The organism is Actinomycetospora lutea, assembly GCF_028737205.1.
Lineage (GTDB): Bacteria > Actinomycetota > Actinomycetes > Mycobacteriales > Pseudonocardiaceae > Actinomycetospora > Actinomycetospora lutea.
The window spans coordinates 279879-337549 of sequence record NZ_JAQZAL010000001.1 but is presented as its reverse complement, the minus strand read 5'-3'; the positions used below and the strand labels follow the sequence as shown (position 1 = coordinate 337549).

General features: G+C 75.5%; 50 protein-coding genes (2 of these 50 cut by a window edge). 20 read left to right on the top strand and 30 right to left on the bottom strand.

Translation table 11 applies throughout. The features are described 5' to 3' along the window. A protein-coding gene (locus tag PHK61_RS01695) for a methylated-DNA--[protein]-cysteine S-methyltransferase (protein ID WP_274279227.1) crosses the window boundary here: on the bottom strand, positions 1 to 418 show its 5' portion. 74 nt of this gene lie to the left of the window's left edge; only the first 418 of its 492 coding nucleotides appear in the window; it begins with the start codon at positions 416 to 418; the stop codon falls past the left edge of the window. A 35-nt stretch (positions 419 to 453) separates the two neighbouring features. Between PHK61_RS01695 and PHK61_RS01690 the strand changes: the two genes are divergently transcribed. Beyond that, the gene (locus PHK61_RS01690; protein ID WP_274279226.1) at positions 454 to 1392 is read left to right on the top strand and encodes an NADP-dependent oxidoreductase; all 939 of its coding nucleotides are present in this window, start codon (positions 454 to 456) and stop codon (positions 1390 to 1392) included. A 49-nt stretch (positions 1393 to 1441) separates the two neighbouring features. On the opposite strand, the gene PHK61_RS01685 is transcribed toward PHK61_RS01690, so the two are convergent. The 4 genes from PHK61_RS01685 to PHK61_RS01670 form a co-directional block, all read right to left on the bottom strand. After that, positions 1442 to 2734, bottom strand: a complete 1293-nt coding sequence (locus PHK61_RS01685; protein ID WP_274279225.1) for an Nramp family divalent metal transporter — start codon at positions 2732 to 2734, stop codon at positions 1442 to 1444. Positions 2735 to 2744: 10 nt separating this feature from the next. Beyond that, a complete protein-coding gene (locus PHK61_RS01680; protein WP_274279224.1) occupies positions 2745 to 3485 on the bottom strand; it encodes an MBL fold metallo-hydrolase in 741 nt (246 codons plus the stop codon). Further along, positions 3482 to 4612 (bottom strand): alpha/beta hydrolase, encoded by a 1131-nt coding sequence (locus PHK61_RS01675; protein ID WP_274279223.1) that lies wholly within the window; start codon positions 4610 to 4612, stop codon positions 3482 to 3484. The genes PHK61_RS01680 and PHK61_RS01675 overlap by 4 nt, the downstream gene beginning before the upstream one ends. A 212-nt stretch (positions 4613 to 4824) precedes the next feature. Next, the gene (locus PHK61_RS01670) at positions 4825 to 5622 is read right to left on the bottom strand and encodes a tryptophan-rich sensory protein (RefSeq protein WP_274279222.1); all 798 of its coding nucleotides are present in this window, start codon (positions 5620 to 5622) and stop codon (positions 4825 to 4827) included. Positions 5623 to 5702: 80 nt separating this feature from the next. Between PHK61_RS01670 and PHK61_RS01665 the strand changes: the two genes are divergently transcribed. Next, positions 5703 to 6176, top strand: a complete 474-nt coding sequence (locus PHK61_RS01665; protein ID WP_274279221.1) for a MarR family winged helix-turn-helix transcriptional regulator — start codon at positions 5703 to 5705, stop codon at positions 6174 to 6176. Continuing rightward, the gene (locus PHK61_RS01660; RefSeq protein ID WP_274279220.1) at positions 6173 to 7015 is read left to right on the top strand and encodes a VldE C-terminal domain-containing protein; all 843 of its coding nucleotides are present in this window, start codon (positions 6173 to 6175) and stop codon (positions 7013 to 7015) included. Before PHK61_RS01665 ends, PHK61_RS01660 begins: the two co-directional genes overlap by 4 nt. A gap of 3 nt (positions 7016 to 7018) precedes the next feature. Here PHK61_RS01660 and PHK61_RS01655 read toward each other — a convergent pair whose 3' ends face one another. The 3 genes from PHK61_RS01655 to PHK61_RS01645 all read right to left on the bottom strand — a co-directional run bounded on the left by PHK61_RS01655 (position 7019) and on the right by PHK61_RS01645 (position 10485). Then, a complete protein-coding gene (locus PHK61_RS01655) occupies positions 7019 to 8101 on the bottom strand; it encodes a protein kinase domain-containing protein (protein ID WP_274279219.1) in 1083 nt (360 codons plus the stop codon). Then, entirely contained in the window at positions 8098 to 8661 is a 564-nt protein-coding gene (locus PHK61_RS01650; RefSeq protein WP_274279218.1) for a hypothetical protein, read from the bottom strand. The genes PHK61_RS01655 and PHK61_RS01650 overlap by 4 nt, the downstream gene beginning before the upstream one ends. Before the next feature lie 120 nt (positions 8662 to 8781). Further along, the gene (locus PHK61_RS01645) at positions 8782 to 10485 is read right to left on the bottom strand and encodes an L-lactate permease (RefSeq protein WP_274279217.1); all 1704 of its coding nucleotides are present in this window, start codon (positions 10483 to 10485) and stop codon (positions 8782 to 8784) included. Positions 10486 to 10719: 234 nt separating this feature from the next. Between PHK61_RS01645 and sigJ the strand changes: the two genes are divergently transcribed. After that, positions 10720 to 11598 carry an RNA polymerase sigma factor SigJ gene (gene sigJ / locus PHK61_RS01640; protein ID WP_274279216.1) on the top strand — a complete coding sequence of 293 codons (879 nt, stop codon included), beginning with the start codon at positions 10720 to 10722 and terminating at the stop codon, positions 11596 to 11598. On the opposite strand, the gene PHK61_RS01635 is transcribed toward sigJ, so the two are convergent. Next, on the bottom strand, positions 11588 to 12163 hold the full coding sequence (locus tag PHK61_RS01635; protein ID WP_274279215.1) for a carboxymuconolactone decarboxylase family protein: 576 nt from the start codon (positions 12161 to 12163) through the stop codon (positions 11588 to 11590). The genes sigJ and PHK61_RS01635 overlap by 11 nt on opposite strands. 71 nt (positions 12164 to 12234) lie before the next feature. Between PHK61_RS01635 and PHK61_RS01630 the strand changes: the two genes are divergently transcribed. The 3 genes from PHK61_RS01630 to PHK61_RS01620 are packed head-to-tail and all read left to right on the top strand — an operon-like array spanning position 12235 to position 15015. Further along, entirely contained in the window at positions 12235 to 13392 is a 1158-nt protein-coding gene (locus tag PHK61_RS01630; protein ID WP_274279214.1) for an acyl-CoA dehydrogenase family protein, read from the top strand. An 11-nt stretch (positions 13393 to 13403) separates the two neighbouring features. Beyond that, positions 13404 to 14585 carry an acetyl-CoA hydrolase/transferase C-terminal domain-containing protein gene (locus PHK61_RS01625; RefSeq protein ID WP_274279213.1) on the top strand — a complete coding sequence of 394 codons (1182 nt, stop codon included), beginning with the start codon at positions 13404 to 13406 and terminating at the stop codon, positions 14583 to 14585. Positions 14586 to 14643: 58 nt separating this feature from the next. Next, on the top strand, positions 14644 to 15015 hold the full coding sequence (locus PHK61_RS01620; RefSeq protein WP_274279212.1) for a hypothetical protein: 372 nt from the start codon (positions 14644 to 14646) through the stop codon (positions 15013 to 15015). Between the two features lie 7 nt (positions 15016 to 15022). Here PHK61_RS01620 and PHK61_RS01615 read toward each other — a convergent pair whose 3' ends face one another. Then, positions 15023 to 15304: a metal-sensitive transcriptional regulator gene (locus PHK61_RS01615; protein WP_133829807.1), complete on the bottom strand. Its 282-nt coding sequence runs from the start codon at positions 15302 to 15304 to the stop codon at positions 15023 to 15025. Positions 15305 to 15336: 32 nt separating this feature from the next. Beyond that, complete coding sequence (locus PHK61_RS01610) at positions 15337 to 16875, bottom strand: serine hydrolase (RefSeq protein WP_274279211.1); 1539 nt, start codon at positions 16873 to 16875, stop codon at positions 15337 to 15339. A gap of 220 nt (positions 16876 to 17095) precedes the next feature. On the opposite strand from PHK61_RS01610, the gene PHK61_RS01605 reads away from it, so the two are divergent. Both PHK61_RS01605 and PHK61_RS01600 read left to right on the top strand, forming a co-directional pair. After that, on the top strand, positions 17096 to 19291 hold the full coding sequence (locus tag PHK61_RS01605; RefSeq protein ID WP_274279400.1) for a heavy metal translocating P-type ATPase: 2196 nt from the start codon (positions 17096 to 17098) through the stop codon (positions 19289 to 19291). Positions 19292 to 19319: 28 nt separating this feature from the next. Further along, a complete protein-coding gene (locus tag PHK61_RS01600; protein WP_274279210.1) occupies positions 19320 to 20330 on the top strand; it encodes an aminotransferase class V-fold PLP-dependent enzyme in 1011 nt (336 codons plus the stop codon). Positions 20331 to 20446: 116 nt separating this feature from the next. Here the strand turns inward: PHK61_RS01600 and PHK61_RS01595 are convergent, their stop codons facing one another. Continuing rightward, on the bottom strand, positions 20447 to 21922 hold the full coding sequence (locus PHK61_RS01595) for an MFS transporter (protein ID WP_274279399.1): 1476 nt from the start codon (positions 21920 to 21922) through the stop codon (positions 20447 to 20449). Positions 21923 to 22008: 86 nt separating this feature from the next. On the opposite strand from PHK61_RS01595, the gene PHK61_RS01590 reads away from it, so the two are divergent. Continuing rightward, complete coding sequence (locus PHK61_RS01590; RefSeq protein ID WP_274279209.1) at positions 22009 to 22743, top strand: M50 family metallopeptidase; 735 nt, start codon at positions 22009 to 22011, stop codon at positions 22741 to 22743. On the opposite strand, the gene PHK61_RS01585 is transcribed toward PHK61_RS01590, so the two are convergent. Then, positions 22740 to 23534, bottom strand: a complete 795-nt coding sequence (locus PHK61_RS01585) for a (2Fe-2S)-binding protein (RefSeq protein WP_274279208.1) — start codon at positions 23532 to 23534, stop codon at positions 22740 to 22742. The two genes, PHK61_RS01590 and PHK61_RS01585, sit on opposite strands and share 4 nt — an antisense overlap. A gap of 147 nt (positions 23535 to 23681) precedes the next feature. Between PHK61_RS01585 and PHK61_RS01580 the strand changes: the two genes are divergently transcribed. Further along, the gene (locus tag PHK61_RS01580) at positions 23682 to 25052 is read left to right on the top strand and encodes a hypothetical protein (RefSeq protein WP_274279207.1); all 1371 of its coding nucleotides are present in this window, start codon (positions 23682 to 23684) and stop codon (positions 25050 to 25052) included. On the opposite strand, the gene PHK61_RS01575 is transcribed toward PHK61_RS01580, so the two are convergent. Together PHK61_RS01575 and PHK61_RS01570 are read right to left on the bottom strand one after the other, a co-directional pair. Continuing rightward, positions 25034 to 25528 (bottom strand): methylated-DNA--[protein]-cysteine S-methyltransferase, encoded by a 495-nt coding sequence (locus PHK61_RS01575; protein ID WP_274279206.1) that lies wholly within the window; start codon positions 25526 to 25528, stop codon positions 25034 to 25036. The two genes, PHK61_RS01580 and PHK61_RS01575, sit on opposite strands and share 19 nt — an antisense overlap. A gap of 17 nt (positions 25529 to 25545) precedes the next feature. After that, a complete protein-coding gene (locus tag PHK61_RS01570; protein ID WP_274279205.1) occupies positions 25546 to 26487 on the bottom strand; it encodes a cation diffusion facilitator family transporter in 942 nt (313 codons plus the stop codon). An 89-nt stretch (positions 26488 to 26576) separates the two neighbouring features. Here PHK61_RS01570 and PHK61_RS01565 point away from each other — a divergent pair, with 89 nt between their 5' ends. Beyond that, positions 26577 to 27212 carry a class I SAM-dependent methyltransferase gene (locus tag PHK61_RS01565; RefSeq protein ID WP_274279204.1) on the top strand — a complete coding sequence of 212 codons (636 nt, stop codon included), beginning with the start codon at positions 26577 to 26579 and terminating at the stop codon, positions 27210 to 27212. Beyond that, positions 27209 to 28804 (top strand): Na+/H+ antiporter, encoded by a 1596-nt coding sequence (locus PHK61_RS01560; RefSeq protein WP_274279203.1) that lies wholly within the window; start codon positions 27209 to 27211, stop codon positions 28802 to 28804. The genes PHK61_RS01565 and PHK61_RS01560 overlap by 4 nt, the downstream gene beginning before the upstream one ends. Before the next feature lie 7 nt (positions 28805 to 28811). Here PHK61_RS01560 and PHK61_RS01555 read toward each other — a convergent pair whose 3' ends face one another. From PHK61_RS01555 to PHK61_RS01540, 4 genes are all read right to left on the bottom strand, one after another. Then, a complete protein-coding gene (locus PHK61_RS01555; protein WP_274279202.1) occupies positions 28812 to 29123 on the bottom strand; it encodes a hypothetical protein in 312 nt (103 codons plus the stop codon). 77 nt (positions 29124 to 29200) lie between these two features. After that, a complete protein-coding gene (locus PHK61_RS01550) occupies positions 29201 to 30004 on the bottom strand; it encodes a helix-turn-helix transcriptional regulator (protein WP_274279201.1) in 804 nt (267 codons plus the stop codon). A 62-nt stretch (positions 30005 to 30066) separates the two neighbouring features. After that, complete coding sequence (locus tag PHK61_RS01545; protein ID WP_274279200.1) at positions 30067 to 30672, bottom strand: hypothetical protein; 606 nt, start codon at positions 30670 to 30672, stop codon at positions 30067 to 30069. After that, complete coding sequence (locus PHK61_RS01540; protein WP_274279199.1) at positions 30669 to 31583, bottom strand: cation diffusion facilitator family transporter; 915 nt, start codon at positions 31581 to 31583, stop codon at positions 30669 to 30671. Before PHK61_RS01540 ends, PHK61_RS01545 begins: the two co-directional genes overlap by 4 nt. A gap of 159 nt (positions 31584 to 31742) precedes the next feature. Here PHK61_RS01540 and PHK61_RS01535 point away from each other — a divergent pair, with 159 nt between their 5' ends. Next, positions 31743 to 34022, top strand: a complete 2280-nt coding sequence (locus PHK61_RS01535) for a bifunctional lysylphosphatidylglycerol flippase/synthetase MprF (protein WP_274279198.1) — start codon at positions 31743 to 31745, stop codon at positions 34020 to 34022. 10 nt (positions 34023 to 34032) lie between these two features. Beyond that, a complete protein-coding gene (locus tag PHK61_RS01530) occupies positions 34033 to 34260 on the top strand; it encodes a DUF2630 family protein (RefSeq protein ID WP_274279197.1) in 228 nt (75 codons plus the stop codon). Here the strand turns inward: PHK61_RS01530 and PHK61_RS01525 are convergent. The 7 genes from PHK61_RS01525 to PHK61_RS01495 all read right to left on the bottom strand — a co-directional run bounded on the left by PHK61_RS01525 (position 34248) and on the right by PHK61_RS01495 (position 40784). Next, on the bottom strand, positions 34248 to 35120 hold the full coding sequence (locus PHK61_RS01525) for an SMP-30/gluconolactonase/LRE family protein (protein ID WP_274279196.1): 873 nt from the start codon (positions 35118 to 35120) through the stop codon (positions 34248 to 34250). The two genes, PHK61_RS01530 and PHK61_RS01525, sit on opposite strands and share 13 nt — an antisense overlap. Before the next feature lie 37 nt (positions 35121 to 35157). Next, positions 35158 to 35520, bottom strand: a complete 363-nt coding sequence (locus PHK61_RS01520) for a nuclear transport factor 2 family protein (RefSeq protein ID WP_274279195.1) — start codon at positions 35518 to 35520, stop codon at positions 35158 to 35160. A 166-nt stretch (positions 35521 to 35686) separates the two neighbouring features. Further along, the gene (locus PHK61_RS01515) at positions 35687 to 37237 is read right to left on the bottom strand and encodes an amidase (protein WP_274279194.1); all 1551 of its coding nucleotides are present in this window, start codon (positions 37235 to 37237) and stop codon (positions 35687 to 35689) included. A 154-nt stretch (positions 37238 to 37391) separates the two neighbouring features. Continuing rightward, positions 37392 to 39071: an MFS transporter gene (locus tag PHK61_RS01510; RefSeq protein WP_274279193.1), complete on the bottom strand. Its 1680-nt coding sequence runs from the start codon at positions 39069 to 39071 to the stop codon at positions 37392 to 37394. A 38-nt stretch (positions 39072 to 39109) separates the two neighbouring features. After that, entirely contained in the window at positions 39110 to 39739 is a 630-nt protein-coding gene (locus tag PHK61_RS01505; protein WP_274279192.1) for a TMEM175 family protein, read from the bottom strand. Then, positions 39736 to 40362 carry a histidine phosphatase family protein gene (locus PHK61_RS01500; protein ID WP_274279191.1) on the bottom strand — a complete coding sequence of 209 codons (627 nt, stop codon included), beginning with the start codon at positions 40360 to 40362 and terminating at the stop codon, positions 39736 to 39738. The genes PHK61_RS01505 and PHK61_RS01500 overlap by 4 nt, the downstream gene beginning before the upstream one ends. Then, complete coding sequence (locus PHK61_RS01495) at positions 40359 to 40784, bottom strand: HIT family protein (protein WP_274279190.1); 426 nt, start codon at positions 40782 to 40784, stop codon at positions 40359 to 40361. Before PHK61_RS01495 ends, PHK61_RS01500 begins: the two co-directional genes overlap by 4 nt. Positions 40785 to 40927: 143 nt before the next feature. On the opposite strand from PHK61_RS01495, the gene glgX reads away from it, so the two are divergent. From glgX to nhaA, 3 genes are read left to right on the top strand one after another with little or no spacing between them, the layout of a single operon-like run. Then, positions 40928 to 43147 carry a glycogen debranching protein GlgX gene (glgX, locus tag PHK61_RS01490; protein WP_274279189.1) on the top strand — a complete coding sequence of 740 codons (2220 nt, stop codon included), beginning with the start codon at positions 40928 to 40930 and terminating at the stop codon, positions 43145 to 43147. Then, positions 43144 to 45519 (top strand): malto-oligosyltrehalose synthase, encoded by a 2376-nt coding sequence (gene treY / locus PHK61_RS01485; RefSeq protein ID WP_274279188.1) that lies wholly within the window; start codon positions 43144 to 43146, stop codon positions 45517 to 45519. Before glgX ends, treY begins: the two co-directional genes overlap by 4 nt. Positions 45520 to 45527: 8 nt before the next feature. Beyond that, on the top strand, positions 45528 to 47414 hold the full coding sequence (nhaA, locus tag PHK61_RS01480; protein ID WP_274279187.1) for a Na+/H+ antiporter NhaA: 1887 nt from the start codon (positions 45528 to 45530) through the stop codon (positions 47412 to 47414). Positions 47415 to 47493: 79 nt separating this feature from the next. On the opposite strand, the gene PHK61_RS01475 is transcribed toward nhaA, so the two are convergent. The 4 genes from PHK61_RS01475 to PHK61_RS01460 all read right to left on the bottom strand — a co-directional run bounded on the left by PHK61_RS01475 (position 47494) and on the right by PHK61_RS01460 (position 54955). Then, positions 47494 to 48471, bottom strand: coding sequence for a ferric reductase-like transmembrane domain-containing protein (locus PHK61_RS01475; RefSeq protein ID WP_274279186.1), 978 nt, complete (start codon positions 48469 to 48471; stop codon positions 47494 to 47496). A 10-nt stretch (positions 48472 to 48481) separates the two neighbouring features. Next, positions 48482 to 48661 (bottom strand): hypothetical protein, encoded by a 180-nt coding sequence (locus PHK61_RS01470; protein WP_274279185.1) that lies wholly within the window; start codon positions 48659 to 48661, stop codon positions 48482 to 48484. A gap of 127 nt (positions 48662 to 48788) precedes the next feature. Next, positions 48789 to 49784, bottom strand: a complete 996-nt coding sequence (locus PHK61_RS01465) for an aldo/keto reductase (protein ID WP_274279184.1) — start codon at positions 49782 to 49784, stop codon at positions 48789 to 48791. Between the two features lie 137 nt (positions 49785 to 49921). After that, entirely contained in the window at positions 49922 to 54955 is a 5034-nt protein-coding gene (locus PHK61_RS01460) for a SpoIIE family protein phosphatase (RefSeq protein ID WP_274279183.1), read from the bottom strand. 129 nt (positions 54956 to 55084) lie between these two features. On the opposite strand from PHK61_RS01460, the gene treZ reads away from it, so the two are divergent. Both treZ and PHK61_RS01450 read left to right on the top strand, forming a co-directional pair. Then, positions 55085 to 56827, top strand: a complete 1743-nt coding sequence (gene treZ, locus PHK61_RS01455) for a malto-oligosyltrehalose trehalohydrolase (protein ID WP_274279182.1) — start codon at positions 55085 to 55087, stop codon at positions 56825 to 56827. Between the two features lie 71 nt (positions 56828 to 56898). Continuing rightward, positions 56899 to 57671: the 5' portion of an SDR family oxidoreductase gene (locus PHK61_RS01450; RefSeq protein ID WP_274279181.1), read on the top strand. 139 nt of this gene lie beyond the right edge of the window; 773 of the gene's 912 nt are visible here — the first part of the coding sequence; its start codon is at positions 56899 to 56901; the stop codon falls past the right edge of the window.

Sequence of the window (57671 nt, the reverse complement as noted above, 5' to 3'; positions counted from 1 at the left end):
CGGCGGCATTGACCACCCGGTGACACGGAACGAGCAGGCTGACCGGATTGCGTGCATTCGCGGTCCCGACGGCCTGGGCCGCGCGGGGTCGCCCGACCGCCGCCGCCAGCGCCCCGTACGTCGTCACCTCGCCGTAGGGCACCTCGGTCAGCGCCGCCCAGACGGCCCGCGAGAACGGCGTGCCGGGCGGGTCGACGGGCACCCCGAAACGCCGCCGCCGGCCGGCGAAGTACTCGTCGAGCTCGCCGGCGAGGTCGGCGAGCCCGGCGCACCTGCCCTCGTCGGGCTCGCCGAAGGCGGAGTCGGGGCCGCGCTCCCGCTGGTCGTGGACGTGCAGGCCGGCGACGGCGTCGAGGCCGGTGTCCCAGGTCAGGGTGAGCGCGCCGATGGGGCTGTCGACGACGCGGAAGCAGCGCACGCGTCCCGGTCTACCCCACCGGGTAGGCAGCACACGTGCGCGCCATCGGAGTGAACCAGTACGGAGGGCCGGACGCCCTCGAGGTCGTCGAGCTGCCCGAGCCCCACGCCGGGCCCGGCGAGGTCCGCCTCCGGGTGCGGGCGGCGGCGGTGAACCCGACCGACACCCTCGCCCGCGACGGCTCCCGCGCCGAGCGCCAGCGCAAGGACCCGCCGCCCTACGTGCCGGGCATGGACGCCGCGGGCGAGGTCGACGAGATCGGCGAGGGCACCGACACCGAGCTGCACGTCGGCGACGCCGCGATGGCGATCGTCGTCCCCGACGGCAGCCACGGCGCCTACGCCGAGCACGTCGTCGTGCCGGCCGGGTCGGTCGTGCGCGCGCCGTCGGGGGCCTCGGTGGTCGAGGCCGCCACGCTGCCGATGAACGCGCTCACCGCGCGCCTCGCCCTGGACACCCTGGCGCTGCGGCCCGGGCAGACCCTGGCGGTGACGGGCGCGGCCGGAGCGCTCGGCGGCTACGTCGTGCAGCTCGCGAAGGCCGACCGGCTCACCGTCGTCGCCGACGCGTCGGAGGCCGACGAGGAGCTGGTGGCATCGCTCGGGGCCGACGTCGTCGTGCGCCGGGGTGACGACGTCGCCGCCCGCATCCGCGAGAGCCAGCCCGGCGGCGTCGACGCCCTGGTCGACGGGTCGCTGCAGGGCGACGCGCTGCTCGACGCCGTCTGCGACGGCGGGAGGATCGCGACGGTCCGGGGACACCGGGGTGCCGACGAGCGCGGGATCACCTGGCACCCGGTGCTCGTGCGCGACGTCGCGACCGACCACGCCGCCCTCGACACGCTGCGCCGCCAGGCCGAGGAGGGCGTGCTGACCCCGCGCGTCGCCGACACCATCCCGGCCGAGAAGGCCCCGGAGGCCCACCGCCGCCTCGAGGCCGGCGGCGTCCGCGGCCGCCTGGTCCTCACCTTCTGACCCCTGTGAGCGAAGTTCGGGGCTATGGCCCCGAAGTTCGCTCACGTGCTCAGCCGAACGTGTCCATCAGCTCGGTCGCGCAGAGGACGAGGAACAGGACCCCGGCACCGATCAGCAGGGTCGTCGAGAGCCACCCGTTGCGCCACTCGCGCGGCGTGCGGCTGCTGTTGAGCAGCCAGAGCAGCGTGATCGCCAGGAACGGCATGAAGAACGCCCCGAGCGCGCCGTAGGCCACGACCAGCGCGAACGGCCGGCCGAGGAACAGCAGCACCATCGGCGGGAACGTCAGCCACAGCAGGTACAGCCGGAACGGGGTGCTGCGCTCGGCGTCGTCGGTGAGCTGGCCCGCGGCGGCGAGCTGGTCGGGCGTGCGGGCGACGGCCTCGCGGCGGGTCCGCACGAAGTCGGTGACCAGCAGGCTCACGCCCTGCCAGACCCCGAGCAGCGACGAGAACGACGTCGCGAAGAACCCGATGAGGAACAGCGTCGCGATCACCGGGCCGAAGCGCTGCTCGAGGATCGCGTCGAGGTCGAGCAGGCCGCGGTCGCTCTCGACCAGCGCGATGTTCGCGGTGTACAGCAGCTCCGCGCCGACCACGAGCATGGCCGCGACGAAGATGCCGGTGGTGATGTAGGCGACGCGGTTGTCCAGGCGCATCACCTTGATCCACGAGCTGTCCCGCCAGCCCTTGGCGTTCACCCAGTAGCCGTACGCCGCCATCGTCACCGTGCCGCCGACGCCCCCGACCAGCCCGAGCGTGTAGATGCCCGAGCCCTGCGGCAGGGTCGGCAGCAGGCCTGCGAGCATCGCCGGGACGTCGGGCAGCACGAGGATCGCCAGCCCCACCACGACGACGAACATGACGCCGACCAGCACCGTCATGATCTTCTCGAAGACGGGGTAGGAGCCGAACCACACGAGCACCAGCCCGACCAGGCCGCACGGGATGCCCCACGCCGGGATCGACCCGCCGAACATCGCGGCGAGCGGCAGCGCCGAGGACGTCATCGCCGTCGCGCCGTACACGAAGCCCCAGATCACCACGTACACGACGAAGTAGACCGTCGTCCACGGGCCGAGCGAGCGCCAGCCCGCGAAGATCGTCGAGCCGGTCGCGAGGTGCCAGCGTCCCGTGGCCTCGGCCAGCGCGATCTTGACGACCACGCCGAGCACCACCGCCCACAGCAGCGTGTAGCCGTACTCGGCGCCGGCGACGAGCGTCGCGACGAGGTCGCCGGCGCCCACGCCGGTCGCCGCGACCACGATGCCCGGGCCGACGATGCTCCAGCGCCGGCGCGTCTGCTGGCCGCCGATGGCGTCCTGGGTGCCACGATCGGTCATACGGAGCAGTTCACCACGGACCCCCCGCCCGCCGGGAGGCCCGGCGCACCGCGTCGGCCGGGGTGCCGCGCCAGGCGGGGCCGTGGCCGGGGAGCAGGATGCCGGCGTCCAGCGTGCCCAGGGTGTCGAGGGCCCCGGCGGCCTGCTCGGGGTCGTGGTCGAAGAAGGCCGGCAGCCGCTGGGGTCCCGTGCGCGGGCTCGTCGGGTGCCCGGTGACCAGGGCGTCGCCGCTGACCAGGACGCCCGCGTCGGGGAGCAGGTAGGCGGTGTGGCCGCTGGTGTGGCCCGGGGTGGCGACGGGGACGGGGCGCCCGGGGAGGTGCCCGGTCCCGGCCGCGTGGGCCTCCGGGAGGGTGACCGACCGGAGGGCGCCGAGGCGGGCGGCGTGCAGGGCCCAGAGCAGGACGCGGGGACGCCACGCGTTCCGGACGATGTCGGCGGGTCCGGCCTGCTCGAGGAACTCGCGCCGCGCGTGGCGGGCCTCGGTCTCCCCGGTCAGCACGGGGATGTCGTGGTGCCGGGTGAGGGCCGCGAGGCCGCCGACGTGGTCGACGTGCGCGTGGGTGAGCAGGGCGGCGGCGACGTCCTGGGGCGTCCGGCCGACCGCCGCCAGCGACGCCGCGAGCGCCCCGGCGTCGGCCGGGTAGCCGCCGTCGATCAGGGTGATGGCGTCGCCGTCGTCGACGATCACCCAGTTCACCGCCGAGGCGCGCACGAGGTGGACGCCGTCGGCGACCGTCTCGACCCTCACGGGGTGCGCACCCCGACGTGCTCGTCGAGGAACGCGGCGACCTGCGGGCGGGTCGCCTGCGCGCCCGGGCTGCCGAAGGGGAAGTCGAAGACGTGGTCGGCGTGCGGCACCTCGACCAGCCGGCCGGGCACGCCGGCGGCGCGCAGGGCCCGGTCGTAGGTGCGGACGCGGTCGGGGAGGACGAAGTGATCCGCGGCACCGAGCACGAGCAGGGTCGGCGGGAGGTCGGGGCGCACGAGGTCGACGGGCGAGCCGGCGCGGGTCTGCGCCGGGCGCTGCGCGGCGCGTCCGCCGAGCACGGCGTCCTGCAGCGAGCGGTCGACGAGGCGCAGGTCGGTGACCGGGTAGTAGGCGACGACGGCGCGCGGCCGCGGACCGGGGAGCTCGCCGGCGAGGAGGCCGGCCGTCGTGCTCAGCGCGAGGGTGGCGCCTGCCGACTGGCCCGCGAGGACGATCCGGCCCGGGTCCAGGTCCTCCTCGGCGGCGTGCGCGACGGCCCAGGCGGCGGCGGCCGCGACGTCGCGGCGCTGGCCCTCCCCCACCGGCGCGGGCGGGGGCAGGCGGTACTCCACGGCGACGACGGCGTGCCCGCGGTCGGCGAGCCAGCGGTTGAGCGCGGTGCGGTCGTCGCGCTCGCCGCGGACCCAGCTGCCGCCGTGCACCCAGACGAGTACGGGGTGCGGGCCGGGGCCGGCGGGCCGGTAGAGATCGAGGTGCAGGGGCCGTCCGAGCTCGTCGACGGCGTACTGCTCGGTGCGGTCGGGGTGCCCGTCGGGCTGGCCGACGACGGTCAGCGCCGCCCACCAGTCGATCCGCACGCCGCGGGTCTGCGCTCCGAACACGGCGACGAGGGCGACGGCGGCGATCAGGGCGATCACCGCGACGACGGCGCCGTCCCGCGCGCCGAGGGCCCAGCCGGCGGCGCCGAGCCCGATCCCGAGGACGGCGGCGAGGGCGGCGTGCAGCGGGTACTGGCCGGTGACGAACGAGCCGAGGAACCCGATCACCGGCAGGCGCGGCGCGGCCGTGCCGACGGCGACCACGAGCACGCCGAGCAGCCACACGATCCCCACCGCGCGCACCATCCACACCAGCACTCGGCGCCCCTCCGCGTCCTCGGCGATCACCTCACCACGCGAGGGTCTCCGCGCGCCGCGCGCGGACGGTTCGGGCTCCGGTGATCAGGAGCACGTGGTGCGTCCCGGCAGGGTCCGCGAGGCGCACATCGCTCTCCTGATCACGCAGGTCAGGGGGAACCACGGCGTGTCGCGCAGCGAGGATGTGGCGATCCTGGCGTCACATGCCAGCGATGCCGCATCGCTCGTACGACGACGCCCGGTCAGCCGAAGGCGGCCGCGACGCGGGTGCCGGGCGGGGCCGTGAGCACGCGGCGCGCCGCCACGGCCACGATCGCGAGCAGGGCCACGAGCGCCGCGGCGATGACGGCGATCGGCGGGGCCATGGCGACGATCGCGCCGAGCGCCCAGACCACGGACGCCGCGTAGGGCACGGCGCCGGCGCCCCGGGCCACGACACCCGAGGCGATCGCCCCGGTGACGAGCAGCACGAGCGCGCCCATCACCGTCGCCACGCCACCGGCACCCGGCAGGCCGAGGAACGTGCCGGTGGTGGCCGCGCCGACGACGGTCGCGACGCTGACCCAGCCCGCGTAGAGGGCGACGGGGCCGTGGAGCATCAGCCGGTCCGCGGCGCCCGCCGCCGGGTGCGCCGTGAGGCGGGCCAGCGCCACCGCGAGCACGACGAGCAGCGCGACGATGATCGCCTGGGCGAGGACGACCGCCTGCGCCGAGAAGGCGAGGATCCAGCCCGCGTTGAACAGCGTCGACGCCACGAGCCACCAGCCCGTCGCCCGGTGCACGTCCCGCGCCGGCTGCCCCGGCAGCACCTGGCGCACCGCCAGCACCAGGAGCCCCGCGTAGATCAGGCCCCAGATCGAGAACGCCGCCGGGACGGGCATGACGACCGTGGTGTTCTCGCGCGCCACCATCCCGACCGACAGCCCGAACGCCCCGGAGCCCCCGAGCCCGCCGGCGACGACCTGCAGCAGCGTCCCGGCGAGCAGCGCCCCGGACCGGACCCGGTCGGCGACCGTGGCGCCGGTGATCACGGAAGTCACGACTACATCCCTCCATCGTGGAATCTCTCGATGATGAAGATTACCCGCTCGATCGCTAGCATGCACCACGGAGGTGAGCCGTGACCGACGAGCGCGAGCGTCTCGTGCAGCTCCTGCAGGACTACGCCGACGAGGCCGGGCGGCTCGGCCACGCGTTCGCCGCCGACCAGGGCCTGCACCGCACGGACGCGGCCGCCCTGCTCGCCGTCCTGCGCGCCGAGCGCGCCGGTGCCGCGCTCACCCCGGGACGGCTCGGCGAGGAGGTCGGGCTCTCGTCGGGGGCGACGACGGCCGCGGTCGACCGCCTCGAGCGGCTCGGACACCTCCACCGGGTCCGGGACGGCGCCGACCGGCGCCGCGTGACCCTGCACCACGACCCGGCCGGCGCCGCCGTCGGGCACGCCTTCTTCGGCCCGCTCGCCGCGCGGCTCGACGCCGTGCTCGCCGACTACACGCCCGCCGAACTGGACGTCGTCCACCGTTTCCTCACCGAGGTCGTCGCGTCGGTCGCCGAGCACCGCGCCGAGATGACGGAGGAGATCCCGCCCGGATGAGCTCCCCGATCGGCGCGCGGGCCCGGCTGGCGGTGGCCGTCGTCGCCGTGCTGGCCGTGCTCGCCCTCGTGGTCACGCTCGTCGTCGTGCTGGCCGAGAGCGGGGTCACCGCTCGCCCCCGCTGCACGATCACCGCGCCCCCGGATTCCCCCGGCCTGCCCGCCACCTGGACGCTCACGCCCGAGCAGGCCGACAGCGCGGCGACGATCGTCGGGGTCGGCCGTCGCCTCGGCGTGCCCGACCGCGCGGTCACCGTGGCCGTCGCGACCGCGATCCAGGAGTCGGGCCTGGCGAACCTCCGCGGCGGCGACCGCGACTCCCTCGGCCTGTTCCAGCAGCGCCCGAGCCAGGGCTGGGGCAGCGAGGAGGAGATCCTCGACCCCGTCTACTCCGCCACCGCGTTCTACGAGGCGCTGATGCAGGTGCCGAACTGGGCGACGATGGACATCACCGTGGCCGCGCAGACCGTCCAGCGCAGCGGCTTCCCCGAGGCCTACGCCGACCACGAGCCCGAGGCGCGCCTCATGGCCGTGGCCCTGCTCGGGCAGGCGCCGGCGTCCTGGACCTGCGTCGACCTCGGGTCCACGCCGGCCGCCGACCCCTCCGGCGGCGCGGTCGCCGAGCTCGCCGCGGCCGAGCTCGGCACGCGGCGCCTGTCGGGGGCCCAGGAGCCGGAGGCCGGCTGGGCGATCGCGACCTGGCTCGTCGCCCACGCCCAGCGGCTCGCGCTCGAGAGCGTCACCTTCGACGGGCGGACGTGGACGGTGGCCTCCGGGGCCTGGGAGCAGACCGGGCCCGCCGATGGCCAGCTGTCGCTGCGCCGCCTCGGCCAGCCCTGACGGTCAGCGGGTCAGCAGCAGGGCGCCGGCGCCCGCGAGCACGAGGACCGCGAGCACGACGAGCACGATCCCGAGCAGCCGGACGCCCGACCACGGGTTGCGCTCCCCCGGGTCCGGGCCGTCGTCGTCGGGGTAGTCCTGGGGGCGGGTGGCCGGGACGGTCCCGCCGCCCGTCGCGCGCGCGACGGGCGAGGGGCCGGCGCCCGCGGCCCGGCCCGGCGCGTCGCGGATGACCTCGGTGCGCGCCGTGGACCCGGGGTCGACGAAGCGCCGCAGGTCGTCGGCGAGCTCACGGGCGTCGTGGTGGCGCATCGCGGGCTCGAGGGCCAGCGCGCGCAGGACGACGGACTCCAGGTCGGGCGAGAGCTCGCGGACCAGCTCGCGCGGCGGCGGCGGCGACTCGCGCAGCCGCTGCGAGGCCACCTCCACCGAGCTCGGCCCGCGGAACGGGGTCTCGCCGGTGAGCATCTCGTAGAGGGTGCACCCGACGGCGTACACGTCGGACCGCCCGTCGAGGGGCTCGCAGCGGACCTGCTCGGGCGAGAGGTAGGCCGCGGTGCCGATGACCACGCCGGTGCCGGTGAAGCCCTCGACGTCGGCCACCCGCGCGATGCCGAAGTCCATCAGCTTGACGGTGCCGTCGTCGCAGCGCATGACGTTGCCCGGGTTGACGTCGCGGTGCACGATCCCGCGCTCGTGGGCCGCGGCGAGCGCCTCGCACACCGGGACCAGCGCCGCGGCCGCGTCCCCGGGTGCGAACCTCCGGCGGTCGCCCAGCTCCTGGCGCAGTGTGCGCCCGTCGACGCACTCCATGACGACGAAGACCTCGCCGCCCTCGGTGAAGCCGACGTCGTGCACGGCGACGACGTTGGGGTGGTGGATGGAGGCCGCGGCGCGGGCCTCGTCGCGCAGCCGCCCGCCGTACTCGGCGTCGCCGCGGTGCTCGGCGGGCAGGAGCTTCACCGCCACGGTGCGCCCGAGCTCGAGGTCGACGGCCCGGTGCACCTCGGCCATCCCCCCGCGGCCGATGAGGCCGTGGAGCTCGTAGCGGCCGCGGAGGACCCGCGCGTGCCCCGGCGCGCTCACAACCGGCGGGTGCGGTCCGCGTCACCGCCGGTGAGCAGCGCGTCGAAGAGGTAGCGGTGGTCGACCATGGCCTGGCGCATGTCCTCGGTGTCGGCCGACCCGTCCTCGACGCTGGTCGACGTGCGGTGCGCCGACCGGTAGCGCTCGACCAGGTCGGGGTGGTCCACCGAGATCATCTTGGAGCGCTCCTCGAAGCGCTCGGTGGGGTAGCCGCGCTCGCGCATCACCTGCTGGACCAGCAGGTCGGCGTCGCGCAGACCGGTCGAGGGGTGCTCGACGAACGTCGCCTGCGCCGACTCCCACGCCTTGCCGAAACGGTCGCGCTCGCCGCCGTCGAGCTCGCGCACCTCGAGCTCCCGGCGCCGCTTGAGGCGGGCCCGCAGCTCCCGCTCGCCGTCGCGCTGCCCGTACTCGCCGACCACGCGGTCGTACTCGTCACCGAAGTGGCTGCGCAGCGCCGCCCGGCGGGTCCGGGACCGCGCCCGGGCGACGAGGACCAGCACGACACCGACGACGAGGACCACCGCCGCCACCACGACGACGATGACGACCGGATCCATGTGCCCTCCCGGGGCCGAGCGCTGAGGCGATCATGCTACGGCTCCATACCCCGCGCACGGCGGCATGAGCAATCGTCGGGCGAAGAGCGCCCGAACGACGCCGATGGCTAGACCCGATGCTCAGCCAGGAACCACCATCCAGCCCAGCACCGGCGTCGACTGCAGGTACACGAGCACGCACATCCCCGCGAGGAACACCAGGCTCCAGAGCAGGACGCGGCGGAGGATCTCGCCCTCGCGCCCGCTCATGGCCACGGCCGACGCCGCGATCGCCAGGTTCTGCGGGGAGATCATCTTGCCGAGGACGCCCCCGGAGCTGTTGGCCGCCGCGAGCAGGATCGGGTCGAGCCCGGCGCCGCGGGCCGCGGTGACCTGCAGCGAACCGAACAGCGAGTTCGCCGACGTGTCGGATCCGGTCACCGCCACGCCCAGCCAGCCCAGCACCGGGGAGAGCACCGCGAAGAACCCGCCGGTGCCCGCGAGCAGCCCGCCGAGCGTGAGCGTCTGCCCCGAGGTGTTCATGACGTAGGCCAGGGCGAGCACCGCCATCACGGTGACGATCGCGGTGCGCAGCTGCACCAGCGTGCGCCCGTAGGCGGCGACCGCCGCGCCGGGCCGCAGCCGCAGCACGAGCGCGGTGAGGATGCCGGCGATGAGCAGGATCGTGCCCGCGGACTCCAGCCAGTTCAGCGTGAAGGCCTGGGTCGACACCGGCTTCCCGGCCTCGGTCATCACGTTGAGCCCCGGCCAGTTGAACTTCGTCGTCGTCGCCCCGAGCGCGTCGTCCACCGCCGGGATCTGCTGGATCGAGAACAGCACGATGACGATCAGGTAGGGCATGTAGGCGAGGACCACGTCGCGCCGGCTGTCCCGGGTGTGGTCGTCGTGGTCGGCACCGTCCGGCGCCTGTGGTGCCCCGGGCTCGTCGCTCGCGCCGCCGCCGGTGCCCCCGGACCCGACGGTCACGGACTCCCGGACGTCGGACGAGGCGTCCGTCGCGACGGCGGCCCGTCGCGGCGGACGGATGCGCACGAGCAGCACCACGGCACCCGCGGACAGCAGCGCCGCGATGATGTCGGTCAGCGGGAGCGAGAGGTAGTTCGACGTGGCGAACTGGGCCACCCCGAACACGACGCCCGAGACCAGCGCCACCGGCCAGGTCTCCCGGATGCCCCGCCACCCGTCGACGAGCCCCACCAGCACGAAGGGCACGAACAGGGCGAGGATCGGGGTCTGGCGCCCGACCATGGCGCCGAGGGCGTCCTCGGGCAGCCCGGTCACCGACGCCAGCGTGGTGATCGGCACCGCGATCGCCCCGAAGGCGACGGGGGCGGTGTTGGCGACGAGGGCGACGACGGCGGCCTTGATCGGGCTGAACCGCAGGGCCATGAGCATGACGGTGCAGATCGCGACCGGGGTCCCGAAGCCCGCCAGCGCCTCGAGCAGCGCACCGAACGCGAAGGCGATGATCACGGCCTGCACGCGCTGGTCGTCCGACACCGAGCCGAACGAGCGGCGCAGGACGTCGAAGTGCCCCGTCACGACCGTCATCTGGTAGATCCAGAGCGCGTTGATGACGATCCAGAGGATCGGGAAGAACCCGAACACCGCGCCCTCGGTCCCCGCCAGGAGGGCCTGGTCGATCGGCATCCGGTAGGCCAGCACCGCCACGAGCAGCGCGACCGCGAGCCCGATCAGCGACGCCAGCCAGGCCCGCACCCGCAGGCCCCCGAGCAGCACGAACAGCGTGAGCAGCGGGAGCACCGCGACCAACGAGCTCCACACGAGCGACCCGCCGAGCGGGGTGTCGTCCTGGACGTACACGTGCCCACCTCCCGTCCGCCCGGCTCCACCGCCGCGCGTGGTGGCGCAGGGTGCCCGTTCCGTCGCGGTCTGTCGACACGAACCGGTGAAGGTTTCCGCAGGACGGCGATGTGACGTCCCGGTGAGTCCTCTGGCGGTCGCGCTGCGCGAGGAGCACCCTGCACTGCGTGACGACCGCGGCCACCGTGACGACCGGATCGACCGATCGCCGCGGCGTGCGGTAGACCCGTGCCCGTGGACGCCCCCCGGGATGCGACTGAGGAGCACCGGCCCCACCTGCTGGCCGTCGGGTACCGCCTGACCGGGTCGCGGGCCGACGCCGAGGACGCCGTCCAGGACGCGTGGCTGCGGTGGGAGCGGCTCGGCCCCGAGGGACGGGACGCGGTGCGCGACGTCCGCGCTTGGCTCGCCACCACGGTCGCGCGCCTGTGCCTGGACCAGGTGCGCTCGGCGCCGGCGCGCCGGGAGAGCTACGTCGGCCCCTGGCTGCCCGAGCCCCTGGTCACCACCGGGCCCGACGCGGTGCTCGACGCGGTCGTCGCGGCGGCGGACGTGCGGATGGCGACGATGCTCGTGCTCGAGCACCTGACCCCCGAGCAGCGCGTCGCGCTCGTGCTGCACGACACCGTCGGGCTCGGGTTCGACGAGGTCGGCGCGGTGCTGGGCACCACCGCGCCCGCGGCCCGCCAGATCGCCCACCGCGGACGGCAGCGGGTGCGCGCCGCGGCGCGCGACGGCGAGCTGCCGGTGCCCGCCGCCGAGCCCGAGCAGCGCCGGGTCCTCGACGCCTTCCTCGCCGCCCTCGCCGCCGCCGACGTGCCGACCCTGGTCGCGGTCCTGCACCCCGACGCCGCGCTGCGCACCGACGGCGGCGGCGTGGTCAAGGCCGCCCGGCGGGTCGTCCGCGGCGCCGAGAAGATCGCGCGCCTGCTCGTCGCCCTGGTCGAGGAGGCCGGCCCGGAGATCCTCGCGGCGGTGCGCCCGGTGACCGTGAACGGCGAGGTGGGGATGCTCGTGCCGTCGTCGCCCCCGATGGTCGGCGTGCTGACCGTCGTCGACGGAAAGGCCGTCGGCGTGCACGTCGTGATGACCCCGGAGAAGCTCAGGTCCTGAGCGCGGCGGGCACCTCGCAGGAGTCCGCGAACCCCTGGGTGTGCAGGCCGAGGGCGGCGTTCGCGCGGGCGCGCTGGTTCTCGACGGCCACGAACTGCGTGAGCTCGACGAGCCCCGCGTGCCCGAGCCGCGCGTCGAGGTCGGCGACCTGGGCGTCGGTGACCGCGATCGGCTGCGCGGTCATGGCGTCGGCGTAGGCGAGGACCGCGCGCTCGTCGTCGTCGAACGCCGGGTCGTCGGGGGCGCCGTCGGCGGTGGCGCGGCGCAGGTGGTCGACGTCGAGGCCCTCGTGGATCCAGAGCATCTCGCCGAAGTCGACGCACCACGAGCAGCCGACGCGGATCGCCGTGCGGTACACCGCGAGCTCGCGCAGCCGCCCGGGCAGGACGGTGGCCGAGCGCTCGAGCAGCGACTCGCTCACCGCCGCGGTCCAGAACAGCCGCGGGTGGTGGCGCAGCGCCGCGAAGGGTTCGGGGACCTCGCCGAACCGGCGGCGCGCGACCGCGTAGGCGAGGCGGCCGAGGACGCCGGCGTCGCGGTCGCCGACGAGGGGGATGCGGGGCATCGGGACTCCTTGGTCGTGGGGTGCTGCCGTGAGGACGGCGCAGCCCCCCGGAACGTGACACCGTGTCCCGCATGGAGGCCTCCGACTTCGCCGACGTCCTGTCCTCGGTCCGCGAGTTCGTGCGCGAGGAGGTGGTGCCGCGCGAGGACGAGATCGAGGCCGCCGACGAGGTCCCCGAGAAGCTGCGGGCGCAGTGCAAGGCGATGGGCCTCTACGGCTTCGCGATCCCCGAGGAGTTCGGCGGGATCGGGCTGTCGATGGCCGAGGAGGTCGAGCTCGCCATGGAGCTCGGCTGGACCACCCCGTCGCTGCGCTCGCTGTTCGGCACCAACAACGGCATCGCGGGCCAGGTGCTGCTCACCGGCGGGACGCCCGAGCAGCAGCAGGAGTGGCTGCCGCGGCTGGCGACCGGCGAGGTCGTCGCGTCCTTCGCGCTCACCGAGCCCGACGCCGGCTCCGACCCGTCCTCGCTGACGACGAAGGCCGTCCGCGACGGGGACGACTTCGTGATCACCGGCGCGAAGCGCTGGATCACCAACGCCCCGCTCGCCGACGTGCTGATGGTGTTCGCGCGCACCGACCCGGACGCCACCCCGGCCAAGGGCATCTCCACGTTCCTCGTGCCCACGTCGGCGGCCGGGGTCTCGTTCTCCGAGCACGACGCGAAGATGGGCCAGCGCGGCTCGTGGACCTGCGAGGTCTACCTCGACGACGTCCGGGTGCCGGCGGCCCACCTCGTCGGCGGCGAGGAGGGCCTGCACCGCGGCTTCGTCACCGCCATGCGCTGCCTCGCCCACGGGCGCCTGCACATCGCCGCGCTCTGCACGGGGATGGCGGCGCGGCTGGTGCACGAGATGACCGAGTTCGCCCGCGAGCGCGACCAGGGCGGGCACAAGATCGCCGCCTACCAGCTCGTCCAGGGCCTCGTGGCCGACTCGGTGACCGACTGGCACGCCGGGCGCGCGCTGGTCCGCGAGGCCGCGAGGGCCTACGACGACGGCTCGGACACCACGCTGGGCCCGTCGACGGCGAAGTACTTCTGCTCCGAGGCCGTCGGGCGCGTCGCCGACCGCGCGGTCCAGGTCCACGGCGGCTCGGGCTACATGCGCGGCGTGCCGGTGGAGCGCTTCTACCGCGACGCCCGCCTCTTCCGGATCTACGAGGGCACGAGCCAGATCCAGCAGGTGATCATCGCCCGCGGTGTCCTGGGGGGCGCGGCGCGGACGTAGGCTCGGCGATCATGGCGCTCGACGGCCGCGCCCTCGCGGCACTCGTCCGGCCCGGTGCGCGGATCGCCCTGGCCGACGGCACCGGCAGCCCCCGCGCCGCGTACCCGCTGCTCTCGGCGCTGGCCCGCGAGCGCGGCGACCTGCGCCTGGTCACCGGCTGGCTGCCCGGCCCCGCCGACGGCCTCGAGCTCGACGCCTTCGCCGACGCCCGCACGGTCATGCCCGGCTGGGGCCTGCGGCGCGCGGCGGACGCCGGACACATCCGGGCGGTGCCGGCGCGCCTGTCGGCCGTGCCCGCCCTCGTCGCGGGCCCGCTGCGCCCCGACCTGCTCGTCCTGGCCGCCGCGCCCGGACCGTTCGGCCCGGTGCTCGGCAGCGAGGTCTCCTGGGTCCGCGCGGTGGTCGATCTCGGCGTGCCCGTCGCCGTCGTCCTCGACCGCGCGCTCCCCCGCGCCGCCTCCGGTCCCCCGCTGCCCGACGAGCAGGTGTTCGTCCTCGGCGAGGTCGCCGAGGGCCCGCACGCCGTGGCCTCGGCCGCGCCGAGCGCCGAGCACGAGGCGATCGGGCGCCACGTCGCGGGCCTGCTCACCGACGGGGTGCGCCTGCAGTGGGCGCCCGGGCAGCTCGGGGCGGCCGTGGTCGGCGGGGTGCGCGCGGCGGGCGTGCGGGTGCGCGCCGACTCCGGGCTGCTCGGCGACGGCGTGGTGGCGCTCGAGGAGGCGGGGCTCCTGGTCGGCGATCCCGTCGCCACCTACCTCGTCGGCTCGCCCGAGCTCTACGCCTGGGCCGACGCCCGCGGGCGCGCCGGGCACCCCGTCGCGCACCGCATCGAGCACACCCACGACCCCGGGCGCCTGGCCGCCGACCCGCCGCTGGTGGCGGTGAACACGGCGGTGGAGATCGACCACGACGGTCAGGTCAACGTCGAGGGCACCGCGAACGCCCTGGTCGGCGGCATCGGCGGGCACCCCGACTACGCCGCGGCCGCGGCCCGGTCGGCGCGCAGCCTGTCGGTGATCGCGCTCGCGTCGCAGCACCGCGGGCACCCCACCCGCGTCGAGCGGCTCTCCCGCCCGGTGACCACGGCGTCCCACGACGTCGACGTCGTCGTCACCGAGCACGGCTGCGCCGACCTGCGGGGCCTCGACCGCGACGAACGTCGGCGCGCCCTGGACCCGCTGTTCCCGGCCTAGGGTGGGTACGCCTGCAGCACAGCTCACGTCCACCCCGCCGACCCCCGGAGGACACCCCATGGCCGACGGCTCCGCCGGAACCCCCACCGCCGCCCGCGGGCACCTCGCGGCCGTGCCCGACGAGACGGTGACGCGCACGCCGCCGCTGCCGTCCGAGACCGCTCCCGAGCCGTGGGCGGCCCCGGACCTGCTCGCCGCGCTCGACGCGGGCGACGAGGAGGCGGTGCACGCGTGGGTGCGGGCGCACACCCCGGAGCCGGCCAGCCTCCTGCTCTACGGGCTCTACCTCGGGGCCGGCGTCATCGGGCTGATCGAGTGGCCGTCGGTGCTGCTGGCCATGCTCAGCCAGCTCGTCATCGACCGCCGCTTCGGGGGCGTGGAGTCGCTCGCCGCCGAGCTGCGCGCCCGGGTGGAGGCGGCCCGGACCTGAGCGCTCGTCAGGACCGGACGAGGCGGGCGATCGCCGCGGAGGCCTCCTGGACCTTCTCGGCCGCCTCCTCGTCGCCGGCCTTGGCGGCGTCGACCACGCAGCCGCCCATGTGCTCCTCGAGCAGGCCGAGCGCGACGTTCTGCAGGGCGCGGGTGGCCGCGGAGACCTGGGTGAGCACGTCGATGCAGTACTTGTCGTCCTCGATCATCCGCGCGATGCCGCGGACCTGGCCCTCGATCCGGCGCAGCCGCCGCAGGTGATCGTCCTTGCTGTCCGCGTAGCCGTGCATGACCCTCCTCGCGCCGGGGTGCCTGATCGAGGCTACCCGGCCGACGACACCGGCCGGAGGTGATCGCGGACCGCGCCCGCGGCGGCGGACACGATCCGGCGGGCCTGGTCGTAGCCCGGAGGCTGGCTCGACATCACGGCGACCATGTAGCGGCCCTCGATGACCGCGACCGAGTGCACCTCGGCCCGCGAGGCGATGCAGCACATCCAGCCCTGCTTGACCGGGGTGCCGCCGTCGAGGAAGCCGTAGCCCTGGTCGAACCCGTCGCCCGCCGTCCGCGGCGCCTGGCCCATCGCGCCCAGCACCAGGTCGCGGTCCTGCGGGGGCAGGTCGACCTGGACGTGGCGCAGGAGCTTCACCATGTCCCGCGCCGAGGTCTGCACCTCGCCCCACTGCGAGGAGTCCTCGGGGGCGCTGGTGTCCTCGAGGTCGAGCGCCTGCGCCACCCGCGAGATCGCGCCGGGCCCGTCGTACTGGGTCCACAGGGCGTTCATCGCCGGGTCGGAGCTCACGGTCAGGGCGGCGTGCACCAGGCGCAGGTCGCGCTGGTTGAGCGTCATCTCGCCGTCGCGCTGGCGCTGGAGCATGTCGACCACGACGAAGAGCTTGGCCAGCGACGCGGTGTCGAAGCGCTCCTCGCCGCCCGAGCCCGGGGCGAGCTCGCCGGTCGCGATGTCGACGGCGGCGACCCCGACCGTGGCGCCGCGGCGCGCGCCCGCCTCCTCGGCGGCGGAGACGGCCGACGCGAGGTCGACCCGCGGGGCCTCGGGCGCGGCCGCGGGGCCGACCGACTCGACCGGCTCGGTCCCGCCCGGGATCTGCTGCAGCAGACGGTCCGCCGAGGCCAAGGGGTCGGCCGTGCCGCGGTCCAGGGTGTCGACGGTGATCGTCGTGCCCGCGACCAGCGCGCCGACGACCGCGGCGCCCAGCCCCAGCGACAGCCCCCGGCCGCGCCGCGGCGGGGCCGTCGCCGTGCGGGGTCGCGTGCCGCTCGCCGCCCGGCGGGGGCGCGGCGCGGGCTCGGCGTGCTCGGCCGGGAGCGGGACGGGCAGGCCGGGCGCGGTCCCGGTGGCACGGGAGGCGCGGCGCCGGGGCGGGGCGGCGGCGTCCGCGACCGGGGGGGCGGCCGGGGTGGGGGCGGGGGCGGGACGGGCGGTCCGGGGCTCGGCGGGCACGACGTCCGGGCGGACGTGGCGCCCGGACGGGCGGGCGTCGACGCCGGGCGGCGGCGCGCTGCCCGGTCCGCCCGCGTGCCGGCCGCCGGGTCGGGGCCGGTCGGCGGGTCGGGGCTGGTCGGCGGGCGGCGCGGTGGGTACCCGCGGGGATGGCGACGCCGGCACGTGGGAGCGCGGGACCGGGGGCGCCCAGGGCTCCGGGCGGTACGGGGGCGGCGCCGCCGACCGTCGCGGCGGCGGGGCGGTGAGCACGGCCACTCCGCCCGCCGGGCCGGGCGCGCCGACCGGGGCGCGGTGGCGCGGCGGCGCGGCGGCGGGGCCGCCGGAGCCGCTCGGACGGGGATGGCCCGGTACTGCGTCCGGCCCCGGCCACGGCGGCGGCCGGTGGGAGGTCACGGTTGCATCACACCACCTCGCCCACCGTGATCGACGACCCCCCGCCCGATCCGGTGTCCCGGTTTGACAGAAATACCCCCCAGGGGTACCAACGGAGGGGAGAGAGGGAGGTCCGATGAGCGCACCGTCGGCGTCCGCGGCGTCGAGCGCCCCGTCCCGCGACACCGCCCCCGGCGGCTCGTCGCCGGCGACGGCGCGCGTCGAGCTGGCGATCTCCGGCATGACGTGCGCCTCGTGTGCCGCCCGCATCGAGCGGCGCCTCAACAAGCTGGAGGGCGTGCGCGCCGGCGTCAACTTCGCCACCGGCACCGCCACGGTCGAGCACCCCGACACCGTCGGTGTCGACGACCTCGTCGCCACGGTCGAGAAGCTCGGCTACGGGGCCACCCCGCCCACCACCCGCCCGGACGAGGGCGACGGCACCGCCCCCGACCACGCCGACGTCCTGCGCGGGCGGCTGCTGGTCAGCATCGCGCTGACGCTGCCGGTGGTCGTGCTCGCCATGGTGCCGGCCTGGCAGTTCACCTCCTGGCAGTGGCTCTCGGCGATCCTCGCCGCCCCCGTCGTCGTGTGGGGCGGGCAGGACGTGCACCGGGCCGCCTGGACCAACCTGCGCCACGGCGCGGCCACCATGGACACGCTCGTCTCGGTCGGCACGCTCGCCGCGCTCGCGTGGTCGTTCTACGCCCTGTTCCTCGGCGACGCCGGGATGCCGGGCATGACCCATCCCCTCTCGCTCACCGCGTCCGGGGGCCCGGACACGATCTACCTCGAGGTCGCCGCCGCGGTCACGACGTTCGTCCTCGCCGGGCGCTGGTTCGAGGCCCGGGCCAAGCGCCGCGCCGGGGACGCCCTGCGCTCCCTGCTCGACCTCGGCGCGAAGGACGTCGCGGTGCGCCGCGACGGCCGCGAGGAGCGCGTCCCGGTGGAGCGGCTCCAGGTCGGCGACGAGTTCGTCGTGCGCCCCGGCGAGACCGTGGCCACCGACGGCGTCGTCGTCGAGGGCCGCGCCGCGGTGGACGCGAGCGCGATGACCGGCGAGTCGGTGCCCGTCGAGGTCGGCCCCGGCGACGCGGTCAGCGGCGCGACGGTCGCCGTCGGCGGGCGCCTCGTCGTGCGGGCGGACGCGGTCGGCGCCGACACGAAGCTCGCCCGGATCGCCCGCCGCGTCGCCGATGCCCAGAACGGCAAGGCCGCCGCCCAGCGCCTCGCCGACCGCGTCTCCGCGGTGTTCGTCCCCGTCGTCATCGCGATCTCGCTGGGCACGCTCGCCGTCTGGCTGCTCGCCGGCGGTGGGTCATCGGCGGCGTTCACCGCGGCCGTCGCCGTCCTCATCATCGCCTGCCCGTGTGCCCTGGGCCTGGCCACGCCGACCGCCCTGATGGTCGGCACCGGCCGCGGCGCGCAGCTCGGCATCCTGCTGCGCGGCCCCGAGGTGCTCGAGTCCACGCGCCGCGTCGACACCGTCGTCCTCGACAAGACCGGCACGGTCACCACCGGCGAGATGAGCCTGTCCGGGGCCGTCGCCCTGCCCGGGGTCGACGAGGACGAGCTGCTGCTGCGCGCCGGCGCCCTCGAGGACGCCTCGGCGCACCCGGTCGCCCGGGCCGTGGCCGACGCCGCCCGCGCGCGGCTGGGCGACCTGCCGGCGGCCGTCGACGTCACCAGTCGCGACGGCCTCGGGGTCACCGGGACCGTCGGCGGCCGCCTCGTCGTCGTCGGGCGCGGGCGCCTGCTCGACGAGCTGGGCGTGCCGGCCGACGGGCCCCTCGCCGACGCGGTCGCCGAGGTCGAGGCGGGCGGGTCGACGCCGGTGTGCGTGGCCTGGGCCGACGCGCACGGGCACCTCGCCGCACGCGGCGTGCTCGCCGTCGCCGACACCGTGCGCCCGACCTCGGCGGACGCGATCGCGTCGCTGCACGCGCTCGGTCTGCGCACCGTGCTGCTCACCGGCGACCACGAGACGGTCGCCCGGACCGTGGCCGGGCAGGTCGGCATCGACACCGTCGTCGCCGGCGTGCTGCCCGACGGCAAGGCCGACGAGGTCGCCCGCCTGCAGGCCGGGGGCGCCGTGGTCGCGATGGTCGGCGACGGGGTCAACGACGCCGCCGCGCTGGCCCGCGCCGACCTCGGGCTCGCGATGGGCGGCGGGTCGGACGCGGCGATCGAGGCCGGCGACCTGACCCTGGTGCGCGCCGACCTGCGCCTCGTCCCGGACGCCCTGCGCCTCGCGCGCCGCACCCTGCGCACGATCGAGGGCAACCTGTTCTGGGCCTTCGCCTACAACGTCGCCGCGATCCCGCTGGCCGCCCTCGGCCTGCTCAACCCGATGATCGCCGGCGCCGCCATGGCGTTCTCGAGCGTGTTCGTGGTCGCCAACAGCCTGCGTCTGCGCCGCTTCACGCCGTCCCACTGATCGCCCGCGGTGATCTAGTCTCGGCCGGGTGCGGCACGCGTTCGGCACCACCTTCGACGTCGACGGCGTCTACCTGAACACCCCCTCGATCGGCGTCCCGCCGCGACCCGTCGTCGACGCGGTGTCGGCGGCGGTGACCGCGTGGGGCCGGGCGGAGACCAGCCCGCCGCAGTTCGACGGCGCCGTCGCCGCCGCACGCGCCGCGTTCGGGCAGCTCACGGGCTTCCCGGTGTCCTCGGTCGCGCTGGGCACCACGGTGTCCGGGCTGCTCGGGCTCGTCGCGGCGTCGCTGCCGCCGGGGGCCCGCGTCCTCACGGCCGACCGCGAGTTCACCAGCGTGACCTTCCCCTTCGTGTCGGCCGGGCACGAGGTGATGGAGATGGACATCGACGAGCTGCCCGAGCGCACCGGCGCCGCGGACGTCGTCGCGGTCAGCGTGGTCGCCTCCGCCGACGGCGCGCTGGTCGACCTCGAGGCCCTGCGCGCCGAGGTCGGCCCCGACACCCTCGTCGTCCTCGACGCGACCCAGTCGCTGGGCTGGCTGCCCGCCGACCTCGGGTGGGCCGACGTCGTCGTCGGCGCCGGCTACAAGTGGCTCCTCGCGCCCCGCGGCGCGGCCTGGATGGCGCTCTCGGACCGGCTCGCCGAGCGCGTCGTGCCCGGGCAGTCCGGCTGGTACGCGGGCGGGTGGGACGCGATCTACGGCCTCCCGCTGCGCCTCTACCCCGACGCCCGGCGCTTCGACCTCTCCCCCGTCTGGCTCGCCCAGGTCGGCGCGGCGGTCTCCCTGCCGTGGCTCGCGTCGCTCGACCTCGAGGCGGTCCGCGACCACGCGGTGGGCCTCGCCAACCGCGTCCGCCGCGGCCTGCACCTGCCCGCGGGCGAGTCGGCGATCGTCTCCGTGCGCCACCACGGCGCGGCCGACCGCCTCGCCGCGGCCGGCGTGCGCTGCGCCGTCCGCGGCGGCGGGGCCCGCCTGGGCTTCCATCTGCACAACACCGAGGCCGACGCCGACACGGTGCTGGAGGCGCTGGCCTGAGGTGCTCTCCAGAACGATCTCCCGAGAGTGTCACCGGGGCACCGCGCTGACGGCACTCCCGAGAGATCGACACGGCGAGCACCGCCGCCGCGACTCCGCCGAGCCGGTCGCGCAGGTCAGTCCCGCGGGTACTGCTGCGGCGCGCTGACGCCGCAGTGGGTGCACGACTCGGTCGGGAAGCGGGACGGGGCCGTCGGGGCGGCCGGGTCGGTCGCCGTCGCCGGACCGCGGCGGGGGCGCAGCAGGACCGCCGAGAGCAGCGCGCCCGCCACGAGCAGGCCCGCCGAGATCGTCATCGCGGTCCGGTAGCCCGCGGAGAACGCGGGCGGGTCGGTGTAGACCTGCCCGGAGATGCCGGCGACGGCCGGGATCAGGGCGACCGCGAGGAGCCCGGCGGCGCGGGCGATCGCGTTGTTGACGCCGGAGGCGATGCCGACGTGACGGTCGTCGGCGGCGTCGAGCACGGTCGCGGTGAGGGGGGCGACGGTGCCGGCGAGCCCGAAGCCGAACAGCGCCACGGCCGGCAGGACGTCGACGAGGTAGGACGCGTCCGGCCCGATGCGGCCGAGCAGGAGCATGCCGGTGGCCGCGAGGAGGAGTCCGATCGTCATCGGCCAGCGCGGTCCGATGCGCTGCGCGAGCCGCCCGGAGCGCGCCGAGAGCAGCAGCATGATCACGGTGATCGGCAGCATGGCCGTGCCGGCGGCGAGCGGGCTGAACCCGGCCACGACCTGCAGCTGCAGGACGACGAGCACGAAGTTCACCCCGAGCGCCCCGTAGACCAGCAGGGTGACGACGTTGGCGCCGGTGAAGCGGGAGTTGGCGAACAGCTCGCCGGGCACCAGCGGCGCCCGCGACCGGCGCTCGGCGAGCACGAACGCGACGAGGGCGAGCACCCCGGCCGCGCCGGCGACGACCACCGTCGGGGTCACGCCGTCCTCGCCGGCGGCGGTGAGCGCCCAGGTCAGGGCGCCGAGACCGGCGACCGCGAGCACGGTGCCGGGCACGTCGAGCTGGCGCGCGGCGTCCGGGTCGCGCGACTCGGGCACGTGGCGCAGGGCGACGACCACGACGATCGCGGCCAGCGGCAGGTTGATGAGGAAGACCGCGCGCCAGGTCCACTCGACGAGGAAGCCGCCGAGGAACGGGCCCACCGCGCCGGCCACGCCACCGAGACCCGACCAGGCGCCGATCGCGGCCGCCCGGTCGCCGCCGTGGAACGACGCCGAGATCAGCGCGAGGCTGCCCGGGGTGAGCAGCGCGCCGCCGACACCCTGCAGCGCGCGGCCCGCGATGAGGAACTCCACCGAGGGCGCGAACCCGCACAGCGCCGAGGCCACCGCGAACCACACGACACCGATGAGGAAGACCTTGCGGCGGCCGAAGCGGTCGCCCAGCGAGCCGCCCAGCAGGATCAGCCCGGCGAGCGTGAGCGTGTAGCCGTTCACCGTCCACTGCAGCGCGGCGAAGCTCGCGTCGAACTCGGCGCCGATGCGCTCGAGCGCGATGTTGACCACCGTGGAATCGAGCATCGCGAGCCCCGACCCCAGCACCGTCGTCAGCAGGATCCAGCGGCCCCGGGCGGTCCCCATGCGGACGTCCTCGGCGGCGGTGTCGCTCACCCCGACAGCATGGCGGACCCGGGCCGCCTCGCATCCCGGGCTACCGTGCCCCCATCGTGACGACCGGCCTCCCGACCTCCCTCCCGCTGCCCTTCGACGGCCTCGACCAGCTCAGCACCGGGCAGACGCAGGCCACCCTGGTGATCCTCGGTGGTCTCGTCGCCCTGCTCGTCGTCGGCGTGCACGGCACCTGGCGGCTCGCCCGCAACGTCGTCACCATCGCCCACGAGGGCGGCCACGCCCTGGTCGCGATCTGCTCCGGCCGGACGCTCACGAAGATCCTGCTGCACTCCGACACGTCGGGCGTCACCGTCTCCAAGGGCCGCCGCGACGGCCCGGGCATGGTGGCGACGGCCGCCGCGGGCTACGCGACGCCGCCGCTGCTCGGGATCGGCGCGGCGGCGCTCGTCGCGGCGGACGCGATCTCGGCGATGCTCGTGATCGCGGTGATCCTGCTGCTCGCGACCCTGATCCTCATCCGCAACGCCTACGGCGTGTTGTCGGTGGTGCTCACCGGCGCGGTGTTCGTGCTGGTCGCGGTCTACGGCTCGGGGAACGTGCAGTACGGGTTCGCGTGCTTCGTGACGTGGTTCCTCATCATCGGCGGGCTGCGCACGGTGCTCGAGGTGCAGCGCAAGCGCTCCCGGCGCCGCGCGCCCGACTCCGACGCCGACCAGCTCGAGCGCCTCACCGGCCTGCCCGCCGGGATCTGGGTGGCGCTGTTCCTGCTGGTCGGCGTGTTCTCGCTGCTCGGCGCGGGCCGGCTGCTCGTGGTCTGGCCGCCGGTCTAGCGTCGCTGGAGCACGCAGTCGCCGCAGGTCCCGCCGCCGGGCACGCGGTAGTACAGGCAGCAGGTCGTCCGGCGGAACCCGAGTCCGCTGGGGTGCTCGGGCTCGGGGACGAAGCGCCCGAGGCCCGCGAACGGCTCGTGGGTGAGCACGCCGCGGGCGAGGGCGAGCGCCGCGGCGTGCCGGTCGGGGCGCGCGGCGCCCAGGACGCGGACCGCCCCGCCGAGCGCGCCGGCCGCATTGCCCCACAGCACGCGCGGGGACACCGAGGCGCGCGCCCGCAGGCCGGCGACGATCGGCGCCACGTGCTCGTCGGCCAACGCGCGGGCCAGGAGCGCGGCGGCGTCCGGCCCGTCGGGGGCGCCGAGCTCGACGCCGGTGAGCCGCTCGGGATCGGCCCACAGCGGGATCGGGCCGCCGGCCCACGGGCGCGCGTGCAGGACCGCAGCGGGCGACAGGTCGGGCAGGACGCCGGCCGCGGCGCAGGCGAGCAGCACCGACACCGGGCGCGAGACCAGGGACTGGCCGAGCAGCGACGCCGCGATCCGCCGGCCGGCGCCGAGCCCGTCGGCCACCGCCGCGAGCCGCTCCTCGATCGGGTCCGGGCCCGCGTCCGGGACGGCCAGCAGCGACGCCACCGGGCGCCACGACGGGTCGGCGCCCTCGGCCGCGCGGGTGGAGACCGCGAAGAAGCCGTCGACGGCGTCCGACTCGGCGAGGACCGTCCGGACCCGGTCGGGGTCGGCGGCCGACCCGGTCGCGGTGCCCCGGCGGCGGGCCGTCTCGCTGCTCACAGCCCTCCATGCTGGCGGACGGGACCTCCGGGAGCACGTGCGGCCGCGCCACGAGGTGGGCGGAACCGGGGCGGTGAGGGTCCGGTATGTCGAGAACCGGGAGGTCGGTCCTCCGCCGATCGGGGTCGTTCGGTTAGGTTCGTCGCCATGCTCGACTCCGGCGTTCGTCTCGCCGCGGCCTCGCTCCCCGTCGGTGTCCCCGTCGTCGTGGGCCTCGTGGTGGCCGTGCTGCGCCGGCGGGAGCTCCCCGCGGTGTCGACGCCGGCGATCGCCGGGCTGGCCGTGCAGCTCGTGGTCGTCCTCATCTCGACCTTCCTCGTGGCCGCGACCTCCTTCGACGCGTTCGGCCTCACCCCCGAGACCCTGCTGCCGCTCTCGAGCGTGCTCGGCTTCGTCGTGATCCTGCTGCAGGTGGTGTCCTGGACGCTGCTGCTGCTCGCCCTGTTCCGGCGCCTGCCGGGCACGGCCGCGGCCGCCCCGCAGCGCGACGACCGCACCCCGACCGGCCGCCACGCCCTGCTCGACGACCGCGGCGACCAGGTCGTGGCGGAGGCGGGCACCGTGTTCCTGCCGGTCGGGGCCGCGGCGGGCGCCGCGGGCGCCGGCGTGGGCCTCGGTGCCGCCGCCGCGACGGCCCCCGGCGCCGGTCCCCGGACCGCCCCGGGCCCGGGTCCCGGCCCTGGTCCCGGCCCTGGACCCGGCCCGGGCCCCGGTCCGCGTCCGATGACCGGGCCGCCGTCCGGTCCCCCGCCGGGCATGCCCCCGGGTCCGCCGCCCGGCAGCGGGCCCGCCTCACCCGCGAGCTCGCCGCTGCCCTCGATCCCGCTGCCCGTCCAGGGCGACCCGGCCCCGGACGACCCGGCCCCGGACGACCCGCACCCGGACGAGCACGACGGCGAGCACGACGACCACGCCGACACCGAGACCTTCGCCGCGTACGGCACGCCCCCGGCGACCGAGCCGCCCGCCGAGGACGTCGAGGACGTCGAGGACGTCGAGGGCGCCGAGGAGGCCCCGGAGCAGGCGGAGGACACGGTCGAGGACACGGTCGAGGACACCGCCGACGAGCCGGTCGAGGACCCCGTGGAGGCGACGGTCGAGGGCCCGGTCGAGGACGAGAGCGAGCCCGAGGCCGTCGACACCCCCGAGGACGAGATCCCCGAGGACGAGATCCCCGAGGACACCCGGCACCCGGGCGACCCGCACGACGCCCCGGACGATGCCGCGGACCCCGACGAGTCCGCGGACCCCGAGACCACCGAATACGCGAGCCACGTCGAGGGGAGCGCCGGCCCGGCGGACGACCCGGCCCCGGGAGAGACCGCCGACCAGGAGACGCCCCCGGGCGAGGACGTCGACGAGGAGCCCGTGGCCGACGCGGACCCGGAGCTCGCCGCGGTCGAGCAGGAGACGCCCGCCCCGCCGACCCCGCCCACCACCGGCAACGGCGCGGCGGGGGGCCACCCGTGGTTCGACCCGGACGGCAAGGCGGCCCGCTCTCAGCCCGGGCGGCGCTGAGCCCCGCGCGACTCGAGGTCGAGCAGGGCGCGCTTGCGCTCGACGCCGCCGCCGTAGCCGGTGAGCGAGCCCGTCGCGCCGACGACGCGGTGGCAGGGCACGACGATGCTGAGGGGGTTGCGGCCGTTGGCCAGGCCCACCGCGCGCACGGCCGTGGGCTGCCCGATCGCGGCGGCCAGCTCGCCGTAGCTCACGGTCCCGCCGTACGGGATCTCCCGCAGTGCCGCCCAGACCCGCTGCTGGAACGCGGTGCCGCCCGCGGTCGTGGCGAGGTCGAAGGCGGTGAGGTCGCCGGCGAAGTAGGCACCGAGCTGCTCGCGCGCGGCGGGCAGGCCGTCGTCGGCCCGGGCGCCGAGGGTGTCGGCGGCGGGCCCGTGCCGGTGCTCGGTCATGTAGAGCCCGGACAGCACGCCGTCGTGGGCGCGCAGCGTCAGCGGGCCGAGCGGGCTGTCGAGCACCGTGTGGGTGACGGTCACGACACCCACCCAACCACTCAGCGCTCCCGGACCGCCTCCACGGGCGGCATCGGCGTGCACGCGTCCTCGTGGTCGGCGTGCTCGACGGCCTCGATCTGGAGCGTGCTGTGGTGCAGGCCGAAGCGGTCGCGGAGCACGGTGCTGGCGCGGTCGAGGACGCCGTGCTCGCCGCAGTCGGCGGTCGCGCAGCCCTCGTCGGAGATCACGAGGTGGGCCGAGACGGCGGGGCTGCGGTCGTTGATGGCCCAGACGTGCAGGTCGTGCACCTCGGCGACGCCCTCGACGCCCAGCAGCGCGCCGTGCACGTCGTCGACGTCGATGCCCGCCGGGGCGCCCTCGAGCAGGACGTGGCCGGTCTCGCGCAGCAGGGAGACGGTGCGCGGCAGCAGGATCGCGACGATCACGAGCGAGGCGACGGTGTCGGCGTAGGGCCAGCCCGTGGTCAGCACGACCACGGCGGCGACCAGCACGGCCAGCGAGCCCAGCGCGTCACCGAGCACGTGCAGCGCCGCCCCGCGGACGTTCATCCCGCCGCTGCCGCGCTGCAGGACCGCCAGCGACACGAGGTTGCCGACGAGCCCGACCACGCCGTAGAGGAGCAGGCCGCCGCCGGGCACCTCGGTGGGCGTCGCGAGCCGCTCGACGGCCTCGACCGCGACCCAGACCGTGACGCCCAGCAGCAGCACGGCATTGACCGCGGCGCCCAGCACCTCGGCCCGGCCGAGCCCGAAGGTCCGCCGGCGGCTCGGCGGGCGCACGGCGAGCGCGGAGGCGATCAGGGCGGTGGCCAGCGCGACGACGTCGGTGCCGACGTGGCCCAGGTCGGCGAGCAGCGCCAGCGACCCGGTGACGACCGCGCCGACGGCGCCGACGACGGCGACGAGGAAGGTGACGCCGAGCGCGAGGCCGAGGCGCCGGCGGTCGTCGCCGCCGCTGCCGTGACCATGGCCGTGTCCCACGGCGCCGACGATACATGCACGGATTCGCATGGGACACGCGACGTGCCGCAGGCCTCATCGCGCACTCACACCGGCCCTAGAGTGTGCCGGTGAGCGTCAATCCCTGGCTCGCCGTCACCGGCGGGACGGCCGGTCCCGGCTACGCCGCGCGCTTCGCGGCGCTCGAGGAGCGGGGCGTCGACCTGCACGGGGAGGCGCGCCGCGTCCACGCGCTGCTCGGCGGGCGCAGCGCCGACATCGTCGACGCCGGGTGCGGCACCGGGCGCGTCGCGATCCACCTCGCCCGGCTCGGGCACCGGGTCGTCGGCGTCGACCTCGACGAGTCGATGCTCGCGGAGGCCCGCGCGGCGGCCCCCGAGCTCGACTGGCGTCTCGTCGACCTCGCGGACCCGGACGCCCTGCACCTCGACCACCGCGTCGAGGCCGTGGTCGCCGCCGGCAACCTGTGGCCGCTGCTGACGCCCGGCACCCACGCCCGGGTGGTCGCCGTGCTCGCCGGCCTGCTGCGTCCGGGCGGCCTGCTCGTCGCGGGGTTCGGCCTCGACGCCGACCACGTGCCCTTCACGCTGCCCGACGGCGTGCCCTTCCCGGGTCTCGACGAGTACGACGCCGCGTGCGCCGCCGCCGGCCTGGTCCTGCAGACGCGCACCGCCGACTGGGACGGCATCGAGCCCTACGAGGGCGGTGGCTACGCCGTCAGCGTGCACACGCGATCGGCGCCATGAGCGAGCACACCGGGCCCACCCTGCTCGTCGTCTTCGTCGTCGCCCTCGGCGTGACGGCCCTCGCGCGGCGCTTCTCGTTCTCGGCGCCGCTGGTGCTCGTCGTCCTCGGGCTGGCGATGTCGTTCGTGCCCGGCGTCCCGACGGTGCCGCTGGACCCCGACCTCGTCCTGTTCCTCGTGCTCCCGCCGCTGCTGTACTCCGCGGCCCTCGAGAGCTCGACGCTGCGGCTGCGCGAGAACCTGCGGCGGATCAGCCAGCTCGCGGTCGGGCTGGTCGTGTTCACGACGGCGGTCGTCGGCATCGCGGCGTGGCTGCTCGTGCCGGGCCTGCCGCTGGCGAGCGCGCTGGTGCTGGGCGCGGTGGTCGCGCCGCCGGACGCGGTCGCCGCCGCGTCGATCGGGCGCCGGCTGGGGCTCCAGCGCCGCATCATGACGATCCTCGAGGGCGAGAGCCTGCTCAACGACGCCACCGCGCTGACCCTGTTCCGGGTCCTGCTGGCCGCCGCGATCGCGCCGACGGCCGTCAGCACCGGCGCGACCATCCTCGGCGGGCTCGGCGAGTTCGCGCTGGCGGCGGTCGGCGGCGTGGCGATCGGCGCCGCGGCGGGCTGGCTGCTGCACCGGGTGCGGATGATGCTCGACGACGGCGTGCTCGAGAGCTCGGTCGGCCTGCTCGTCCCGTTCGCGATCTACCTGCTCGCCGAGGAGCTGCACACCTCCGGCGTGCTCGCGGTCGTCATCGCCGGGCTGTACCTGGGGCACAAGGCCACCGAGGCCGGCTACGCCACGCGCCTGCAGGACCAGGCCGTCTGGAAGGCGCTGGACACGCTGCTCGAGGCGCTGGTGTTCGCGCTGATCGGGCTGCAGCTGCGGATCGTCTACGACGGCCTCGGCGCCGACAGCCTGACCATCGTGCTGGTGTCGCTGGCCCTGCTCGCGGTGACCGTGCTGTCCCGCTTCGCCTGGGTCTTCCCGACCATCTACCTCCCGCGGGTGCTGCCCCGCGTGCGACGGCGCGGCCCCGCGGTGTCGTGGCGGGTGCCGTTCGTCATCTCGTGGGCGGGCATGCGCGGGGTGGTGACGCTGGCCGCCGCGTTCGCGATCCCCCACGGCATCGGCGGCGACCCGGCCATGCCCGGCTACAACGTCGTCGTGTTCGCGGCGTTCGTCGTCACCGTCGGCACCCTGCTCCTGCAGGGACTGACGCTGCCGACGCTCATCCGGCGCCTGCACGTCCGCGACAAGGGCGCGCAGCGCGACGTGCTCGACGAGGCCGCCGCCAAGCAGGCCGCGGCCGAGGCCGCCCTGACCCGGCTCGACGACCTCACCGACGAGGACACCCCGCAGCACGTCACCGAGCAGCTGCGCACCTGGGCCCGGCACCGCTCCAACAGCGCGTGGGAACGCCTCGGGCGCCCCGACGAGGAGATCGGCGAGGCGCCCTCGGTCGCGTTCACCCGGCTGCGCCGCGCGATGCTCGGCGCCGAGCGCGAGACGTTCGTGCGCTTCCGCGACATGGGCCGCATCGACGAGGGCATCCTGCGCGACATGCTCCGCGAGCTGGACTACGAGGAGGCGATGCTGGACCGCTGAGAGGTCCTCAGACCTCGGTCTTGAGGATGCAGATGGCGAGGTGGGCGGCCTCGACGGATTCCCGGGCCGCCCCGCCGAGACGCGGGTCCGCCGCGGCGGCCGCCTTCGCGCTGTCCGCCGCCTGCTCGAGCTCGATGACCGCGTCGCGGGCCTCGTCGTCGGGGGTCCGGCCGGCCTTGTCGGCCTTGCTGAGGAACTCCCGCACCACGGCGACGGTGACGACCGAGGCGCCGTCGTCGCCCTCGGTGTCGGCCATGGCGGTGGCGGTCTTGGCGCGGCAGTCGTCGAGGCGGGCGCGGATGTCGGTGGTGGCGAGCACGGTGGCCTCCCGAGACCGGGGATGTGGTGGTGGCTCCCCTTCACGACGTGACGTGACGGGTGCGACAGGGGCGGGTTCTACGTACGCACCACGAGCGGCGGCGGCAGCAGGCCCAGGAGCTGGGCACGTTGCACCGCGGCCAGGCGGTCGGCGACGCCGAGCTTCGCGTAGACGCGCTGCAGGTGCTTCTGGACGGTCCGCTCGCCGACCGTCAGGCGGCGCGCGATCGCCCGGGCGGTGGCACCGGTCGCGAGCATGTCGAGCACGACGCTCTCGCGGGGCGTGAGACCGACCGCGTCGGCGGTGGGGACGGCGAGCGCACCGATCCGTGCCGACCACCGCGCGTGCGCGGCGATCTGGCGGTCGAGCCCGACGAACACGCGCTGCAGCCGCCGCAGCAGGGCCATCTCCTCCGGCGAGTACGCGTCGACCCGCCCGATCAGGAACGACCGGTTGGTGCCGTCGTCCAGGCACACGGGCAGGGACACCTGCGAGACGACGTCGACGCTGAAGACGTCCTCGCACGCGGCGCGCCAGCGCTCGTGCACGTGACGGTCCGCGAACCGCTCGGGCACGTCGGCGATCTGCATGGCCTCGTCGCGACCGGTGGCGAGGTAGTACCGCAGGAGCGGGTGGTCGAAGGGCGCCCGCTCCCGGCCCCACCGCAGCGCGTCGTCGAGCCGGTCGGCGTAGAGGTCGGCGGGCCACCCCCGCTGCTCGATCGGCCCGCCCGGCTCCTGGGCGTAGAACGTGCTCGCCGGGGCGCCGAACGACCGCCCGAGCATCGGCAGGATCCGGTCGACCGGCCAGCCGGACAGCGGGCGCGTGATCAGGTCCGCGACGAGGTCCAGCCACTCCCCTTCGCGCTGGATGGTCTCCATCGCCGACCCCGTCCCCCGTGACCCTCGCGCGCGGAAGGGTCCTCCGGTCGGCGGGGTGATGGCTACCCGCCGTCACCCGAAGCGTCGCTCGCAACCACTCGTTCGGCCGAAGGACGGGGGTGCACCTCGACGGGCATCGCCATCATCGCCTCGAGCGCCCGCCGCTGCCGCTTCAGCGGGAGGCGGGCGAAGAACAGCGAGTCCAGCGGGTACCAGAGCCCGATCCAGGCGATGACGAGGAAGACGCCGTTGCCCAGCAGTTCCTGGAAGAACTCGGGGACGTCGGGGGCGAGGAAGTCGGTCGAGAACAGCAGGCCGACGAGGAAGAGCGGGATGCCGGGGCGCAGGGCCGCGACCGCCAGGCGCCGCTGGAGCCCGGCATCGCGCCCGACGCTCTCGAGGCGGCGCCCGCACCAGCGCCGCAGGGCCGCGGCCAGGCGCGCCGCGACCGCGTCCGGGTCGGTCCCCAGCGTCGCGGCCGGCAGGGTCATGACGATCCGGTCGCGGCCCCGGCCGTGCAGCCGGCCGGGCCGGCGGCGGGCCAGGAGCTCCTCGAACATCTCCTCGGCGCCGGAGACGGTCCGCGCGAGGTCGTCGTCGAACAGGTCGGTCGGCTCGACCGTCACGAGGTCCTCGGGCCGGCCCAGGTGCACCACCAGCTCGCTCATTCCGCCCACCGCCGATCGGTCGTGAACGCGACGACCACCGAGCGCTCGTGGCCGAGCTCCTCGAGCCGGTCGTGCAGGGCCTGGCGCACGACGTCCCCGTCGGCCACCGTCCGCACGGACGATCCCTCCCCCACCACGTAGTCGACCTCGACGTCGACGCGACCGCCCACCTTCGACGCCCGCAGGAACGCCTCGTCCAGCCCGAACTGCTCACGCACCGCCTCGACCGCGGCGTCGAGCTCCGCCTGCGTCGCCGCGGGAGGCGACATCGCCAGGACCTCGCGCATCCCCTCGCCGACGAGCCGGGCCGGGATGCGCAGGAACAGCAGCGACACCACGACCACCATGGCCGGGTCCACGTAGGCGGCGAGGTCGGGACGGCCCGCGGACACCAGGATCACCGCGATGACGAAGCCGACGAGCACCCCGACCGAGAGCAGGGTGTCGCCGAACCACTCCGCCGCCTCGGCCCGCACGAGGTCCGAGCGCCCGCCGCGACGCATCAGCAGGGTGACGACGACGCCGGCCACCGTCGCGACGATCGCGTAGGCGAGCGCCCAGCCCGTCGAGACCTCGCGCCCGCCGTTCACCAGGTCCGCGATCCCCCCGACCACCGCGTAGATGCACAGCGCGGCCAGCGCGACCGCCTTGATCACGACGACGAGCGGCTCCCAGGCCTCGCGACCCCAGGGGTAGCGCTCGTCGGGACCGCGCCGCGCGGTCCGCAGCGCCACGACGGCCAGCATCGAGAGCCCGATGCTCGCGAACGACGAGAGGCCGTCGAAGACGATCATCGAGGAGCCGCTGAGCACTCCCCACACCGACGACAGCACGGCGAACCCGGCGGACGCCCACACCGAGAGCAGCAGCAGGCGCCGGTCGCGGGCGTCCTCGCCGGCCTCGATCGCCACGCCGTTGATCGTGGCTGTCGCGGGCCGCCACGTCGAGAGTTTCGATCACCCAGAGGATTGTCTTCGGGGTCGGCGGGACGGACACTCGTCGCGAAGCTCACCCGTTCAGCCGCACGGCGCGGTCGTTCGACAGCGCAACGTGACAGTCCAGGAGAACCCATGACGGCGACCGTCCCGCCCGAGCCGACGGACCCGGTCGAACTGGAGGACACGGAGAGCGAGGAGCGCGACGCCGAGCGTTTCGGCGCCGCCCGCGCGCGGGCCGCCGGGGTCGCGCGCTGGCGCCCGGTGACGACGGTGACCGCGCTGCTGATGCTCGTCGCCGGCATCGCCACCGGGGCGTTCTGGAGCCCGCTCGCCGACCGCACCTGGGCGTCCGCGGTCGCCACCGGGGTGCCGGCGCTGGCCGAGGGGCACTGGTGGACGCCGGTGTCCGGCGCGCTCGTCGGGGTCCACCCGGTGGGCGCGGTGCTCGGGCTCCTGCTCGCCGTCGGCGGCCTCGGCTGGGCCGAGGGCCGGCTCGGGTCGGGTCGCACGGCGGTCGTGCTCGTGGTCGCCCAGCTCGGCGCCGTGCTCGTCGCGATCGGGATCCTCGTGGCGCTGGCCGCCACCGGCTGGGCCTGGGCGGTCACGCTCACCGGCGTCCTGACCGGGGGCCTGTCGACCGGCGTCCTCGCGGTGCTCGCGGTCGCGTCCGCGACGCTGGTCGCGCCGTGGCGCCTGCGGCTGCGGCTGGTGCTCGTGGGGGTCGCGCTGGTCGGGCTGCTGTTCCTCGGCCACCTCGCCGACGCGGCCCACACGCTCGCGCTCGCCGTCGCCCTGCCGCTCGGCCGCCGGGTCGCCGGGCCGGACCTCGCCCCGGCCACGCCGGGCGGGCGCCCGGGACGCCGCGAGTGGCGGCTGGTGGCGGCGGCGGGCCTCGTCGTCATCGCGGTGATCCGGGTGCTGACCCTCGTGGTGCCGGTCGCCGGGCCGCTGGGCGACACGGCGTCGGACTCGACGGTCGTCGAGACGCTCGTGTCGGTCGTGATCTCCCTGCTGCTGGCCGAGGGGCTGCGCCGCGGGCGCCGGCTCGCGTGGCTGGCCGGCCTCATGCTCGGCGTCTTCTACCTGCTGCTCGGGCTGTTCGTGGTCGGCGTCGTGGTCTGGGCGCAGCTCACCGGCCAGATGGACCAGGTCGAGCTCGTCGGCCTCGCGATCTTCGTGCCCAACGCCGTGCTGTGGTCGGCGCTGCTGCTGTGGCTGATCGCCGGGCGGCACGCCTTCGCGGTCCCGTCGCGCCGGCGGCTGCGGCGCCGGGCCGGTGGTGCCGCGACCGGCCCCGACATCGCGCGCGACGCCCTGCACCGCCACGGCGGGTCGACGCTGTCGTGGATGACGACGTGGCCGGAGAACCGGTACCTGGTGCACTCCGGAGACGCAGCGGAGCGGAGCTCGACCATCGACTCCGGAGACGCAGCGGAGCGGAGCTCGACGATCGACTCCGGAGACGCAGCGGAGCGGAGCTCGACGATGACATCCGACGGGGTGACGGCCTACCGGGTGCACGCCGGTGTCGCGGTGGCGCTGGGCGACCCGATCGTCGCCCCGGCCGACCGCACCGCGGCGCTCGAGGACTTCCGGGCGTTGGCGGAGCGGTCGGGCTGGGTCCCGTGCCTGTTCTCGACCACCGAGGCGCTCGCCGACGCCGCCCGCGCCGACGGCTGGCGCTCGCTGCAGGTCGCCGAGGACACGCTGATCGACCTCGAGGGCCTCGAGTTCAAGGGCAAGCCCTGGCAGAACGTGCGCAGCGCCTTCAACCGCGCCGGCAAGGCCGGGATCGAGCACCGCATGGTGAGCCTCGCCGAGGAGCCGCGGGCGATCGTCGCGCAGGTCCGGGCGATCTCCGAGGAGTGGGTCGGCGACAAGGGCCTGCCCGAGATGGGCTTCACCCTCGGCGGCGTCGAGGAGGCGCTCGACCCCGAGGTGCGCACCGGGCTCGCGGTCGACGCCGAGGGCACCGTCCACGGCGTCACGTCCTGGCTGCCGGTGTACGGACCGGACGACGTCGTCGTGGGCTGGACCCTCGACGTCATGCGCCGCCGCCAGGACGGGTTCCGTGCGGTCGTCGAGTACCTCATCGCCTCGGCGTGCCTGACCTTCCAGGCCGAGGGCGCGCGCTTCCTGTCGCTGTCCGGGGCGCCGCTGGCCCGCGCCGGCGACGAGGTGGAGGGCGAGCAGGTGCTCGACCGCGTCCTCGACCGGATGGGCGAGCTGCTCGAGCCCTACTACGGGTTCCGCTCGCTGCACACGTTCAAGGCGAAGTTCCAGCCGCGCTACGAGCCGATGTTCCTCGTCTACCGCGACGAGGCCGACCTGCCGCGCGTCGGGATCGGCATCGGGCGCGCGTACCTGCCCGACGCCCGCGTGCGCGATCTCGTCGCCCTCGTGCGGAGCTAGGCTCGCCACCATGGCGGACGACGACACCCTGGGCACGATCCACGCGCTGGTCGACGAGGAGCACCGGCTGCGGGCGCACGGCGAGGCGATCGACGACGACGACCGGGCGCGCCTGGCGCAGATCGAGGAGCAGCTCGACCAGTGCTGGGACGCGCTGCGCCGCCGCCGCGCGGGCCGCGACTACTGGGGCGACCCCGGCGAGGCCACCGCGAAGCAGGTGCACGACTACCTGCAGTAGGGCAGCTCCGTCACCAGCACCCGGGCCGACCGCCGGGCCTGCACCGCGGTCAGCTGCTCGATGCCCTCGAACTCGTTGCACAGCAGGAACAGGTGACGCCCCTGCGGGCCGCCGACGGCGCAGGAGAAGCAGGGCAGGTCGGTCTCGACCCGGTGGGTGACCTCGCCGCCGTCGAGGACCCGCACGACCGCGCCGGCCGGGGCGGCGGGGTCGCCGCTGTGGGCGAACGTGTCGGCGGTCTGGGTCCAGATCGCGCCGTCGGCGTCCATCGCGATGCCGTCGGGCCCGAGGCCGTCGGCCCAGACCCGGCGACCGGACAGACCTCCGTCGTCGCCGACGTCGAAGGCCGTCAGGCGCCCGGCGAACGCCTCGGCGACCACGAGGGTGCCGCCGTCCGGGGTCAGCACCATGCCGTTGGGGAACGCGATGTCCTCGGCGACGCGGCGGGCGGTGCCGTCGGCGTCGACCAGGTCGATCCACCCGGGCTCCGGGGCCGCGCCGCCGGCGAAGTCGAAGTCGGCGCCGTCCACGTAGACCCCACCGTGCGGGGCGACCACGACCTCGTTGGCGGCGTGGTCCCGCAGCGTCGTCGTCGTGCCGTCGTGCTCCCGACGGGTCACCGTCTCGCCCGTCGTGATCAGCCGCCCGTCGGGCAGCCAGTCGATCGCCCAGCCCATCCGCCGCGGACCCGGCGCCATGACCTCGGCGTGCCCGTCGAGGTCGACCGCCACCACCTCGCCCGCGCCCCAGTGCGCGAACCAGAGCCGGCCGTCGTGCCAGCGGGCGGACTCCACCATCGCCAGGCCGGTCAGCAAGGTGCGCGGGGCGGGCAGGTGCTCGATGCCGTGTGTCGTCGTCATGCCCCTCCACGAACGGCGCCGGCCCGGATCGACACGCCTAACCGGGGAGATGGGCCCGCATCCGCACCACCTGGCCGTCGCGGACCGTGAAGACGTCGACGACGTCCACCGTGTTCGGCGTCCCGTCGACGAGCACGCCCTCGATGTGGTGGGCGATCGCCACGTCGCCGTCCACCACGCTCGCCCGGCACTGCGAGCGCATCTCCCGCCAGCCCTCGCGGGAGGCGGCGAGGTACTCGTGCACCGCGGCGGGCCCGCGCCGCTCGCCGCCCATCGGGAACTCGTCGGGCTCGATCCACACGATCTCGGGGTGCATCGCGGCGACGGCGGCGTCGATGTCGCCGCGCTCCCACGCCTCGTAGGCGGCGAGGACCAGCGCGACGTCGTCCTGGGTCGTCATGGCGCCCGACGCTAGGGGCGCGCGGGGGCCGGGCGCGCCCGTGTTCGCGGACGGCGGAGCAGGTGGCGGGGCCCGCGCCGCAGCACCGCGCCGATCCAGCCGAGGGCGCCCCTCGCCCGTCCACCCGACCGGAGGGACCCTTCGCTCGGATCGGCCCGGCGACACCTCAGCCCGCCGGCACCGCCGATGCCACGGGCGGCGAGGGGAAGCCGCCGACCGCCTGCTCGAAGGCGTGGGCGACCCGCAGGCAGGTGGCGTCGTCGAAGCGCCGTCCGATGATCATCATGCCGACCGGGAGCCCGTCGGCCGGCGACGCGGGCACGGACGTCGCGGGGTGGCCGGTGACGTCCGTGGGCGCGGTGTTGACGATCATCTCCAGCGCGCGGGCGATGCTCTCCGCGGGCGGGGCGTCGTCGGCGGGGATCACGCTCGGCAGGATCGGCACGGTCGGCATGACCAGCACGTCGTGCTCGGCGAGTGCCGCGTCGTAGGCCGCGCGGGCGGTGGGCAGCAGGTTGCGCGCCATGGCGTAGTGCCGGCCGTGCTCGCTGGTCAGCGCGTGGCGCCCGGCCATCGTCACCATCTTCACGGTGGGCGAGAACAGGTGCCCGCCCTCGGCGCGACGCTGCCCGTAGTGCGCGATGAGGTCCGGGTCGTAGAGCCCGTCCCAGTTCAGGCCGTAACCGTTGCCCTCGATCATCTGCGCGACGACGCCGTCGGTGGCCACCACGGTCCAGACGTCGAACGCGTGCCGGTGCCACGGCACCGAGATCTCCTCGACGGCGAGGCCCAGCCCCGCGAGCACCTCGATCGCCGAGCGCACGCTCGCGTCGACGCCGGGTGCCGAGAGCCCCTCGATCCCGAAGCCCTCGGTGACCACGCCGACGCGCAGGCCCTCGGCGCCGCGGGCGATCTCGGCGAGGTAGTCGACGGGCATCACGGCGTCGGGCTGGCGGGGGTCGAGCCCGTCGGGCCCGGCCATGATCCCGAGCGCCAGCGCGGCGTCGCCGACCGTGCGGGTCATGGGGCCGAGGTGGTCGATGGTCGCCTCGATGGGGAAGGCGCCGGTGTAGGGCACGAGGCCGTGGGTGGGCTTGTGCCCGACGATCCCGCTCATGGCGGCCGGCATGCGCACCGAGCCGCCCTGGTCGCCGCCGGTCGCGATGTCGACCTCACCCGCGGCGAGCAGCGCCGCGCTGCCGCTGGACGAGCCGCCGGTGGTGCGGCTCGGGTCCCACGGGTTGCGCACCGGCCCGGTGTGCGAGGTGTGGCTACCCCCCGAGAAGCAGAGGTCCTCGCAGACGGACTTGCCGGTGACGGTGGCGCCGGCCTCGAGCAGGCGCGTCACGACGGTCGCGTCGCGCGCCGGGACGTAGCCGTCGACGAGCCGGGAGCCGTTGGCCATCGGCACGCCGGCCACCGCGGTGTTGTCCTTCACCGCCACCGTCCGCCCGGCCAGCGGACCGTCGGGCGCGCCCTCGATGCGGCAGCGCGCGTACCAGGCACCCCACGGGTTCTCCCCCGCCGCGGGCCACCACCACTCCCGCTGCGGGGCGACCGGCGCCTGCGCGGCCCACAGTTCCTCCACGCGGTCGTACGCGCCGAAGGACCCGCCGACGAGCGGGGCGAACGCCGCCAGCCCCTCGGGGTCGAGTCCCAGGCGGTCGCGCTCGGCGAGGGCGGCGAGCTCTTCGGGGGTGGGGGGCGTGACGGGCACGGCGTCTCCTCCGGGTCGGGAGCAGGGGTCGGGAGCAGGGGTCGGGAGCAGGGGTCGGGAGCAGGGGTCGGGAGCAGCGGAGCGGAGCGGTGGCGGGAGCCCCACCGTAGGGACGGTGGCGGGCCCGTGGGTCACGAGCGGGTGACGGTGCCGATCAGTCGGGCACGGGCGGAGTGCGGGCCGCCGTGGACGGGATGCGCGCCGGGCGGACAGGGTGCCGGTGATCGCCACCGGACCCCGGCTCGGCCGCGTCGGCACCCCACGCCGTCTCGGGCACCTCGTCCTCGGCGTCCCCGGTGGCGGGCCCGGGCGGGCGCCGCACGAGCCAGGCGGAGGTGACGGCGCCGATCAGCGCAAGGACGCTCACCGCGAGGAACGCCGCGACGTAGCCGTGGTCGGACGCGCGTTCCGCGACCACCAGGTACTCGGCGACCTGGGGATCGAACGTCCGGGGCACCAGACCGGTCTGCTGGGCGTCGGCGAGGGCGTCGCGCAGCTCGATGCCGCGCTCGGGGGTCAGGGGCGGGAGCCCGCGCTCGGCGACGCCGTCGACCAGCGAGGACACGTAGGTGAGGTGGAGCAGGGCGTAGAGCAGCGCGATGCCGATGGCGCCGCCGCCCTGCTCCGCCGTCGCGGACACGCCGGAGGCCTGGCCGTGGTCGCGCTCGGGCACGGTGTCGAGGCTGACCGGGTCGTTGACGGTGAGCACCACCGCGAGACCGATCCCGTAGACCACCAGGCCCGGCAGCAGCGGCGGGAACTCGTTGCCCGGGATGCCGAGGGCGAGCAGCACCCCGGACGCCGCGAGCAGCGCGAACCCGACCACCAGCGGCGGGCGCCCGCCGGCGCGGTCGTACCAGCGCCCGACGAGCGGGGCGATGGCGACCATCGGCACCGTCGTCGCCAGCAGGGCGAGCCCGGCCACCGCGGGGTCCATCTGCAGGTTGAGCACCAGGGCGAGCGGCAGGATCAGCCCCAGGCCCATCTCCGCCATCCCGGCGAGGGCCTGGGCGATCGTCGCCCCGCGGTAGTCCCGGCTGCGCGCGAGGAGCCCGAGGTCGAGCAGCGGGTCGGCGATGCGCCGTTCCCGGACGACGAACAGCACCCCGGCGAGCACGGCCACGGCCAGGGAGACGACGACGTCGGGGGCGGTCCAGCCGTCGGTGGTCGTCTGGGCGAGCCCGAACACGAGGCCGACGAGGACCAGCCCGAGCAGGGCCGCGCCCGGCAGGTCCACGTGCACGCCCCGGCGCCGCGGCGGGTCCGCCGGCACCGAGCGCAGCGTGGCCCACAGCGTCACCGCGAGCAGGGGCAGGTTGATCAGCAGCACCGCGCGCCAGCTCAGCGCGGAGGTCAGCAGGCCGCCGACCGTCGGGCCGAGCGCGCCCGCCGTCGCCGCGATCCCGCCCATGGCGCCCAGCGCCCGGCCGCGCTGGTCGGCGTCGAAGGCGCTGCTCAGGATCGCCACCGTGGCCGGCAGCATCATCGCGCCGCCTGCCCCCTGCAGCACCCGGGCGATGATCAGCACGGTGAAGTCGGGCGCCGCGCCGCCCACGGCCGAGGCGCCGGCGAAGACCACCGCGCCGAGCAGGAACACCCGGCGGCGCCCCAGCAGGTCCCCGAGGCGGCCGCCCAGCACCAGCAGCCCCGCCAGCGGGAGCAGGCTCGCCGTGAGCACCCACTGCACGAGCAGCGAGCTCACGCCGAAGTCCCGCGCGATGTCGGGCAGCGCCAGGGGGACCGCCGTCTGGTCGACGAGGATCATCGCGTTGGCCAGCGTCATCGCCGCGAGGACCATCCGCTGTCCGGCACGCGGGGTCGCCGAAGGGGTCATGGTCGCAGCGTCGCCCACGGCCCCGCGGGGGACAAGATTCAGTCCCGGGCGCGCCGGAGGCCACGCTCGACCAGCGGGGCGAGCAGGCGCTCCGCGGGCGAGGTGAGAAACAGCAGCAGGAGCGGCCAGTAGCCCAGCCCCGGCGCCACCAGCGTCACGAGGAAGATCACCAGGAGCACGGCACCGGTGCCGCCCGAGCCGTGCTCCACCGTGCGCTCGGCGGGCGGGCGGGCGCGCTGCACGAGCAACGTCATGACGGTGAGCAGGGCGCTGCTCGCGAACAGGGTGCCGACGTAGAGGCGCAGCGTGAACGGGTCCTCGGGGAAGGACCCCACCATCTCGGTGGGGAACGGCATCACGACGATCGTGAAGAGCCAGACGGTGTTGACCCACACCAACAGCGGGCTGACCCGCGGCGCGCCGTCGAAGACGCGGTGGTGCGCCGCCCAGAACCGCGCGATCACCGCGAAGCTCAGCACGAAGCTGCCGATGGGCGCGAGGTTGTCGGTGATGATCGGGAGGGCGGAGGCGCCCTCCTGATCGGTGTCGGGGACGAGCTCGGCCAGCGGGAGCACGAGCAGCGTCAGGCCGATGGCGACGACGCCGTCGCTGAAGGCCAGCAGCCGCTCCGGGCCGAGCCGGTCCCGGCCCGGCTCCTGCCCGGTCACACCATCCCCGCCAGGTGCTGCGTCTCGTTCACCGAGCTCACGCGCCGCGCCCCCGACCGCGAGATCAGCACGCGGGTCACCGACGTGTGGTGCAGCGGGAAGACCAGCGGCCGCCCGATCCCGAGGATCCCCGTGACGTAGGTGTTGATCACCCCCGCGTGGCAGACGACCACGGCGGTCGCCCGGGGGTCCTGGCGGGCCGCGACGGCGTCGAGGGCGTCGGCCACCCGGGCGGCGAAGGCCGGCCCGTCGACGTACGACGGGTAGACCCCGGAGCGGATGGCCTGCCAGTCCTCGTCGGCGTCGTCGCGCAGGTGCACGGGGCGGTAGCTCGCCCGCCCGCGGTCGAACTCGCAGAGCTCCTCGACGGTCACCGGGTCCGGGGTCCCGAGCAGCCGCACGGACGGTGCCGCGCTCTCGCGGGCCCGCCGCATCGTCGAGGTCACGATCTCGGTGACGTCCTCGCGCTCGGGCGCGCCGGCGAGCCACTTGGCGAACCGGTCGGCCTGCTCCTCCCCGCGCGCCGAGAGCGCCGGGTCGGCGCCGCCGGCCGCGTCCGGCGTCCCCGGCTCGACCGTGGCCGCGAGCGGCTCGGCGTGCCGGACCAGCAGGAGCTGGGTCACGACGGGACGGCGGCCCCGTGGCCCGCCGTCCGGAGCCCGTCGCGGATCGCCTCGGCGTGCCGGTCCATCTCGGCCGGGTCGGGGTCGCTCTCGGCCTGCGAGAAGTCGAACGCCTCGAGGCCCCACGCCGGGTGGACGTGCACGTGGAGGTGGGGCACCTCGAAGCCCGCGATCATCAGCGCCACGCGCGGCGGCGACCAGGTGTCACGGATCACCGCGCCGATGGTCTTCGCCACCGCCATGGCGTGCTCGAACAGGCCGTCCGGGGCGTCGATCCACTGGTCGACCTCCTCGCGCGGCACGACCAGCACGTGGCCGGGCCCGAGGGGATTGATCGAGAGGAAGCCGACCACCTGGTCGTCCGACCAGACGAAACGCCCCGGGATCTCGCCATTGATGATCTTGGTGAAGACCGTCGCCACGGCGGGGATGGTAGCGATCGGCACCGCGTCCCGCGGCCCCGTCCTGCATCGATCCCGTCCGGCCGCTCCGGCCCGTATTCTCGCGGGGCGCGATCGGGCACTCCGTCCGAGTTCGTCGATCCCCACCCCGCGGAGGAACCCCGATGCAGCCCTGGCCCGGCACGTCCTACCCCCTGGGCGCGACCTACGACGGGGCCGGGACCAACTTCGCGCTCTTCAGCGAGGTCGCCGACACCGTCGAGCTCTGCCTGTTCGACGAGACCGGCGAGGAGACCCGGATCCCGCTGCCCGAGCGCGACGGGTTCGTGTGGCACGGCTACCTGCCCGGCGTCGTCCCGGGCCAGCGCTACGGCTACCGGGTCAGCGGCCCGCTCGACCCGGAGCAGGGGCAGCGCTGCAACAGCCACAAGCTGCTCATCGACCCGTACGCGAAGGCCCTCGACGGCACGCTCGGCACCACCTACACGTGGGACGAGGCGCTGTTCGGCTACCACTTCGAGGACGCCGACGAGACCAACCACGACGACTCGGCGCCGCACGTGCCCAAGTCGGTGGTCATCAACCCGTTCTTCGACTGGCACGACGACCGCCCGCCGCGCACGCCGTACCACGACACCGTGGTCTACGAGGCGCACGTCAAGGGCCTGACCCACCTGCACCCCGACGTGCCCGAGGAGATGCGCGGCACCTACTCCGGGGTCGCCCACCCGGCGGTCATCGCCCACCTGCAGCGCCTCGGCATCACCGCGATCGAGCTCATGCCGGTGCACCAGTTCGTGCACGACGACGCGCTGGTGCAGCGCGAGCTGCGCAACTACTGGGGCTACAACACGATCGCCTTCTTCGCCCCGCACTTCGGCTACGCGAGCGCCGGCGTCACCGGTCGCCCGGCGCCGGGCGCGCACGTACAGGAGTTCAAGGCGATGGTGCGCGACCTGCACGCCGCGGGCATCGAGGTGATCCTCGACGTCGTCTACAACCACACCGCGGAGGGCAACCACCAGGGCCCGACGCTCTCGATGCGCGGCATCGACAACCAGGCCTACTACCGCCTCGTCGACGACCAGCCGCAGTACTACATGGACTACACGGGCACCGGGAACTCGCTGAACGTCCGGCAGCCGCACACCCTGCAGCTGATCATGGACTCGCTGCGGTACTGGGTCACCGAGATGCACGTCGACGGCTTCCGCTTCGACCTGGCCTCGACGCTGGCGCGCGAGTTCTACGACGTCGACCGGCTCTCCACGTTCTTCGACCTCGTGCAGCAGGACCCGGTGATCTCGCAGGTCAAGCTGATCGCCGAGCCCTGGGACGTCGGCCCCGGCGGCTACCAGGTGGGCAACTTCCCGCCCGGGTGGACCGAGTGGAACGGCAAGTACCGCGACACGGTGCGCGACTTCTGGCGGGGCACCCCCGGCACCCTCGGCGAGTTCGCCGCGCGCCTGACCGGCTCGTCGGACCTCTACCAGGACGACGGCCGGCGCCCGTACGCGTCGATCAACTTCGTCACCGCCCACGACGGCTTCACCCTCAACGACCTGGTCTCCTACAACGAGAAGCACAACGAGGCCAACGGCGAGGGCGGCGAGGACGGCGCCGACGACAACAACTCCTGGAACCACGGCGTCGAGGGCCCCACCGACGACGCGGAGATCCTCGAGCTGCGCCAGCGCCAGCGCCGCAACTTCCTCACGACGCTGTTCCTCTCGCAGGGCGTGCCGATGGTGCTGCACGGCGACGAGATGGGCCGCACCCAGTACGGCAACAACAACGGCTACTGCCAGGACTCCGAGATCTCCTGGATGGAGTGGTCGCCGGAGAAGGCCGACTCGGAGCTCATGGACTTCACCGCCAAGGTCTCCGAGCTGCGCGCCTCGCACCCGGTGTTCCGGCGCCGCCGCTTCTTCAACGGCCGCCCGATCCGGCCGGCGGCAGGCGCCCCCGACGCCGAGATCCAGCGCGACATCGCCTGGTTCACCTCGTCGGGCGAGGAGATGACCGACCAGGACTGGGAGTCCGGGGAGGCCGCCGTGCTCACGGTCTTCCTCAACGGCGACGGCATCCTCGAGAGCGACCCGCGCGGCCAGCGGGTCGTCGACGACACGTTCCTGGTGATCTTCAACGCGCACCACGAGGACGTCGAGGTCACCCTGCCCGGCGCGGGCTTCCCCCACCGGTGGGCCACGGTGCTCGACACCACTACCGGCGACGTCGTCGTCGGCACCACCCGCACCACCCAGACCTGGAACACCCCGCCACTGGCGGACGGCCTCGACGACCGGGTCGGCGGCGACGTGCTCACCGTCGCGTCCCGCTCGATGCTCCTCCTCCAGCGCACCGACCAGACGGAGCACGCGTGAGCCCCCGCGCCACCTCGACCTACCGGCTCCAGCTCTCCCCCGCCCAGCCCTTCGCCGCGGCGCGCGGGCTCGTCGGCTACCTCGACGCCCTCGGGGTCGGCACGTTGTACTGCTCGCCGATCCTGCAGGCCGCGCCCGGGTCGACCCACGGCTACGACGTCGTCGACCCGACGCACGCGAACGACGAGCTCGGCGGCGAGGAGGGCCGCCGCGAGCTGGTCGCCGCGCTGCGCGAGGCCGGGCTCGGCGTGCTCGTCGACCTGGTGCCCAACCACATGGGCGTGGCGGTCCCCGAGGCCAACCCGTCGTGGTGGTCGCTGCTGCGCGAGGGCGCCGACTCGCCCTATGCGTCCTGGTACGACGCCGACCTCTCCCGGCGGATCCTCGTCCCGGTGCTCGGGTCGCCCGAGGACGTCGGGGCGCTGACGCTCTCCGACGACCGCACCGAGCTGTCCTACTACGAGCACCGCTACCCGGTGGCCCCCGGGACGGGTGAGGGCAGCCCGCAGGAGGTGCACGACCGGCAGCACTACGAGCTGGTGCACTGGCGGCGCGGCAACGCCGAGCTGACCTACCGGCGCTTCTTCGACGTCTCCGACCTCGCCGCGGTCCGCGTCGACGACCCGGCGGTGTTCGACGCCGTCCACGCCGAGGTGCTGCGGTGGCGGGCCGAAGGCGGGCTCGACGGCCTGCGCATCGACCACCCCGACGGGCTCACCGCGCCCGGCGCGTACGTGCGGCGGCTGCGCGAGGCGCTGGGCGATGACGCGTGGTTGCTGGTCGAGAAGATCCTCGGCCCGGACGAGGTGCTCCCCCGCTCCTGGCCGGTCGACGGCACCACGGGCTACGAGGTGCTGCGCGAGGTGGGCGGGCTGTTCGTCGACCCGCGCGGCGAGGCCCTCGTCGACGCCGTCGCCGCGCAGCACACCGGCGTGCGCGAGGGGCTGTCGGTCACCGAGCACGCCGCCCGGCGCCTGGTCACCGACGAGATCCTCGTCGCCGAGGTGCGCCGGATCGCCGCGCTGGTGCCGGGCGGGGGTGACCGGTTCGACGCGGAGAAGGTGCGCGACGCCGTCGCCGAGCTCCTGTGCTCGTTCCCGGTCTACCGCTCCTACCTGCCCGAGGGCCGCGAGGCGCTCGACCGCGCGGTGGACACCGCGGCCACCGCGCGCCCGGAGCTCGCCGACATCGTGCGGGCGATCCACGCGGCGATGACCGCGGAGCCCGACGGCCACCTGACCCGGCGCGTCGAGCAGACCAGCGGCATGGTCACCGCCAAGGGCGTGGAGGACACCACGTTCTACCGGTGGAACCGGTTCGTCGCGCTCAACGAGGTCGGCGGGGCGCCGGACCGCTTCGGGGTCTCCCCCGCCGAGTTCCACGCCCGCGCGGCCGCCCGCGACGCGGCGTCGCCGGAGACGATGACCACGCTGTCGACCCACGACACCAAGCGGTCCGAGGACGTGCGGGCGCGCCTGGCCGTGCTCAGCGAGCTCACCGCCGAGTGGGGTGTCTTCCTGCGCTCGGCGTCGGCGCGCCACCCCCTTCCTTCCGGCCGCCTGCCCTCGCCGTCCCTGGAGCTCCTGGCCTGGCAGTCGGTGCTCGGGGCGTGGCCGATCACCGAGGAGCGCCTGGCGGGCTACCTGACCAAGGCGTCCAAGGAGGCCAAGCTCGTCACCGCGCACGTCCCCATGACCGATGTGCCTGCGGTGCCCGAGGTCGACGAGGCGGTCGCGGCCTGGCCGGGCCAGGTCCTCGCCGACCCGGAGGCCGTGGCCGAGATCGAGGCGTTCGTCGCGCGGCTCGACGCCCCCGGGCGCTCGAACTCGCTGGGCCAGAAGCTGCTGCAGCTCGCCGGCCCCGGCATCCCGGACGTCTACCAGGGCACCGAGTGCTTCGAGTACTCGCTGGTCGACCCCGACAACCGGCGCCCGGTCGACTTCGACCTGCGCCGCCGGCTGCTCGAGCGGCTCGACGGGGAGTGGGCGCCGGCCTTCCACGGCGCCACCGACGCCGACGAGATCGCCGCGGCCAAGCTCACGGTCGTCGCGGCGGCCCTGCGGCTGCGCCGCTTCCGGCCCGAGCTGTTCCGGGGCTACGCCCCCGTCCCGGCGTCGGGCGTGGCCGCGGACCACGCGCTCGCGTTCGCGCGGGGCGGACCCGCCGGTCGCGAGCGTCTGGTCGCCGTCGCCACCCGGCTGCCGGTGGGCCTCGAGGCGGCCGGCGGGTGGGGCGACACCGTGCTGCCGCTGCCCGGCGGCGCGGACGACTGGACCGACGTGGTCACCGGTCGCCCGGTCGAGAGCGGTGCGCCGCAGCTCACCCAACTCTTGGACCGCTACCCGGTGGCACTGCTGGTCCGCCCTGCTTGAATTCGCCCATGGCCGACGTGACGGACAGCCGTCCCCGCTGGCACGGCGTCCTCGAGCGGATCTCCCAGGCACGTCGGGGCGATGCGAGCGAGTCCCTCGCGGCCGTGTTCATGCTGGGCGCGACGGTCCTCGCGCTGGTCTGGGCGAACTCCCCGTGGGGATGGACGTACGACGCGTTCTGGCACACCCCGCTCGCGATCTCGGTCGGCGGGGCGGGCATCGACCTCGACCTGCAGCACTGGGTCAACGACGGCCTGATGGCGCTGTTCTTCTTCGTCATCGGCCTCGAGGTCAAGCGCGAGTTCGCGATGGGCGAGCTGCGCGACCGCTCCAAGGCCGCGGTCCCGCTGACGGCCGCGGTCGCCGGGCTCGCGCTGCCGGCGGCGCTCTTCCTGCTGCTCAACCCGTCGGGCCCGGCGGCCGCCGCCTGGGGCGTCGTGATCTCCACCGACACGGCGTTCCTACTGGGCGCCCTGGCGGTGATCGGGCCGGGCCGGGCCGAGCGGCTCCGGATCTTCCTGCTCACCCTCGCCGTCGCCGACGACGTCGGCGCGCTGGCGATCATCGCGCTGGTCTACACCGACGAGCTGCGCTTCGTGCCGCTGCTCGTGGCGATCGGCGGGCTGCTCGTGATCTGGCAGCTGCGGCGGCTGCGGGTCTGGCGCGGCGGCGGCTACCTCGTCGTCTCGCTGGTCACCTGGCTCGCGCTCTACGAGTCCGGCGTGCACGCGACGCTCGCCGGGGTGCTGATCGCGCTCCTGCTGCCGGTCTACCCGCCGAAGCGCAAGGAGGTCGAGCGCGCGGCGGCGCTGGCCCGCGCGTTCCGGCAGTCGCCCAACCCCGAGTACGCGCGCAACGCCCGGCTCGGCCTCGAGCGCGCGGTGTCGGTCAACGAGCGCCTCATGCGGCTCTGGCAGCCCTACACCGCGTTCATCATCGTGCCGGTGTTCGCGCTGGCCAACGCCGGTGTGCCCCTGACCGCCGAGACCCTGCGCGCCGCGATCGTCTCGCCGCTGTTCTGGGGCATCGTGCTCGGGCTCGTGGTCGGCAAGTTCGTCGGCATCACCGGCGCCACGGCGATCCTGCACCGGCTGCGCCCGGGCAGCCTCGCCCCCGGGCTGACGATGCCGCAGATCGCCGGCGGCGCCGCGCTCTCGGGCATCGGGTTCACGATCTCGCTGTTCATCGTCGACCTGGCGCTCGAGGACGAGGTGCTCGCCGACACGGCCCGGGTCGGCGTGCTCGCGGGGTCGGTGATCGCGCTGGCGCTGGGCGCCGCCGTGTTCCGCGCCGGCCGCTCCCTGCTGCCCGAGGAGCCCTCGCGCGACCTGCTGCGCCCCGTCGACGTGCGCCGCGACCACGTCCGCGGCCCGGCCGACGCGCCGCTGACGATCGTCGAGTACGGCGACTTCGAGTGCCCGTTCTGCGGCAAGGCCACCGGCAACATCCGCCAGGTGCGCGAGCACTTCGGCGACGAGATGCGCTACGTGTTCCGCCACTTCCCGCTCGACGAGTACCACCCGAACGCCCGCGGTGCCGCCGAGGTCGCCGAGGCCGCCGCCGGGCAGGGCCGCTTCTGGGACGTGCACGACACGTTCTTCGCCCACGCCGACGCCCTCGAGCGCGACGACCTCATCGCCTACTGCGCCGACCTCGGGCTCGACATCGACCGCCTCGAGGACGACCTGCGCGAGGGCGACCCCGAGAACCACGTCGAGGACGACGAGATCGACGCCCGCAGCAGCGACCTGCCCGGCACGCCCACGTTCTACCTCGGCGTCGGCGACACGATCCCCCAGCGCCACGTCGGGCCCTACGACGCCAAGACCCTGATCGGCGAACTGGAGCGGATGCGCGCGGACGCCCCGGACGCGGACGTCGTCGACCCGCGCTGAACGCGCCCCGGGTCTCGGCGCACTTCCCTGGTTCGCGGTGGCGGCGGGGGCTCGGGGCCGCGGGCGGGGTGCCCGGCGGTCAGCGCCGCCGCGGGCGCGGTGGCAGGGCGACGGTCGGCGCCTCGGTGCCCGCCAGGGTGTCGGTCTGCGCGTCGGCGCCGGCGTCGGCGCCGGCGTCGTCGTCCGGGTCCGCGGAGTGCCGGCCCCGTCGCTCGGGCGATCCCTGCTCGCCCTCGCCCTCGCGGGCCCGGGCCTCGGGACCCGCGACGACCCGCAGCTCGCGGAACACCCCGCGCCGCGCCGGCGTGTCGCCCGGCCCGCCCTCGCCCGCGCCCTCGCCCGGCGCAGCGAGGGAGTCGTCCGCTGCGTCGCGGTCCTCGCCCGCTCGCGGGGCCGGCGCGCTCGGGGCCGGCGGCGTGTCGGGCCCGTCCACGCGCACGATCGGCTGCGAGCCCGTCGCGACGTCGGCGGCGCGGCGGGCCTCGGCGGGGTCGGTGCGCCCGCGGTCGGCGAGCGGGAGGGCGGGGCGCCGGCGCGCGGCCCGCCGGTAGAGCAGGGCCGCGACGACCAGCCCGGTGGCCACGAGCGGCACGAGCAGCGTCCACCACGTCCCGCCGCGGAACGACGCGTTGGCGACGGCGTGCGCGACGGCGACGGGGAAGCACACGTAGCTCGTCCAGTGCACGACGAGCCAGGCGCGCTTGGACAGGTACTTGCGCAGGCTCGACGAGATCACGACCGCGAGCAGCAGGTCGAACGAGATCGCCCCGAGGGCGACCGGCCACGGGTTGAAGGTCGCCGTGAACGGGACGAGCAGGTGGTACCAGCGCAGCGGCAGGTAGGGCGTGACCAGCACCGCGACCACGTGCAGCAGCACGAACACCACGGTGATCAGCGCCAGGTTGCGGTGCAGCGCGACGAGCACGAACCGCGGCAGCGCCTGCCCGACGATCTTGGTGAGCGAGGTGTTGTGCAGCGCGCCGAGCGCGAGCACGACGCCCGTGAGCAGCAGCGCGACGAGGCCGAGCGCCCGCGAGACGTTCCAGAGCTCGATCACGGGACTCGGCTCAGCGGTACTCGGCGGTGGTCACGCGCGGGACGTCCGCGGCCGTCGACGACGCCGAGATGCCCGCGTGCAGCGCGACGACCAGCATCGCGGCGGCCACCGTGATCCAGGCGGTCAGCTCGACGATCGTGCGCTTGTTCTGCTCGTGCTGTGCGGCCTTCGCCGTACGGCGACCGGGCACCGGCGTCTCCCTCCTCGTTCCCCGGTGCCCAGGATGGACGATCGCGCAGTGTGACCCGGGTCAGGGGTCGGCGTGATCACCCGCCGCGCCCGGGCGGCCCGCGGACGGGTCCACCCGGGGCGGGCCGTCAGCCCAGCAGCGACGCATCCGCCGGCGAGAGCCGGTCGGTGATCGTGTTCTTCTGGTGCCAGTAGGGGTAGAGCAGCGGGGTCGCGCTGACCTCGTCGAGGCGGGCGACCTCGTCATCGGTGAGTGCGAGCTCGGCGGCCGCGAGGTTGTCGGCCAGCTGCTCCTCGGTGCGGGCACCGACGACCAGCGAGGTCACGCCCGGCTTGCGCAGCAGCCAGGCGTTGGCCACCTGCGCCACCGAGACGCCGTGCCCGTCACCGATCTCCGCGGCGACCTCGATGATGTCGTAGAGGCGCTCCCGGTCGTGGACCGGCGGCTCGGACCACTCGCCGAGGTGCCGTGAGGTCTCCGGGTCGTCCTGGCCGCGGCGGAACTTGCCCGAGAGCAGGCCGCCGGCGATCGGGCTCCAGACGAGGATGCCGAGGCCCTGGTCGATCGACACCGGCACCAGCTCGTTCTCGGCCTCGCGGGCCTGCAGCGTGTAGTGGATCTGCTGGGACACGAAGCGCTGGTACCCGTCGCGCTCGGAGACGCCCAGCGCCTTCATGACGTGCCAGGCCGAGTAGTTCGAGCAGCCGATGTAGCGGATCTTGCCCTTGCTGACCAGCGTGTCCAGCGCCTCGAGCGTCTCCTCCAGCGGCGTCACGCCGTCCCAGCCGTGCAGCTGGTAGAGGTCGATGTGCGAGACGTCGAGCCGGCGCAGGCTGTCCTCGACGCTCGTGACGATGTGCTGGCGCGACGCGCCCGCGTCGTTGGGCCCGTCGCCCATCGGGAAGCGGCACTTGGTCGCGAGGTAGACGTCGTCGCGGTGGTTCTTGGTGGCCTGGCCGACGATCTCCTCGGACACGCCCGCCGAGTACATGTCGGCGGTGTCGACGAGGTTCACGCCGTGGTCGACGCACAGGTCGATCTGGCGGGTGGCGCCCTCGACGTCGGTGGCGCCGAGCTTCTCGAAGCCGCCCTTCCCGCCGAAGGTCATCGTGCCCATGGTCATCGTCGAGACCTTCAGCCCCGACCGTCCGAGAGTGCGGTACTCCATGCGGTTCGGTTGCCCGCGGCCGAGCGCGGGGGAACGTGACATGAGCGAAGGGGCCCTTCGCTCGATCCACCCGAGCCCGGGCGGCGCCGGGGTCACGCCTCCCCGGGCAGGGCCAGCGCCAGCACCCGCGCCGCCGGGCTCCCGGGTGCGGCGGTCAGCCGGACCGCCCCGCCCCGGCGCCGCGCCGCCTGCAGCGCCTCGAGCACCAGGCCGACGCCGGCGCTGGCCAGGTGGCCGACACCACGCACGTCGATCTCCAGCGACCCCACCCCGTCGACGGCCCCGAGCAGCGCCTCGTGGCAGGCCGCGGCGCCGCCGAGGTCGAGGTCGCCCGCGAGCACGATGCGCCGGGAGCCGCCGTCGTCGTGCACCGCGACCGACGCCGGGGTGCCCGGTCGGGGCTCCTGCTCCTGCCCGCGCGCCGTCGCCGGGCCCGGCTCGTCGTCGCCCGGCTCGATCCGGAACGCGACCCGGGTGCCGCCGTCCGGCGAGGTCGTCACCGTGGCGTCGCGGCTGACCTCGCGCAGGAGCGTCAGGCCCCGGCCGCGGAACCCGGGGTCGGCGGGCGCCGGGCGCCAGCTGCCGTGGTCGACGACGGCCGCCTCGGTCGAGCCGTCGGCCCGGCGCGCCAGCCGCACCTCGACCTCGCCGCCTCCGTCGTCGTGGCGGTACCCGTGCTCGACCGCGTTGGTGGCGGCCTCCCCCAGGGCCAGCTGCAGGTCGCCCAGGGCCACCTCCGTGAGGCCCACCGCCCGCGCCCACCGCGCGGTCTGCCGGCGCAGACCCGCCAGCGCGTCCGGCCGGGCGGGCAGCGTCAGCTCCAGGGGCGGGGGCGCGAGGCGGGCGACGACGAGGGCGACGTCGTCGGAGCGGGTGCCGAGGTCGGCGAGCAGCGCCCCGGCGAGCGCGTCGGGGGCGGCAGCCCGGTGCCGGTCGGCCGAGGTCACGAGGCGGTCGAACCCGTCGTCGAGGGTCTCGCCGCGGCGCTCCACCAGGCCGTCGGTGTAGAGCAGCAGGACGCTGCCGGGCTCGAGCGTGGTGACGGCCTCGGTGTGGTCGCGCAGGCCGGGCGGCAGGCCGAGCAGCGGGCCGTGCCCGGCGGGGTCGTCGAGGAAGGACGACGGGCCGCCGTCGGCCGGGGCGAGCAGGGCCGGCAGGTGCCCGGCGCGGGCGTGGCGGAGCTCGCCGGTGCTCGTGTCCAGCGTCAGGCACATGGCCGTCGACGCCTGCGAGCCCGGGATGCGCGAGGTCAGCCCGTCGAGCAGGGCAAGGGCCTCCGCGGGGCCGTGGCCCGCGAGCAGGTAGCCGGACAGGGCCGTGCGCAGCTGGCCCATCACCGCGGCGGCCGCCGTGCCCTGCCCGACGACGTCGCCGACGGCGATCGCGACGCGGTGCTCGTCGAGCTCGACGACGTCGTACCAGTCGCCGCCGGCCTGGGTGCCGGTCGCGCCCGGCAGGTAGCGCACCGCGAGCCCGAGCCGGTCGAGCGACGGCAGGGCCTGCGGGAGCAGGCTGCGCTGCAGCGTGTCGGCGATCTGGTGCTCGGCGCGGTAGAGCCGGGCGCGGTCGAGGGCGATCGCGCACGGCTCGGCGAGGGCGACGAGGGTGATGCGCTCGGTGCGCGGCACGCGGACGCGGTCGGGCAGGCCGACGCCGATGGCCCCGACCGTGACCCCGGCGGCCACGAGCGGCAGGGCCATCGCGCCCCGGATGCCGGCCTCCCGCAGCGTCGCGCGCAGGCGCTCGGCCTCGGGCGTCTCGGGGCCCCCGGCGATCAGCCACAACGGCTCCCCGCTGTCCACCGCCGCGCCCACCATCGTCGGCGATTCGCGCTCGGGGGTGACGACCGGCGGGTCGACGTTCACGGCGGCGAGCGGGGCCAGGTTGCCGCTGCGCGGGTCGAACTCGAAGACCGCGACCCGCGCGGACGAACCGAAGAGCGAGCGGAGGTGCCCGACGGTGACGTCGGCGACCTCGGCCGGCGTGGCCGCGGCCGAGAGCTCGGTGGTGGCGCGCTGGAGCAGCGAGAGCCGGGCGGCCGTGGCCCGCTCCTCGGCCAGGAGCAGGGCGTTGTCCAGGGCGAGGGCGGCGCGGGCCGCGATCTCCTCGACGAGGTCGAGGTCGTCCTCGCTCCAGCCCGGCGCGCCGTCGGGGCGGGCCAGCGAGAGCACGGCGACGGGCTGGTCCCGCACGGTCAGCGGGAGGTGCAGCTCGCCGGCCTCGGTGATCGGCGCCCGCCGCGCGAGCGCCCGCCGCTCGCCCTCGCCGGCCCCGTCGGCGGGCAGCGGAACGGTGGTCACCACGTCCCCGTCGGCGCCGGCCGTCGCAGTGGCCGCGCGCCCGGCGCCGGGCGCGCCGTCGTCGTCGACCGCGCGGGCCGCGGCGCGGGCGGCGAGCCCCACCTCGACGAGCAGCCGCACGAGTCTCTCGAGGCGGTCGACGACCTCGGGCGCCCCGTCCAGCTCGGCCCCGACGCGCGCGAGCAGCCGCTGGCGCTCGGCCTCGAGCCAGCGCGCATGGACGTCGATGACGCTGCCGACCCACGCCGAGACGCCGGTCTCGCCGGGCACCGGGACGGCGTGCTCGGCGACCCGGTGGTAGGCGTTGTCGTCGCGCCGCAGCCGGTACTCGATCTCCCAGCCCCGCCCGGCGGCCATCGCCGCGGCCCTCGCCTCGCGGTAGCGCCCGCGGTCGTCGGGGTGCATCCCGGCGAGCCAGCCCTCGCCGCGCTCGTCGGCGTCGGCGCGGCCGGTGAAGCGCCGCCAGCCCGCGTTGTGGAACGTGCGGGCGCCGTCCGGGTCGGCCACCCAGATCATCGCGGGCGCGAGGTCGGCCATCGCCGTGAACCGGAGCTCTGCGCGGCGCCGGGCGCGGCCGAGCTGCAGGTGGGCGTCGACGCGGGCGCGCAGCTCCGAGGCGGTGAACGGCTTGACCAGGTAGTCGTCGGCCTGCGCGGCCAGGCCCTCGACCGCGGCCTCCTGCCCGGCGCGCGCGGAGAGCAGCAGCACCGGCACCCGGGCGGTGCGCTCGTCGGCGCGCAGGGCCGCGAGCAGGGCGAGCCCGTCGCGGCGCGGCATCATCACGTCGGAGACGACCAGCTCGGGCGGGTCCGCCAGCGCCGCGGCCAGGGCCTCCTCGCCGTCGGCGACGAGCCGCACGTCGTGGTGCGGGGCGAGCAGACGGTGCAGGTAGGAGCGCATGTCGGCGTTGTCGTCGGCGACGAGGATGCGGCCGCGGACGACCTCGGGGCGCACGTCGGGGTCGTCGGGGACCGCGCGCCCGGCGTCGTCGGGGTCGGGCAGCCAGCGCATGGCCTCGGCGACGAAGGACTCGGCGTCGTCGGACGGTCCCGCCGTCGGGACGGGCTCGCTCGCGACCGGGTCGGCGTCCCCGTGCTCCCGGTCGAAGGGCAGCGTCACCGTCATCGTCGTGCCGACGCCGAACTCGCTCGTCGCGCCGACCTCGCCGCCGTGCAGGCCGACGAGCTCGCGGACGAGGGCGAGCCCGATGCCGCTGCCCTCGCCCGACCGGGCACCCTCGCCCTGGACCCGGTGGAAGCGCTCGAACAGGCGGGGCAGCTCGCCGGCGGGCACCCCGACGCCGGTGTCGGCGACGTGCAGGACGGCCGCGTCGTCGGTGGCCTCCACGCTGATCGACACCGACCCGGAGGTGGTGAACTTCAGCGCGTTGGAGAGGAGGTTGAGGACGATCTTCTCCCAGGCCTCCCGGTCGAGCAGGACCGGGCGCCCCAGCGGGGGGCAGTCGACCACGTAGGACAGGCCCGCCCGCTCCATCGCCGAGTGGAACATCCCGGCGAGCTCCTCGGTGGCCGCTCCCAGGTCGGTCGGGACGTAGTGGGCCTGGCGGTGGCCGGCGTCGAGGCGCGAGAAGTCGAGCAGGCTGTTGACGAGCCGGCCCAGGCGGCGGCCGTTGCGGTGGACGACCTCCAGCTCGTGGCGCCACTGCTCCGGGTCGACCTCCCGGGCCTCGCGCAGCTCCTGGACCGGACCCATGATCAGGGTCAGCGGCGTGCGGAACTCGTGGCTGACGTTCGAGAAGAACTCGGTCTTGGCGCGGTCGAGCTCGGCGAGCGCCTCCGCCCGCCGCCGCTCGGCCTCGAACCCGCTGACGTTGGCGAGGCCCGCGGTGATCTGCCCGCCGAGCAGCTCCAGGAAGCTCGCCATCCGGTCGTCGTAGACGCGGTGCGGGTTGACACCGGCGACGAGGAAGCCCGCGATGCCCGCCGGCCCGGAACCTTCCCCCGGCGGCGCGGCGAGCGGGACGAGCACGGCCTGGGTGGCCGGCCGGTCCCACGCTCCCCGGGGGACCGCGTCGCCCCAGCGCACGGCGAGGTCGTCGACCAGGACCGGCGCCCCCGCCGTGAGCCCCTCCGCCGGCCAGGCCCCGCCGCGCGCGACCGTCGCCGGGGCGACCGCCGAGCCGGGGGCGACCCCGGAGGTCGCGGCGAGTCGGGCGACGCCCGCGTCCTCGTCGAACAGGTAGACCAGCGAGAACGGGAGGTCGCGGTCGTTCTCGCCCAGCGTGCGCTCCACCGCGCCCAGGACGTCCTCGCGGGAGCGGGCCGGGCCCATCGCCGTCCCGAGGTCGCGCATCGTCGCCAGGCGCCGGTCGCCGATGACGCGCTCGGTGGTCTCGGTGACCACGCACAGCATCCCGGCGATGCCGCCGTCGGCGTCGGCGAGCGGGCTGTAGGAGAAGGTGTGGTAGGTCTCCTCGGAGTAGCCGCTGCGCTCCAGGAAGAGCAGCAGGTCCTCGTCCCAGGTGGCGACGCCCGTATCGAGCACCGACGCGATCCGGGGTCCGATGTCGGGCCAGATCTCCGACCACACGACCCGCGCGGGCTTGCCCAGTGCCCACGGATGCTTCGACTGCAGCGTGTCGCGCCAGTAGGCGTCGTTGTAGAAGACGGTGAGCTCCGGGCCCCACGCCATCCACATGGAGAAGCGCGAGGTCAGCAGCATCCGCACGACGGTGCGCAGCGGCGTCGGCCACTGCTCGGGCTCGCCGAGGGGCGTGGCGGCCCAGTCGACGGTGGCCATGTCGTCACCGACCCGCCCGCCGCCCGCGACCAGCGCCTGCGTGCCGGGTGAGACGTCCGTCCCCATGTCACCGCCCCCGTGCCTGTGGACGACCGGATCGTCCCATCCCGCCGTGGTGGCCGTCCTGATCCCGGCGCCATCTTCCCGGTCGCGCACCACGCATGCGCACGCGGCTCGTCGGGAAGCATCGCTGCCGTGACTCACGAGTTCGCGGTATGGGCGCCCGACCGCACGTCGGTGGACCTCGTCCTCCCCGGTCCCGACGGCTCCGGCGGGGGCCGCACCGAGGCGATGACCGCCGGCGACCAGGGCTGGTGGCGCGTTACCGTGCCCGACGCCGGTCCCGGCACCGACTACGCGTACTCCCTGGACGGCGGCGAGCCCCTGCCCGACCCGCGGTCGCGCTGGCAGCCACACGGCGTGCACGCCGCGTCGCGGCTGGTCGAGGTCGAGCCGTCCCCCGCCGACGCCGCCTGGACGGGCCGCTCGCTGCCGGGCTCGGTGATCTACGAGATGCACGTCGGGACCTTCACGCCCGGCGGCACGTTCGCCTCGGCGCAGGAGCGGCTCGACCACCTCGTCGAGCTGGGCGTCGACTTCGTCGAGGTCCTGCCGGTCAACGCCTTCGACGGCACGCGCGGCTGGGGCTACGACGGCGTGCTCTGGTACGCGGTGACCGAGAACTACGGCGGCCCGGCCGCGTTCCGCCGGTTCGTCGACGCCTGCCACGCGCGCGGGCTGGGCGTGGTGCTCGACGTCGTCTACAACCACCTCGGGCCCTCGGGGGCCTATCTCGACCGCTTCGGGCCCTACTTCCTCGGCGAGAACGTCTGGGGCCCCTCGCTGAACCTCGACGGCCCCGGCTCGGACACGGTGCGGGCCTACATCCTCGAGAACGTCACGATGTGGCTGCGCGACTTCGGCGTCGACGCGCTGCGCCTCGACGCCGTCCACGCGCTGCGCGACGCCCGCGCGACGCACCTGCTCGAGGAGATGGCCGAGCACGTCGCGTCGCTCTCGGCGCACCTGCGCCGACCCCTGACGCTGATCGCCGAGTCGGACCTCAACGACCCGCGGCTGATCACCCCGCGCGAGGCGGGCGGCTACGGGCTGGACGCGCAGTGGTGCGACGACATCCACCACGCCCTGCACTCGACCCTCACCGGCGAGACCCAGGGCTACTACGTGGACTTCGGGGAGCTCGCCTCGCTGGCCGAGGTCCTGCACCACCCGTTCCACCACGCCGGCACCTGGTCGACGTTCCGCGGGCGCACGCACGGGCGCCCGGTCGACCTGCTGCACACGCCCGGGCACCGGTTCCTCGCCTACCTCCAGGACCACGACCAGGTCGGCAACCGGGCCGGCGGCGACCGGCTCTCGGCCACCGTCTCCCCCGGGCTGCTGGGGTGCGGGGCGGCGCTGGTGCTCTGCTCGCCCTACACACCGATGATCTTCATGGGCGAGGAGTGGGGCGCCCGCACCCCCTGGGCGTTCTTCGTGGGCTTCGAGGACCCGGAGCTGCAGACGGCCGTGCGGGAGGGGCGCACCCGGGAGTTCGCCGAGCACGGCTGGGGCGCCGACGAGGTGCCCGACCCCACGGCGCTGTCGACGTTCGAGGCCTCGCGCCTGGACTGGTCGGAGCCGTCCCGGGAGCCCCACGCCGAGCTGCTCGGCGTCTACCGGGAGCTGATCGCCCTGCGCCGCGCGCACCCGGAGCTCACCGACCCGCACCTCGACCCGGTCCGCGTCGACCACGACGACACCGCGCGCACGCTCGTCGTGCACCGGGGCGCGCTGCGGCTGGCGGTGAACCTGGGCTCGTCCCCGGCTGTGTTCTCGGTGGCGGCCTCCGCGGTGCTCTCCGCACCGTCGGGCGTCGACCTCGCCCCGGACGCCCTGACCCTCGGCCCGGAGTCGTTCGCCCTGGTCCGTACGTGAGCGACATTCCCGGCATGGCCGGGAATGTCGCTCACACGGGACTGTCGGGGGGCCGTGCCACCGTGCCCGGCATGACCGATCTGACCGGACGCGTCGCGCTCGTCGCCGGGGCCACGCGGGGTGCGGGGCGCGGGATCGCCGTGGAGCTGGGGGCCGCGGGCGCCACCGTCTGGTGCACCGGACGCAGCACCCGCGGGCGTCCCTCGGGGTACGGGGGCGCCGAGACCGTCGAGGACACCGCGGACCTGGTCACCGCGGCGGGCGGCACCGGCATCGCCGCGCCGACCGACCACCTCGACCCTGACGCCGTCGCCGCGCTCGTGGGGCGCATCGAGCGCGAGCACGGCCGCCTCGACGTGCTGGTGAACGACATCTGGGGCGGCGAGCTGCTGGTCGAGTGGGACGTCCCGGTGTGGGAGCACGACCTCGAGGGCGGCCTGCGGACCCTGCGCCTCGCGATCGACACGCACCTCGTCACCGCGCACCACGCGCTGCGCCTGCTCGCCCGGCGGCCCGGCGGGCTCGTCGTCGAGGTCACCGACGGGACCGCGGAGTACAACACCGAGCACTACCGGCTCAACGTGTACTACGACCTCGCGAAGATCGCGCCGATCCGCCTGGCGCGGTCGTGGGCGCACGAGCTGGCCGCCCACGGCGGCACGGCCGTCGCGGTGACGCCCGGCTGGCTGCGCTCGGAGATGATGCTCGAGCACTTCGGGGTCACCGAGGAGACCTGGCGCGACGCCCTCGCGACCGAGCCGCACTTCGCGATCTCCGAGAGCCCGCGCTTCGTGGGACGCGGGATCGCCGCGCTGGCCGCCGACCCCGGGCGGCACCGGTGGAA

Coding starts and splice junctions, on each gene's coding strand:
- PHK61_RS01685 (WP_274279225.1), bottom strand. CDS start 2,734: ATGACCGATCGTGGCACCCAGGACGCCATCGGCGGCCAGCAGACGCGC.
- PHK61_RS01660 (WP_274279220.1), top strand. CDS start 6,173: ATGAGCTCCCCGATCGGCGCGCGGGCCCGGCTGGCGGTGGCCGTCGTC.
- PHK61_RS01650 (WP_274279218.1), bottom strand. CDS start 8,661: ATGGATCCGGTCGTCATCGTCGTCGTGGTGGCGGCGGTGGTCCTCGTC.
- PHK61_RS01635 (WP_274279215.1), bottom strand. CDS start 12,163: ATGCCCCGCATCCCCCTCGTCGGCGACCGCGACGCCGGCGTCCTCGGC.
- PHK61_RS01630 (WP_274279214.1), top strand. CDS start 12,235: ATGGAGGCCTCCGACTTCGCCGACGTCCTGTCCTCGGTCCGCGAGTTC.
- PHK61_RS01625 (WP_274279213.1), top strand. CDS start 13,404: ATGGCGCTCGACGGCCGCGCCCTCGCGGCACTCGTCCGGCCCGGTGCG.
- PHK61_RS01620 (WP_274279212.1), top strand. CDS start 14,644: ATGGCCGACGGCTCCGCCGGAACCCCCACCGCCGCCCGCGGGCACCTC.
- PHK61_RS01615 (WP_133829807.1), bottom strand. CDS start 15,304: ATGCACGGCTACGCGGACAGCAAGGACGATCACCTGCGGCGGCTGCGC.
- PHK61_RS01605 (WP_274279400.1), top strand. CDS start 17,096: ATGACGTGCGCCTCGTGTGCCGCCCGCATCGAGCGGCGCCTCAACAAG.
- PHK61_RS01595 (WP_274279399.1), bottom strand. CDS start 21,922: ATGGGGACCGCCCGGGGCCGCTGGATCCTGCTGACGACGGTGCTGGGG.
- PHK61_RS01580 (WP_274279207.1), top strand. CDS start 23,682: ATGCTCGACTCCGGCGTTCGTCTCGCCGCGGCCTCGCTCCCCGTCGGT.
- PHK61_RS01560 (WP_274279203.1), top strand. CDS start 27,209: ATGAGCGAGCACACCGGGCCCACCCTGCTCGTCGTCTTCGTCGTCGCC.
- PHK61_RS01550 (WP_274279201.1), bottom strand. CDS start 30,004: ATGGAGACCATCCAGCGCGAAGGGGAGTGGCTGGACCTCGTCGCGGAC.
- PHK61_RS01545 (WP_274279200.1), bottom strand. CDS start 30,672: ATGAGCGAGCTGGTGGTGCACCTGGGCCGGCCCGAGGACCTCGTGACG.
- PHK61_RS01535 (WP_274279198.1), top strand. CDS start 31,743: ATGACGGCGACCGTCCCGCCCGAGCCGACGGACCCGGTCGAACTGGAG.
- PHK61_RS01530 (WP_274279197.1), top strand. CDS start 34,033: ATGGCGGACGACGACACCCTGGGCACGATCCACGCGCTGGTCGACGAG.
- PHK61_RS01525 (WP_274279196.1), bottom strand. CDS start 35,120: ATGACGACGACACACGGCATCGAGCACCTGCCCGCCCCGCGCACCTTG.
- PHK61_RS01520 (WP_274279195.1), bottom strand. CDS start 35,520: ATGACGACCCAGGACGACGTCGCGCTGGTCCTCGCCGCCTACGAGGCG.
- PHK61_RS01510 (WP_274279193.1), bottom strand. CDS start 39,071: ATGACCCCTTCGGCGACCCCGCGTGCCGGACAGCGGATGGTCCTCGCG.
- glgX (WP_274279189.1), top strand. CDS start 40,928: ATGCAGCCCTGGCCCGGCACGTCCTACCCCCTGGGCGCGACCTACGAC.
- nhaA (WP_274279187.1), top strand. CDS start 45,528: ATGGCCGACGTGACGGACAGCCGTCCCCGCTGGCACGGCGTCCTCGAG.
- PHK61_RS01465 (WP_274279184.1), bottom strand. CDS start 49,784: ATGACCATGGGCACGATGACCTTCGGCGGGAAGGGCGGCTTCGAGAAG.
- PHK61_RS01460 (WP_274279183.1), bottom strand. CDS start 54,955: ATGGGGACGGACGTCTCACCCGGCACGCAGGCGCTGGTCGCGGGCGGC.